The sequence below is a fragment of the Aequorivita sp. 609 genome (assembly GCF_014212065.1).
Taxonomy (GTDB): Bacteria; Bacteroidota; Bacteroidia; order Flavobacteriales; family Flavobacteriaceae; genus Aequorivita; species Aequorivita sinensis.
Genome location: NZ_JACJVM010000005.1, coordinates 115,344 through 173,014, shown reverse-complemented (window position 1 = coordinate 173,014; position 57,671 = coordinate 115,344). Strand labels below are relative to the sequence as shown.

Below are 57,671 nucleotides of genomic sequence, written 5' to 3'. Positions count from 1 at the left end.
TTAAACTTCCTTTCGCAATACTATGTAATAACAGGTTCACACTCTTTTCCGGTAATTCAGAAATTATTTGATTTCTTACCTCTTTATTTAAAGCATCTTTATTAAAAGTTTTTATATCTACTCCAAACGCTTTTAATTTAGAAACTTCAGTTTCAAATTCAGGTATGTTACTTTTTCTATCTCTATGAACAATACAAATATTCATACCTTCAGAAGCGAGTTTTATAGCACTTGCAAGACCTAAACCACTACTTCCACCTAAAATCACTGCCCATTGATTTTTTAAACTCATAGTCCCTTACCTTAAAACTTTAACAATATGCGCTGAGCAGAAAATCCTGGGCCAAAGCTTAACATAAGTCCATAGGATCCAGCTTCAGGATTTCGTGTCATAAATCTTTCTAGTACAAAAAGGACGGTGGCACTACTCATGTTTCCATAGAGCCTTAATACTTCCTTGGTATCGGTAATGTTTTTCCCCAATTTACCAAAAAGTTCTTCCACAGTTTCTACAATTTTTCTACCTCCAGGGTGGAAAATAAGGTGGTCTATATTTTCAATTGCTAAACCACTCTTTCTTAAAAATGGGTGAATAATTTTAGGGAAGTGCTCTGCTATTTTTTCAGGTACTTCTTTATCTAGTATCATTTGTAATCCAGTATCTACAAGCTTAAATCCCATCATATCAGTTGCGTCATAGAAATGATACATTTCATCAGCAATTATCTCAGGCCCAGCATCCTCTTCACAAGAAGATAATAGAACACAAGCAGCACCATCTCCAAATATTGCGGTACTTACAATATTTGCCATTGAATAATCATTAATTTGAAAGGTGGCAGTTGGAGCTTCTATTGAAACTAAAGCTGCTCTTTTTCCCGGATTCGCTTTTAAAAAATTTCGAGCATAGATTATTCCAGAAACACCAGCAGCGCATCCCATTTCAGTTACAGGTAAGCGCACAACATCACCCCTCATTTTAAGATCATTAATTAGATAAGCATCGACCGATGGAATCATAATTCCTGTACAACTTACGGTAATAATAAAATCAATATCAGTAGGCTTCCAATTTGCTTTATTTAGTGCTTTTTGTAGGCATTCTTTGCCCATCTTTTTTATTTCCCTAATGTAAATGTCATTACGAGATTCAAAACTGGGATTTTCAAATACTTCTACAGGATTCATAATAGAATAGCGTTTGTCCACCCCTGCTCCTTCCATTATTTTCACTACTTTACGTTTGTATCGGTTATCTTGATCCCTCATCCAATTTTTAACTAGCTCAATAATCTCAGGTGTTTCTCTACCATGTTGAGCTACTTGAGTCGAAACTGTTTTGATTTTTACCATTATTTATTTTTATTTATAATCCATTGAAATCTGTAAGCCCAACACCAACGGATAGTACTTTTTTGATTTGGAATATGCCCTGAAAACCTAACTAGTTCATTTTTTTTAAAACCTTTTGAGATGGATATTAAACCGTCGTGTCTAGCCGTTTTTGTTTTCAGAAATAATTTATGTACCAATTTAAACAAATTAAATGCTAGTTTACTTCTTTCTAAATCATTTATAACTATCCCTAATCGTGACTTGACCAAAAACTTTTTTATTAACTTTTCTATTTCTTCATTTTTGAAGTGATGAAGAAATAATGTACATAAAACAATATCGCTTTCAGGTATTGCTTCTGTATTGTTTACGACATCCATATTAAGAAATGAAATATTTGAATAACCAACGCTTTTGGATTTGGCTATTTCTAATATGTTTTCATTGAAATCTATACCAATAAGCTTAAATCTTAAATTTTGCTTTACAGAATAATCAGCACATTTTCTTAGCATTTCTCCGTCGCCACACCCTATATCAATTATTGTAACGGCATTGTCTCTAGAGTGATTTTTTATTAACTTTTTAACCCCATCAATGGTAATGTGATTGCCCCCCAACCACTTGTTTATAGCTTTTAAGTCAAGCAGTAGATTATTCAATTCATCTCCTTGAAAATCCAAACTGTCCATCACTTCTTTTTGAGAAGATCTATTTTTATGGCTGAAACTAATCATTTAGTAGGATTACCATGTGTTTTTTTAATTAGTATAGGAATTATTGATGGAAATGTTTTGGCTACGGAAAATCCAATTTTTGAACTAAAATGGTTCATCAACAAAGTTTGAATGGCTCTTCCTGTTTTTAGTCTTTTTCCAAATTCATTATTCCATAATCGAGTGTAATTCACTTCTAAAATACCTCTGTTAAAACTATCTTTCTGCATTACTTCTAAAAATAAATTTGAAAATATTTGAGCACTTCTAATTGCCATTGCCATTCCGTTTCCACATAATGGATGAATTAATCCAGCACTGTCACCAATCATAAAGATATGATTTTCTACGGGTTTCTTTTTTTGAAAAGAAACTTGACTAATAGTTAATGATTTCTCGAAAATGGGTTTTGCAGTTTTGTAAAATTCTTTTAGAAATGGGTTCTTACTCATTTCGTTACTCTGAAAAGAATCAATATCACCATATTTTTTGAATGCTTTAAAAGTGGTTAAATAACAAGCATTAACAGCATTAGTTTCGATTTTACTAAGGCCGCAATATCCGCCATTAAAATTGTGTAAAGCCACAGTGTTCTCGGGAAAATCAAACTCATAATGACCCTTAACAGCAAGCCAAGGGGATTTTTGTAATATAAAATCTCTTTTTAAAAAAGAATCAATATTCGATCTTTTTCCAAATGCTCCCACAACAAATTCCGCTGTAAAGATTTCTTTATTCTGAGTAGAAACTTTAAAATTCCCATCTTGAAAAAGTATTTTCTCAACAGTATCAAATTTTATTTCTATTTCATTCTTTAAAGATTCAAAAATTAAATTATCAAAAGCGTAACGACTAATTCCGAAGCCACCTAATGGAAGATCAGTGTTAAGAGTTGTACCTTCTAAATTCGTGAGATTGAATCTTGTGATTTTTTTCGCTCCAATAGAAAAAGGATCAATGTTTAAGGAAGTTAGATATGGTAGAATTTCATTACTTACATATTCACCACACACTTTATGGTTTGGATATGTATTCTTTTCAATTAAACATATCTTTAAGTTATGATTAGATAAAGATAAAGCAGTGGTAAGGCCTGCAAGACCTCCACCAATTATAATTAAATCCCATTTATTCTTTCTAACCATAATATATCTAATAAAAATAAAAAATCCCGCTCCAATTATGGGCGGGATTTAAAATACTTTCAAATATTAATTATTCTCCAGCTTCGTTCTTTGCATCATTCTTCATTTTTTCATTTGGAACGATAGCAATGTTTACACGTCTGTTTTTAGCTCTTCCTTCTACAGTACTATTGTCTGCAATAGGAGTATCAGGTCCGAACCACTTAGTTGTAATTCTTCCAGAACCAAGTCCTTTTTGAGATACGAAATAATTGGTTACCGAATTAGCTCGATCTCTAGAAAGTGTCATATTAAAATCTCTTGGACCTGTACTATCAGTATGTCCTACTACCAAAATATTAGTATCAGGGTATTCCTTTAATACATTTGCCAATCTATCAAGAGTTTCTTGAGATTGAGTGTTTAAGTTATATTTGTTAGTAGCAAAATAAACACCACTGTTTTCATCAAAAGTAACTACAATTCCATCATCAACTCTTTCTACTTGAGCTCCAGGAATTTCCTCTTCAATTTTTTGTGCTTGTTTATCCATTTTGTTACCGATAATTACACCAGCACTACCACCAACTACACCACCAATTACTGCTCCTAGTTCGCTGTTTCCTCCTTTTCCAATATTATTTCCTAATATGGCACCGAGTACAGCTCCACCAGTAGCACCAATTACAGCGCCCTTTTGTTTATTATTTGCGTTTCTAGTTGCTTCACAGCTTCCTAAGCTTATTACTAGTGTAAATGCTAAAGCAACTAATGCGGTTTGTTTAAAAAAAGTTTTCATAAGTTTTTATTCGTTTATTTTAGAAAAGTTCATATTAATTTTAAATGGTTTACCATCAAGATTTACAGTTTGCTCCCAACGCATTGAATTTTCGTTAAGTTGAGTTAAGCGCAATCTATAACCAGCATTTGTATCTGATTTACCTTTGGCATTTGTAGGTTTAAGTAAGAAATCATACAACCCACTTGTTGGATCTATTTCTTGAATTGTAAAAATAAAGTTACGTTCACCAGTAGGACAATTAGAATTTTCGATATTGTATCTACCAGTATTATTGTTAGGGATAAAACGCCACATACTGCCTTCAAAACATTCTGCAGATGTGTCATTAAACATTGTAACGTTAAATGTACCAGACGAATCGTATGAAACTTCATCTAAATTCCAGTAACCTTTAATTACTTTACGAGATTCTTGTACTGTTTTTGGGGTACCGCAAGCAAAAGCGGTTGCAGCAACTAGTGCTAACATAATTAGTTTTTTCATAATTTTAAAATGTGATTTGTTTGTAAATAAATTGGTTAGAATAACACTATTTTCTAAATAGTCTAGAAAGTAGGGATAGCACTAGTAATACAATAAAAATCCAAAAAATAATCATTGCGATGTCAGTTGCACCATCTGCGATGCCCCCGAATCCAAAGATTCCAGCAATTATTGCTATTACCAAGAAAATAATAATCCAGCGTACCATATTGTTTAGTTTTAATGATTAGTATTTCACTAAAGTAAACAACAATTTTAACGTTTGTATTTCCTTTATCTAAAGTTTAACAGAGAGTGTTAAATGATTAATAAGATAATAAGTTAAATAGTTCTTTTTTAAATTTTCCTTTAGAAAGGTAACCTTTTTCAAGATTTGCGGCAAAAGGGATTGGTGTTTCTAAACTAGCCACACGTTTTACAGGTGCATCCAATTGTTCGAAACAATTCTCTGTAATTAAAGCTGAAATATCAGATGCTATTCCTCCAAACATGGAGTCTTCTTGAAGAATTATAGCCTTCCCTGTTTTCTTTACAGATTTATATATAGTTTCTGTATCTAAAGGCATAAGTGTTCGCAAATCTATTAGGTCTGCCTTAACTTCAGGGTTTTGCTCAAGAGTTTCAAGCGCCCAATGCACTCCTGCTCCATAGGTTATGATAGTAATATCTTCTCCTTCTTTTAGCAAGGCTGCTTTGCCTAATGGTAATGTAAAATAATCAGTAGGAACATCTTGTCGGATACTTCTATACAGTGCTTTATGTTCAAAGAAAAGGACTGGGTTTGGATCTTCAATGCTTGTTGCTAATAATCCCTTTGCATCATAAGGAAAAGCAGGGTATACAACTTTTAACCCTGGTGTATGTGTAAACCAAGCTTCATTTGTTTGACTGTGGAATGGTCCCGCACCTACTCCTGCTCCACAAGGCATTCTAATTACTACATCAGCTTTTTCGTTCCATCGGTAATGACTTTTTGCTAAATAATTAACTATCGGGTTAAATCCAGAACTAACAAAATCTGCAAACTGCATTTCTACAACTGCTTTAAAACCGTTTATTGAAAGCCCCATTCCCGTAGATACAATAGCTGATTCACATATAGGAGTGTTTCTAACTCTGTCTTTCCCAAATTGCTCTACAAAGCCTTCTGTGATTTTAAAAACACCACCGTATTCCGCTACGTCTTGTCCCATTATCACAAGGTTGTCGTGGCGTTCCATAGATTGTTTTAAGCCCTGAGAAATAGCGTCAATCAATCTAATATTTTCTTTTTCTGAATTTTCTTTAACCTCCTGATAATTAAATTCTTTATAAACATCATTTAACTCATTAGTTTCAGAAAATTCGATTACAGGTTCTGCAAAAGCTATCTCTAAATTTTCATCAATTTCCTGTTTAAATTCATCTTTAAACTCTTTAATTTTTTCTTCAGTAAGGATACCTTCAGCTAATAAATAGTTTTCAAAATTCACTAGTGGATCGCGTTCTTCCCACATTTCAATTAATTCTGAAGGAACGTATTTTGTACCACTAGCTTCTTCGTGACCACGCATTCTAAAAGTTTTAAATTCTAAAAGAACTGGACGAGGATTTATGCGCATGTCTTCAACTATACTTTTTAGCTTAGTATAAACTTCAAGAACATTATTACCTTCAATGATATGCGATTCCATTCCGTAGCCCACACCACGGTCTGCTATGTTTTCGCAATTGTACTGTTCATTTGTAGGGGTCGAAAGTCCGTAACCATTGTTCTCAACACAAAACAATACCGGAAGTTGCCATACAGACGCTACGTTTAATGCTTCATGTATATCACCTTCGCTCATTCCTCCTTCTCCTGAAAATACAGCGCAAACTTTCTTGTTGTTTTTTAATTTATTGGCTAATCCTATTCCATCAGCAACACCAAATTGAGGACCTAGGTGTGAAATCATACCAATAATGTGGAATTCTTGTGTTCCAAAGTGGAAACTTCTATCTCTACCTTTGGTAAAACCATTGGCTTTTCCCTGCCACTGTGAGAATAATCTATGTAAAGGAATCTCACGAGAGGTAAAAACCCCTAGGTTTCGGTGCATAGGTAAGATGTATTCATCTTTTTCTAATACAGAGGTTACTCCAATAGAAATTGCTTCCTGCCCTATTCCACTAAACCATTTTGAAATCTTTCCTTGACGAAGAAGAATTAGCATTTTTTCTTCAATTGTTCGCGGCTTTAACATAGCGCGATACAATTTTAATAATGTAGAGTCATCAAGACCTTTTCGGTCGTAATTATAGAATATTTGTGGAGTTGTTTCAGTTTTCATCTTAAAAAGTTATAACTATCAAAATTAGGAAAAAACCTGCATCTAAAAGGATTATTATAGCAAATTTTAACTTCGTATAAACTTTAACAATTTGGTATATTTGTAAATCTAAAATTCATTGAGAATTGTAAGAATTTTAAAGTAGCTTATAATAGTTATACAAAAATGTAGTTGATTATAAATTACAGACTTAGGCTTATTTCCTAAATCTTTAATTTCTAAACAATTAATAAATTCATTAAAAAATTGAAACTATGAATAATATACCAAGTGTTGATTTAGCTGATTTTCTTTCTGAAGATCCTAAAAGAAAACAAAAGTTTGTAGACGAAATTGGTTCGGCTTATGAAGATATAGGATTTGTTTCACTTAAAAATCACTTTCTTAGTGATAATTTAGTTGATGAACTTTATAAAGAAGTGAAAAGCTTTTTTGCACTTCCTGAAGAAACAAAAAAGAAATACGAAATTGAAGGTCTTGGTGGCCAACGCGGATATATTTCTTTTGGAAAAGAACATGCTAAGGGTAAAAAAGAAGGAGATTTAAAAGAGTTTTGGCATTTTGGTCAAGAACCATCTGTAGACGCCAATTTAGATGAAGATTACCCTGAAAACGTGCAAGTAAGTGAACTTCCAGACTTTAATCATACAGGAATGGAAGCCTACAGAATGCTTGAAAAAACTGGAATTTACGTACTAAGAGCTTTGGCATTATATATTGGAGTAGATGAGTTTTACTTCGATCATTGGGCTAATAACGGAAACAGTATTTTAAGGCCAATCCACTACCCTCCTATTACTGAAGAGCCAAAAGGAGCTGTTCGTGCAGGTGCTCATGGCGATATAAATTTAATCACACTTTTAATGGGAGCTTCTGCAGGAGGCTTACAAGTATTGAGAAAAGATGGAGAATGGATTGATGCAATCCCAAATGAAGATGAACTAGTAATAAACGTAGGTGATATGTTAGAGCGTCATACTAATAACAAACTTCGTTCAACTATACATCGCGTAGTAAATCCACCTCGTGAAGAATGGGATACACCTCGTTATTCTATTCCTTTTTTTATGCACCCTCGTAGTGATATGAAATTAAACTGTATGCCAGAGTGTATCGATGAAGATCATCCTAAAGCATATGAGGATATTACTGCAGGAGAGTTTCTTCACCAACGTTTGGTAGAAATCGGACTGATAAAAAAGTAGCCTTTTCGACTTCACTCAACACCCAATTTTTGATATTGAGAATAGCGAAATATAAATCTTAAACTTTACAATTTGAATTCTTTAGAAGACCAATTAAAAAACCTATTTCCAGATCACGAACCAGAAGACGTTCCTGAAACAGAGGAAGAATCAACAATTTGGTTACAAGACGAGCCTCTTATTTGTAAATACGAAAAACGAAAAGGCAAACCTATTACTATAATTGAAGGGTATAATGGTGCAGATTCGGATTTTAAAATACTTTCGAAAGAAATAAAGAAGCTTTTAAGTGTTGGTGGAAGTTTTAAAAATGAACAAATTATAATTCAAGGTGATTATCGCGATAAGATAATGAAGTTTTTGAAGGATAAGGGATTTAAAGTAAAACGTGTAGGAGGGTAACTGAAGTTTAAAGAAATCGACTTGAAGCACCTATTTTATACATAGTTAATCACAAAGAATTAATATGCAATCAGAATCTATAAAATCTAGTGAATTAATATTAACACCTGAGGGTAAAATTTATCATTTAAATCTTGCTCCTTCCGAGTTAGCTCCAACAGTAATTACCGTTGGCGACCCAGGTCGAGTTGAAATGGTTTCAAAATACTTCGATTCTATTGAAGTAAAAGCTGAACATCGTGAATTTAAAACACATACAGGTAATTTCAAAGGAAAACGTATCAGTGTTATTTCAACTGGAATTGGTCCAGATAATATTGATATCGTTTTTAACGAACTCGATGCTTTAGTAAACATTGACTTTGAAAATAGAACAATTAAAAAGAAACTTACTTCTCTCGATATTATTAGAATTGGAACATCTGGTAGCTTAACTGATGAAATTGAAGTAGATAGTTTCTTAATAAGTGCTATAGGTATTGGCTTAGATAATGTTATGCATTATTACAATGATATTGACACTATTTTTGAACGGGATTTTGCCCAAAAATTTATTGATCATACACAATGGAATCCAGATAATTCGGTTCCTTATGCTGTTAAGGCTGATAAAAGTTTATTAGAAAAATTATCTTCAGATAAAACTTTTAAAGGAATTACTATAACTAATGTAGGTTTTTATGGTCCACAAGGGCGTGTGCTTCGCGCTAGATTAAGAGATGAAAATCTTAACGAAAAACTTACTTCATTCCGTATAAATAAAAAGAAAATTACGAATATGGAAATGGAAACGGCAACGATGTATGGTATGTCTAAATTACTAGGTCATAGTGCTATTTCAATGAATGCAATTATCGCTAATCGCGCCACAGGTAGTTTTAGTAAAAACTCGTATAAAACTATCGATGAGCTTATTCAATATACTTTAGAAAAAATTGTACAATGAAAAATTTTTTAATCGGCGGTGTGCCGGAACACTTTAATTTACCTTGGTATATTGCATTGCGCGATAAGGAATTTCACAGGAAAGATATCAATTTGCGTTGGAAAGATTTTCCTGAAGGAACAGGCCATATGGTTCAAGCTTTACGTGATAAAGAAATTGATATGGCAGTAATTCTTACTGAAGGAATTGTTCGCGATATTATTAATGGAAATGACTGTAAGATTGTGCAGGTTTTTGTGAAATCGCCTTTACTTTGGGGGATTCACGTAGCCGCCAACTCAGAATATAACGCAGTGGAAGACTTAAAAGGTACCGAAGCAGCAATTAGTCGATACGGATCTGGATCGCATTTAATGGCTTATGTAAATGCCGAAAATCTAGAGTGGGATTTACAATCCGATTTAAAATTTAAAGTAATCCAAGATTTAAATGGTGCAATAGAAGGGTTGCCTAAAGGTAATGGTGATTATTTTATGTGGGAAAAGTTTATGACAAAACCGCACGTAGATAATGGCACCTTCCGATTAGTAGGCTTATCTCCTACTCCATGGCCAAGTTTTGTGATTGCTGTTAGAAATGATGTTTTAGAAAATGAAGCAGATTGTATTCAGGCTATATTGGATGTAATTAACAAGACTACAGCCAACTTTAAAGATTTACCAGAAATAGACGAAATAATTGCAAAACGCTATGGTCAGAAAATAGAAGATGTTCGTGAATGGTTATCATTAACAGAATGGTCTGATGTGCAATTAACATCGAAAGAACTTCAAAATATACAGCAAAAACTTTTAGAACTTCAGTTAATCGATTCTAAGGTTCAAGAAGACAGCGTGTTACATGAATTCTAAAAAAAATCTTAATATTTACGCAACCCAAAAGTATTACTTGCATCTTATTTATATAAAATCAAGTATTATGACAACTTTTTTAATCATTTTGGGAGCGTTGTTAGTTACAAACTTCTTGTTGCTACAGTTTAGTTGTAATGACGCAAATGCCGATACTGAAGTACCTGAGGAAGAATAGTAAGCTTCGATTCTTCTTTTAAGTTAACAGTGTTTTCTGGCTATTTCGCTTAGTAAACTTTGTAATAATTTATAGGGCTTAATAAATTTTAGTCTACCACTCAATTGGACTTTTTCCAATTTCAATCAAATAATCATTTGCTTTACTAAAGTGTTTGTTTCCAAACCAGTAACCCCTGTTTGCTGCTAATGGAGATGGATGTCCGCTATTTAATACCAAATGCTTAGCACTATCGACTTTAGAACCTTTCTTTTTAGCAGGTCCACCCCAAAGTAAAAAAACAATGCCTTCTTTTTCTTCAGAAAGTTTTTGAATTATAGCATCAGTGAATTTTTCCCAACCTCTTTTTTGATGACTACCCGCTTGATGTGCTCTAACAGTTAAAGTAGCATTCAACATTAAAACTCCCTGCTCTGCCCATCGAAGTAAATAGCCATTATTTGGAATCTCTTTACCAACATCTGTTCTAATTTCTTCAAAAATATTCTTTAAGGATGGCGGAATAGCCACTTTCTCCCCTACTGAAAAACACAATCCGTGTGCTTGACCATCTCCGTGATAAGGATCTTGACCTATAATCACCACTTTAACTTCGTTAAATGGTGTATGATTTAAGGCCGAGAATATTTGATTTTCAGGTGGAAAGCATTTCGATGTTTTATATTCATATTTCACAAATTCCATTAAATCTTTGAAATATGGTTTTTCGAATTCATCTTTTAAAATCGCCCTCCATCCAAGCTCTATTGTTATCTGCATTATACTTACTTTTGTGAACACAAAAATAAGATAACATATTCACGAATAGGTGGGGGTTTGAATTTTTTAATTATTTAAAAAATAAAAGAAAAAGCCTCATTTATCAATCTAAAACTTACTAATAGGTTTCATTCAATCGTTAGCGTTTTAGTTGTTTTGATGTATTAGAATTAAGAAAATCCCAAGAGTAATCTGTATGATTAAAATTGATAAAAAAACTTTAGAGGATCTTGAGTTTCCAACCGTCCTGAATCAGATTTCAGAATTATGTGTTACTGAACCTGGTCGGGAACAGGTTCTTTCAATAAGACCGTTTCAGGAATTTTCTGAAATTGAACCTGAATTATTGCGCTTAAAAGAATTCACGGTATCTTTTGAAGGCGATAATAAGATACCCAATCACGGTTTCGATCCTATTTTTAGAGAGCTTAAACTATTCAGTATAGAAAATAGTACTTTGGAGATTTCAGGCTTCAGAAAAATTCTTTCTATATCAGAAACTACTCGAATTTTATTAAAATTCTTCAAGAAATATGAAGAGTTTTACGTACAGCTTAATGCTTTTTCTGAAGAAGTAAATTACACTTCAATTATTTCAGAAGAAATTAATAAGAAAGTTAATAAATACGGCGAGATTAAAGATGAGGCTTCTATCGAATTAGGGACAATTCGCAGGAGGTTAAATGTTGTAAAAGGAAAGATTAATTCTTCTTTTACTAAAGCACTTTCGCAATACTCACAAAACGATTATTTAGACGACATTCGTGAATCGGTTGTTGAAAATCGTAGAGTACTTGCAGTAAAAGCAATGCACCGTAAAAAAGTAAGAGGTGCAGTTTTGGGTAGTTCAAAAACTGGGAGTATAGTTTATATAGAGCCCCAAGAAACTCTGGAGTTTGCAAATGAGTTAAGCAATCTACTGTATGAAGAAGGAGAAGAAATTAAACGAATTTTAAAAGCATTAACTGAATTTGTTCGTCCGTATGCCGAGCTTCTAGCTAGTTATCAAGAATATTTAACTACTATGGATGTGCTTTATGCGAAGGCTAAGTACGCACTTAAAATAAATGGAGTCCTTCCTATTCTTACCTATAAGACTGAAGGAAATAATTCGGAGAAAAAGATTTCTTTACTGGAAGCGTATCATCCTCTATTGTTGATTTCAAATAATAAGAGGAAACAAAAAACTTACCCTCAAAGCATTGAATTAATTCCAGAAAAGCGGATTATCGTTATTTCCGGACCTAATGCAGGTGGGAAAAGTATTACGCTTAAAACAGTTGGTCTGTTGCAAGTAATGCTACAAAGTGGTATGTTGATTCCAGTAGAGCCACAAAGTGAAGTAAGCTATTTCAAACGTATTTTAACCGATATTGGAGATAATCAATCTATTGAAAATCACTTAAGCACTTATAGTTATCGTTTAAAAAAGATGAATTATTTTCTTAAAAAGTGTAATAAGAATACTCTTTTTTTAATTGATGAATTTGGTACTGGTAGTGATCCAGAATTAGGAGGTGCATTAGCAGAAACTTTTTTAGAAGTCTTTTACGAACGCAATGCATTTGGAATTATAACTACTCATTATACCAATTTAAAACTATTGGCAAATGAACTTCCTCATGCTATTAATGCAAATATGCAATTTGATAGTAGGTCTTTAGAACCTTTATATAAGTTACATTTAGGTGAAGCTGGAAGTAGTTATACTTTTGAAGTAGCTCAAAAAAATGGGATTCCGTATAGTTTAATAAATAAAGCTAAAAAGAAAATTGAGCGTGGAAAAGTAAGATTTGATAAAACGATTGCTAATCTTCAAAAAGAACGCTCAAACCTTAGAAAAACCTCTGAATCCCTAAAATCTGAGGAACAAAAAGCACGTATTGAAAGCAAACAGCTTGAAGAAATAAACGCTCGAGTACAAGAAAAATTAGAAAGCTATCAAGAATTATTCGACTCTAACCAAAAGCTTATAAGTCTTGGTAGAAAGGTTGATTCTCTTGCAGATAAATACTTCAATAATAAGAAGAAAAAACAGCTTATTGACGAGTTTATGAAGCTTGTTATGATTGAAAATAGCAAACGAAAAAAGCTTGCGCCTAAGGTGAAAAAAGCTGTAAAAGCGAAAAAACAAAAGGTAATTCAAGAAGTGGAGAAAAAGGTTGAAGTAATTCGAGAAAGAAAGAAAATCGAAAAAGAAGAAGCTAAAAAACTCCCGCCACCAAAACCAAAAGTTACTTTAAAAATTGGGGATAGAGTGAGAATGATAGAGGGAAGAGCAATAGGAACAATAGATACCATAGAAAAAAATAAAGCTTTTGTAAATTATGGGACTTTTACTACTAATGTAAGTTTAACTGAATTGGAGAAAGTATAATTATAAAAATTCCAAAACGTAAGCATCAAACTTCAAAAACGAACCTCTTAAAAATTAGGATTAGTTTTGAATTTGATTTAAGAGCTTATTAATAACGATTATGATTGAATCTCATAAAATAATTTTATTCGACGGTGTTTGCAATCTTTGCAACGGCGCGATTAATTATGTTATTAAACGAGATCAGAAAAACGTTTTCAAATTTGCTGCTCTTCAGAGTGAAATAGGACAAGAACTTACTGCAAAATTCAAAATTGATGGCTCAAAGGTAGATTCTATTATTCTCATTGATGGCGATAAACATCATGAAAAATCTACGGCAGCACTATATATAGCAAAACATCTTTCGGGTGCATATCCCCTACTTTTTGGGTTTATAATAGTTCCAAAATTTATCAGAAATGCCGTATACGATTATGTAGCTAGAAATAGGTATAAGTGGTTTGGGAAAAAGGATAAATGTATGATTCCTACAGCAGAGTTGAAAAATAAGTTTTTATAGGTTTCAAAGGATTAACTGTTAGTTTGCAACAATTGCGAAGTTATCAAAACCTGCAAAGTCTTCTTGACCATTTTGTTTAATCCTTATTTTTAAAGAAACTGAATTTGTGCCAGGTGGGAGTATTTCTTCTATTACTCCACTATCTGACACTCCTCCAACGCCATTTTGTCCCTCAATTAGGGTTACTTCAGGTTGTGTGATACCATCAATAATTAAAGTGTAATAAGCGTTATCACCACCGTCATATTCAAAAAACTCATAATAAAAACTCATTGTCGCACCGTTAGAAGCATTTGAAATATCTATAGTCTCAAAAGTTAATGTAGCATAATCTGCAGTGCCATTTCCGTTTTCTGTATCGTTTAAATCCATTATGCCCAAGAAATTATTGGTTAATGTTGTAATTACATTAAAACCTCCATTAGTAGCATCAGTCACTCCAAAAAAACCTTTGCTACCATTATCAAAAAACGGAACATTTGATGTAAACCCCCAACTTGTATGGAGATCAAAGTTATGGTATAAGTTAACAAAAGCTAATGTGTAATTACAATGTACATCTTCCCAACCAGAGCCATTCCACATTTGCAAGCAATTTAAATCTTCAGTAAACACAAGTAAACCAACATCAGAAGTACTAGGATTAATATTATCTCTTGCTCCCACATCAGGTACACGAGGAGGCATAAATCCGCCAAAGGATACACCGTCCGAAGTACTACTTACTTCCAACATAGAGGCAGCTGAAGGGGTAGTTGTGCCAATACCAACTTGGGAATAAGATATCCCGGAAATTAATAAAATACTAAGTAAAAAAAGCAACCTCTCCATAACCAACAGATTTACAACATTAACAATGCAGTATTTCTAAATTATAGACTTAGAAAAATTTATGAGGAGTATGCTAATATAGAAATAAAATATACAACTTCAAAATGTAAAACACTAATAATCAGGATGTTTATGAATCGTAGTCAAATGTTTCAGAAGGGTTTTTTCTAGCTTTATAGTTTAACATGCCTTCTCCCTTTGCAATTATACTACATACGGTTGCATCACCCGTAACATTTACGATTGTTCTAAACATATCTAGGATTCGATCGACAGGGAAAATTATAGCAATCCAAGCTGGATTTAAGCCAACCGATTCTAAAACAATTATAAGCATTACCAAGCCAGCACTTGGTACAGCGGCAGAGCCAATTGAGGCCAATGTAGCAGTAATTACAATAGTTAGTTGTTGCCCTATGGTAAGATCGATCATGTGTAATTGTGCAAGAAAGACTACTGCAACAGCTTGGTAGAGACAAGTTCCATCCATGTTTACAGTTGCTCCAATTGGTAAAACAAAACTGGTGATTTTTTTATCTACGCCTAAATTTTCTTCAACACATTCCATTGTTACGGGTAGTGTAGCAGCACTACTGGATGTTGAAAAAGCCAATGTTTGTGCTGGCGCCATCGCTTTAAAGAACCCTCTATATGGAATGCTTCGTACGAAAAGCTTCATAAAAAGAGGATAAATAATAAATATCATTAACATTAATCCTAAGAAAACAGTTAATGAATACCAACTAAGACCTTTAAATATTTCGTAAACTTTACCTATATCATCCCCCGCCATTTGGCTCACAACTCCTGCTAATAACGCAAATACGAAAAATGGAGCTGCTTGCATAACCAGGTCTACCATTTTTAGGAAAACCTCCATAGTCCCATCCATAAAGTCGGTTACAGGTTTTGATTTTTCGTTGGGAATTAACAGCAAACAAACTCCGAAAAATATTCCGAAGAATATTATTTGAAGCATTAAACCATTATTAGTAAGTGAGAAAAAGAAGTTTTCTGGCACTATATCTATTAGGGGTTGTAAAGGAGTACTTTCTTTGGTTTTTTTAGCTGTCTCTAATTTATCTGAAACTGATGCATCTTTTAATTCTCCTTTAGATAAGGTTGTTATTTCTTGTGCTCTTTCAAAAAAGGCTGGGTCTTGTAAGTAATTTATTCCATCCTTTATTTGATGCCCCTTAGAATCCGCCCAAAGCTCATAGCTTATACGGTTATCTATTCTACTTTGTTCATCTATCAATTTACCAGGCTTAATAGTATTTACAAGAATTAGCCCTAAACTCACAGCAAACAATGTTGTAAATAAATAAGCTAAAAGTGTCTTACCTCCCATTCTACCTAAGCTAGAAGGATCGCCAATATTTGCAACTCCAGTGATAATAGAAACTAATACTAATGGAACTGCAATTAACTTTAACAGGTTTATAAATATTTTACCAAATGGAGCAATCCAATCTAAAGTAAATTCACTCCATCCTAATTTACTGGAAAGTAATGCCCAAATTATACCTAATACAAGTCCGATTATAATTTTCCAGTGAAGTGCGATTTTTTTCATATTGAAGTTTTGATACTAGATTATTAACTGTGGTAAATTATTTAAAATAGACGGTTTACAAAATTCTAATTTATTTTTGAAATTTTATTCAACAACCAAAAATCAGCAATAACTAAAGCTGCCATTGCCTCTACTATAGGAACAGCACGAGGTACCACACAAGGATCGTGTCGACCTTTTCCCTCAGCAATTACCTTGTTCCCTTTGCTATCTATAGTTTCTTGTTTTTGCATAATAGTAGCAACTGGTTTAAATGCTACTCTAAAATAGATATCCATACCATTGCTTATTCCTCCTTGAATTCCGCCGCTTAAATTGGATTTTGTAGAACCATCGGAATTGAAAAGGTCGTTATGTTCACTTCCTTTCATCTTTGCACCGCAAAACCCACTGCCATATTCAAATCCCTTTACAGCGTTAATTGAAAGCATTGCTTTTCCCAACTCTGCGTGAAGTTTATCGAATACAGGTTCTCCTAATCCTGCTGGTACGTTTTCTATTACACAAGTAATTGTTCCGCCCACAGTATCACCATTTTTTCTGGTTTCTCTGATAAGCTCTTCCATTTTTTGAGCGCTTTTCGCATCAGGACATCGAACTAGGTTACTTTCGATCTTTTTAAAATCGAGCGCTTGATAAGGTTTATCTATAAAAATATCTCCAACTGAAGATACAAAAGCGTTAATTTTAATTTCCTTAATTAGTTGTTTCGCAATTGCTCCGGCTACAACTCTACATGCAGTTTCTCGTGCAGACGACCGTCCACCACCACGATAGTCGCGATTTCCGTATTTTTTATCATAAGTATAATCGGCGTGAGAAGGTCTATATACGTCTTTTATATGGCTGTAATCCTTACTCTTTTGATTGGTGTTTTCAATTATGAACCCAATGGGAGTTCCTGTAGTTTTTCCTTCAAAAATTCCCGAAAGAAATTTTACTTCATCTTCTTCTTTTCGTTGAGTGACAATGGCAGATTGCCCAGGTTTACGCCGCTGCATTTCAGAATTAATTGCCTCGAAGTCTATTGAAATCCCTGCAGGACAACCATCTATCACCCCACCAATAGCCTCTCCATGAGATTCGCCAAAAGTGGTGATTTTAAAGATTTTTCCAAAAGAATTGCCCGCCATAGATTGGTTTTGAACAAATGTAAACTTTCGAATTTAATAATTCAAGGATTCAAAATTCAAAATTCAAGATTTATCATTTAAAAACTTGAATTACAGGTATATTTAAAATCTATTTGGTGTGAATTTACTTTAAAGCATTTTTAAGAATTGTAACTGGATGCAAAGCCTTACGACCTGTGCCATCAAAAATCTGATGCCTACAACTCGTCCCATTAGCCGAAATAATAGTTTCTTCGGTAGTTTTTCTAACAGCTGGAAAAAGTTTTAGCTCTCCTATTTGCATACTCATATCGTAATGTTCCTTTTCATAACCAAAACTCCCAGCCATCCCACAACAACCTGAAGTAATTATAGTTGGTTTGAAGTTTTCCGGGATGTTTAGTATATCAAAAGTTACTTTTTGGTTACTAAGGGATTTTTGATGACAATGTGAGTGAATTTTAATGTGTTTTTCTTCAGAAGTAAACATACTAGAAGAAATATTACCTCTTTCAAACTCACTAGCTAAGAATTCTTCTATTAAATAACTGTGTTTTGAAATATTTGTAGCTGAAGTTTTATCAGTTGCTAATCGGAGGTACTCATCGCGAAAAGAAAGAATTGCAGAGGGCTCAATCCCTATTAAAGGAGTAGTTGCAGATATCTTTTCTTTTAGCTTATTTATATTCTTGTCAACCTCTTTTTTTGCTTCCTCTAAAAAGCCTTTTGAAAGTAAGGCTCTGCCGCTATCCAAGGTATCAATAATGTTAACTTTATAACCTAAACGCGATAGAAGTACAAACGAATCAACAGCGATGTCTGTATCCAAATAATTGCTAAACTCATCAACAAATAAAAATACCTCCTTCTGAATTAAAATTTTTTTATTTCTTTCTTTTAAAGATAGTTCAACTGTTTTACTTAAACCTTTGGTTGAAATTAAGGGTAGGCTTCTATTAGGATGAACTCCCCCAATATTTTTGATGAAACTGGAGGTCAAATTGTTTGAAAAAATCCAATTTGAAATTTTAGGAAACTTGGAGGCTAATCTGTTTAACTGAGTGCTTTTTCCAAAGAGTTTGTTAGAAAATGAAACTCCATTTTCTTTGTTATATTGATATAAAAATTCTGCTTTTGCAGTACTTATATCTACATTACTAGGACATTCACTTGCACAAGCTTTACAGCTTAAACATAAATCAAATACCTTTTTTAAGTCTTCAGAATTGAATTTATTTACGGCCTTATTGTTAGTTAACACTTCTCTTAAAGCATTTGCTCTAGCCCGAGTGGTATCTTTTTCATTTTTTGTAGCATGATAACTTGGACACATAGCTCCGGCAGCTTCAGCGCTTTTTCTACAATCCCCACTGCCATTGCATTTTTCAGATAATCGAAGAATTCCCTCAGAATCACTAAAATCCATCAAGGTTTCGATTTTGGGTTCTACTCTATTCACTTCATAACGAAGCGATTCATCCATTTTAAGGGCATCTACAATTTTACCAGGATTAAAGGTGTTTTGTGGGTCAAATGCTTTTTTTACTTTTTTTAATAGGTCGTAATTCTTCTCTCCAATCATTAAAGGAATAAACTCTGCACGTACTATTCCATCGCCGTGTTCTCCCGAAAACGATCCATTGTATTTCTTACAAAGTAATGCAACATCAGTGGTGATTTTTCTGAAATACTGAACACCTTCATCTTTCTTTAAATTTAATATAGGACGTAAATGCAATTCTCCTGCTCCTGCGTGAGCATAATAAACAGCTTGTTGATTATATTTTTTCATTAAAGCTGAAAACTCTTTTATGTATGCAGGTAAATCTTCCAAAGCCACTGCAGTATCCTCAATACATGCAACTGCTTTTCTATCACCGACCATATTCCCTAAAAGCCCTAGCCCGGCTTTACGAAGTTCCAAAGCCATAGTTATTTCATCACCTCTTAAAACTGGATTATGATAACTATAATTTGAATTTTTTAAGGAAGTCAACAAAGAGTTTACTTGGTTTTGAAGATCTTCCTCTGAATTACTCTTTAATTCTAATAATAAAATAGCCTTGGGATTATCTTTTACGAAGAAGCGATAAGGCTCATAAGTTTTATTGTTATTAGTGCAACTCAAAATAACATCGTCCATCATTTCGCAGGTGTGCAGATTGTGCTGCATTGCTACCACAACGTCGTTTAAACACGAATCGAGGGATTGATAGTGAGTAGCTATCATTGCTGTATGTATGGGCGGCAATGGTTCTAATTGAAGTGTAATTTCAGTAGTAAAGGCTAATGTTCCCTCGCTGCCACAAAGTAAATTACAGATGTTTATTTTATCTTCAAAGTCACCAAAAACAGATGTATTTATTAAACTATCTACTGCGTAGCCTGTATTTCTACGATGTATTTCAGGTTTTGGAAACTCTTTTCTTATTTCTTTTTGAACTTCTTTAGGAGATAATGCTTTATAAAGCTTTTTATAAATTTCACCTTCTAAGGAATTCAAATTTGTTTTAGCCTGAAACTCTTCTTTTGTTAGTGGTTCAAATATGACTTCGCTACCATCCGAAAGGATAGTTTTCAATTTTAAAACCTTATCACGAGTTGTACCGTATTGAATAGATGTTGTACCGCTACTATTGTTCCCAACCATTCCTCCTATCATACATCGATTGCTAGTTGAAGTGTTTGGTCCGAAGAAAAGGCCGTATGATTTTAAATATTGGTTCAACTCGTCTCTAATAACCCCTGGTTGAAGGGTAACTGTTTTCATTTCAGTATTTACTGAAATTATATTTGTAAAATGTTTTGAAACATCTACAATTATACCCTCCCCTACACATTGTCCCGCAAGAGAAGTTCCGGCTGTTCGAGGGATTAGTGAGATATTATTATTACTAGCGAAATTTACTAATTGCTTAATTCCACGTTCACTAGTAGGATATGCTACTGCAAGCGGGATTTTTCTATAAACAGAGGCATCCGTTGCATATAGCATAGTATGTAGTGAATCAATGTTAAATTCACCATTAAATATCTTTTTAAAATCTTGGAGTTGCTTCTTCATATATTAATGTAAATGTAGAAAATTCCTTAACAAAAGTTTGTAAAATTTGAGATGTAGATTGGCACACTGTTAACTAAAAATAACTTGAAATACGTCTATTTTTGTAATGTTTATAACTAAAAAGCAAATTATGAAAAAAACAATTTTATTAGTATTCACAGTGTTTGCATTAGGTTTGCAAGCCAATGCCCAAGAAATAGCAAAAAACGCTATTGGTATTCGTTTAAGTGAAAGTGACGGTTTTGGTCCTGAAGTAAACTACCAAAGAGCTCTTGGCGAAAACAACAGATTAGAGTTAGGTTTGGCAGTTCACAGTAAGAAGTATTGGGACGCTGTAAAACTTACAGGAATTTATCAGTGGGTTTGGAATATTGATGGAGGTTTTAATTGGTATGCCGGACCAGGTTTAGGTGCTGGTGTAGTTAATTACGATAAAAAACATTGGGACTACGATAATAGATACGATGATTCTGAAGCTTTTGCATTTTTAACAGGAGATGTTGGTATAGAATATAGCTTTGATTTTCCATTGCTAGTTTCTTTCGATTTCCGCCCTCAAATTAACTTGGGATATAGAGATGACGTAAGCTTCGACGTAGGTATTAGTGCTCGTTATCAATTCTAAGAATTGTAAAATATTAATATAAGATGCCCCATTTATTGGGGCATTTTTATTTTCATGTAATAAGTAAATTATTATTCAATAGTTTCATAGGTCTTTACATTTTTATAACTTGTACAAAATGAGCATTATGGATACAAGTTATATAGATTTACATTGTCATCCTTCGCTAAAGCCTTATAGTAAAAGTTTTAAATATAAGCCCACAAAGCAAAATGCGCTTGATCCAAATCGCAAAAACTCTATATGGCACTATAGTCCTCCTAATTTCTTAGAGAAATTTGTCAATCGTTTGTTTACGTTAACCAAATTCACTCAAACCGACCTTACTACCCTTGCCAAAACTAAAACGAAAATTGTAATAATTGCGCTCTACCCTTTTGAGAAACATTTTTTTGGAAAGGAAGTTATAGGGATTAAAGGGGTAACCGATGTTCTAGTAAACCTTGCAGCAAGTATTAGTCAGTCGCGGATGGATAATATTCGAAGTAATGAAAACTATTTTGAAGACCTAGTTGATGAGTATAATTACTATTTACAACTTCATAATCAGGTTCAAAAAATAGAGGGAAAAATATATACTTATCGCATTGTTACAAGTTTCCAAGACATAGAAGCCAATTTAACGCAGGAAACTGAGTCTAAGAAAATTATTAATATCATACTTTCTATTGAAGGAGGACATAGCTTCAACACAGGGCTAGTTATGAGTAAAAATACGGCCAACAAAAATGAAGTTCTAAGAAATGTTTTGGCTGTAAAAAACTGGAAACACCAACCATTGTTTCTAACGCTTGCCCATCATTTTTATAACGAACTATGCGGTCACGCCCGCAGTATTTCTATTTCTTTATTAAAGAAAAACCAAAATAGAGGATTAAACTCTGGAATAACAGAATTAGGTTATGAAGTAATTGAACTATTACTCGATAATATGGAAGGAAAGAGAATACTTATAGATATAAAACACATGAGTACAGCTTCTAGAAAGGCTTATTACAAATTTTTAGACGCAAAATACGCTGCTGAGAACATACCTATAATTGCAAGTCACGCCGCTTGTAATGGGAAGCATTCAATTGTACAATGGGATAAAGTAGGTATAATTAACCATCGAGAATGGTTTGCAGATATTGATATTAATTTTTACGACAGTGAATTAATACGCATTGCCAAAAGCAACGGAATATTTGGAATTCAATTAGACGAACGTCGAATAGGAAGTAAAAAGGAAATAAACAATAGTAAAATCTATATTCCCAATAAGAGAAAACAACTCAAGAAAAAATCGCTATTAGTATGGAGACAAGTTGTGCATATAGCAGAAGTACTTGATGAGCAAAATCTATTTTGCTGGGGAATACAAAGTATCGGTAGCGATTTTGATGGAATTGTAAATCCAATAAATGGTCTTTGGACTGCAGAAAATATGAAAGATTTAGCTGAAGAAATGCTTAATCACGCTAAAGACTATCTTTCAAATAATTTAAACAACTTGAATGAGTTTAACAGAATTTCCGCAGAATCTATTGTTGCACGCGTGATGAACGAAAATGCAATGCTTTTTATAAAAAGGAACTACTAAAACTTATTTGTTTTGTTTCTGAAGAATAGCTTCTTTATATAGATTTTCGTACAAGGGAACAATTTTTTCTGTATCGAACACCATTGCTGCTTCAACAGCCTGTTTTTTGAATTTATTTAAAGTTTCATCCGATGACAAAATCTTTAAAGCATTTTCAGCCATTTCAGCAACATTACCAACATCACTTAAAAATCCGCTTACCCCATCAATATTAACTTCTGGTAACCCTCCAGTATTACTAGATACAACAGGAACTCCACAAGCCATAGCTTCTAAAGCAGCAAGTCCAAAGCTTTCTTTTTCTGATGGAAGTAGAAATAAATCTGTAAAACACAATATTTTATCCACTTCATTACTATTACCTACAAATAGAACTTTTTCTTCTATGCCTTTGTTCACACATAATTGTTCGCAGGCTTCACGTTCCGGACCTTCACCAACCATTATTAATTTTGAAGGAATTTTTTTCTGAATTCTATCAAATATTTCAATTACGTCGGTTACGCGTTTTACTTTGCGAAGATTACTAATATGCGATATAATACGTTCTTCTGGAAGTGCCATTAGCTCGCGCTGACAATCGGTATAAGTATTAATTTTTTTAGGAATTTCTATAAAATTAGGAACAACGTGAATCTCCTTTCTAATATCAAAAAGATGAAGTGTATCTTCCTTTAAACTTTGAGAAACCGAAGTAACAACATCACTATTATTAATGCTAAAAGTAACAGCTGGTTTATAAAAGGGATGGCTCCCCACCAAAGTAATATCGGTGCCGTGTAGCGTTGTTACCATCGGAATATGAATATTCTCCTCTGCTAACATTTTCTTGGCCATATACCCCGCGTAAGCATGTGGAATGGCATAATGCACGTGCAAAACTTCAATTTTATGAAGTTTTACCATATCTACTAATTTGCTCGATAGTGCAAGTTCATACGGTTGAAAATGAAATAAAGGATATTCTGGTACAGAAACTTCGTGAAAATGTATGTTTTTTGATAGCAACTCTAATCTAACAGGTTGTTTGTAAGTTATAAAATGTATTTCGTGGCCGTGTTCTGCAAGAGCTAAACCTAATTCTGTAGCTACAACACCACTTCCTCCGAAAGTAGGATAACATACTATTGCTATTTTCATAATTTTCTATTTTGAAACTAAATTAGACATAATAGAATTATTAAAGTTTATTTTTAATAATCAATAGCGTCGTAAATTGCTTCTTGAATTAAACTTCTTAAGTCACTTCTAATTAGTTTTCTGTTTTCTGAATCTGGAAAGGTTCTGTTTGATAAGAACACATATACTATTTCTTGTTCTGGATCTGCCCATGCGAAAGTTCCAGTAAATCCGCTGTGGCCAAAACTCGTCATGGAAACACAGCCACACGTTGGACCAACAGTTCCTAATTGAGGTTTGTCAAATCCAACCCCTCTTCTTACATTATCTTCACAATAATAACAGGTGTTGAATTTATCTAAAACATCCGGATTGAAGAATCTAGTTCCGCCATAAAATCCTTTCCATAAAAACATTTGCATGATTTTAGCAACATCATTACTATTTGAAAATAATCCCGCGTGACCTCCTACTCCGCCAAGCATCGCTGCTCCTTGATCGTGTACATAGCCTTGAACTTTTTGTTTTCTAAAAATGTTGTCTTGCTCTGTTGGAGGAATCTCATTCTTAGAAAACTTTTTCAGCGGCTGGAATAAGGTATAATTAGCGCCTAACGACTCGTAAAGGTTTTCCTGCACAATGTTTTCAAGTGGTTTGTTATATTTTCTCTCTAAATATTCCTTTAGTATATAATATGGTAAATCACTGTATTTATATGATTTACTCGAGTTTAAATCACTTTCACGAATAGTTTTGTAAATCGTATCAATGTAATCACGTCTTAAGTATAGATTTTCTGCAACTTCAACATTGTAGTCTTTATCCGGGCTACTAGCGTAATATTTTGATGATACTCCTGTTTTTTCATCATTTAGCGTGTTTCTATAAAATGGAATCCAAGGTTTCAAACGAGCGTAATGTGAAAGCATTTGCTTTAAACTAACATTAGATTTATTAGTTTGTTTGTACTCTGGAAGCATTTCTGAAAGCTTGGTGTTTAACGTTAGTTCTTTACTGTCAACTAACTCCATCACTATCGGAAGCGTAGCTAAAATTTTGGTAAGAGATGCAAGGTCGTAGATATCAGTATTTTTTACTTCATTTTTTTTGTCGTAATCGTGATAACCAAAGCTTTTTTGATAAATTACTTTTCCCTTGCGAGCTACCAATATTTGAGCTCCAGGATACATACCTTGTTCAAGTCCAACATTGGCAAGCGAATCAATTTTTTTAAGTTTATAGCTATTTACCCCAACACTTTCAGGCGTTCCGTATTGTAATCTTCGCAATGATTTAGTTTGCATAAAGGTATTTAATGGAAAATCTTCTCCTAATGATACTGGAAGTTTACCTTTCCCATCTATAGCCCCAAAAATTAATTGAGCAGACAATTGCTGAGATATCTTACTATTTTGATAAGACATAATGACTCCTTCAAAATTAGCTGTGGTTTTAACATCTAGCATAGCGTAAGGTCGAGCAAATACGTCAAGAATTACAGTGTTTGTACGAGCAATTTCATACATCCAAACTAATTCCTTTTGGGTAAACTTATAGCTTTTCCAAGGGTTTTCATTGCTCTTGTGGAACCCGATTATAACATAATTATACTCTTTTAACTTCTGAATATAATCATCTAAACTATTAGCCTTTACCCAATGTACATTTCCATATTTCTTAAGTTCATTCAAGAAATCTTCACCTGAATCATCACCAAAATTTACATAAGCTATTTTTTTCTTCTGTAAATCTTTAATAGGAAGAATTGCGCGGTCATTTTTAATAACCGTAAGCGCATTACTCATTGCTTCTTCGTAAAGAACATCATCGTTTATAGAATTCAAATCTTCTAATAAATATGCTGTTTTAACAGGTTTATAGTTATTTAGCCCAACTTTATATTTGGCATAAAGAATTTTCTTAACTGAATAAGCCAAACGCTTTTCGGTTATGGTTTCATCATTATAAGAATTTATTAGAAAACTTACTGCCTTTGGAATATCTTCGGAAATAAGAAGAATATCATTTCCAGCTAAGAATGCTGCTAATTCAATTTCACCAGGCTTCTTAAAGTTTGAAGCACCTTTCATATTAAGTGCATCTGTAAAAATAAGGCCGTTGAAGCCCATTTCGTGTTTTAGAAGATCTGTTACCACCTTCGTAGAAAGTGATGATGGATAATTCATTTGTGGCTCTAATGAAGGTACATTTAAGTGTGCAATCATTACACTGTTTAGGCCTTCATTAATTAATTTTCTATATGGGTATAACTCTAAAGTGTCTAATCTTTCTCTTGAAAAGTCAATAGTAGGCAGGGTTTTATGGCTATCCATATCGGTATCGCCGTGACCTGGAAAATGCTTTGCACTTCCCATAACGCCTGCACTCTGCATTCCTTTCATAAAAGCAAGAGCTTTTTCGGTAACATTGTCGCGGTCTTCACCAAATGAACGATTGCCAATTATAGGATTTTCAGGGTTTGTATTAATATCAACTACGGGAGCAAAGTTTATATGTACTCCAAGTCGTTTAGAATGTTCACCGATTCGTTTCCCTACTTTTTCAACAATTTTATTGTTCGTAATCGCTCCTAATGTCATATTCCAAGGAAAAGCATAGGTAGAATCTAAACGCATTGATAACCCCCACTCTGCATCCATACCAATCATAAGTGGTACTTGGGCAAGTGCTTGAAATTCATTATTCAACTTTGCTTGACGCATTGGTCCTCCTTTAGAGAAAATTACGCCACCTAGATGATACTCAGTTATGAGGTTTTTTATTTTATCTGTTTTTGATTTAGGATCGCTAGAAAATATATCAGCCATAAAAAGCTGACCAATTTTTTCTTCTAAAGACATATTATCATAGATGCTATCAACCCATTTTTTTTGATTTTGAAAATCTTTTTTAACAATTAACGGATTGATTTCTTGTGCTATTGTCGGGAAACAAAAGCATAAAAAAATGCAGGCAAGAAAAAACTTATTCATAGCTACAAAAAAGGTTTAAGATAAAAATCGTGCATGCCAACTTTCAGATGCGGGGACTTCCCAATTCTCAAGGTATTCTGCTTTAGTATTTACAAGATTATTGAAAACTACAGTGTTTTTTGAAACAGATTTATCTTTAGCCATCTTTCTAAAATCTGTAAGCGGTTTATGAGCAATATACTCGCCAGTATAGAAAGTAACGTTCATTTTATCAAGAAGATCTACATCAAACTTTTCCTCTAAGGATTGTATAAAATGAACAGAAGCATCAATACTACAACCAGATGCTGAAGCATTTGCTTGGTTAAGCCCTAACACAATAAATCGGTTGTATTTAATTTGAAGTCCTGCTTCAAGTTCGGCACCGTGAGCAGTCCATTTTGTAAGGAAATCGTTTGTAAGCTCTGTTATTTTGGCAACTTCGTCGTCGCTCAATTTTCTATTCGCCTGATAAATCCAAACTCTGGAATCATCTGGCAGATTTGTAAAATCTGTTAACATTATTGGAAAATTAAAGTGATTAATTAGAATTACAAACAAATCATTCACCAAGTATTCATGGAGAAGATAGTGTTGGAATTCAACTATTAATAATGGTGATTGTTTATTCGGAAAACTTATAGGTCTTCCGCACTTGCAATCATTTCTGCAACGTCCATTACTTGTACGCTGTCTTCAGCATTCTTGGCTTTTACACCATCGGTCATCATTACCATACAGAACGGACATCCAGTAGCAATTATTTCAGAAGAAGTTTCTAAAGCCTGTTCTGTTCGCAAAACGTTTACATCTTTGTCGCCAGCTTCAGGTTCTTTAAACATTTGAGCTCCACCAGCACCACAACACATGCCTCGTTTTTTATTTCGTTTCATTTCCACCAATTCCATCTCCAATTTTTCGAGAAGTTCTCTAGGCGCTTCGTACTCATTATTAGCACGTCCTAAATAACAAGGATCATGGAAAGTGATTTTTTTACCTTTAAACTTCCCGCCTTCTACTTTTAATCTTCCTTCTTTTAGTAATGATTTTAAGAATTGAGTATGGTGCATTACTTCGTAACTACCACCTAATTCTGGATATTCATTTTTTAAAGTATTAAAACAATGCGGACAAGTAGTAACGATTTTCTTTACACCATAACCATTTAAAACTTCAATATTGGTCATAGCCTGCATTTGGAACAAAAATTCGTTTCCTGCTCTTTTTGCAGGGTCGCCATTACAGCCTTCTTCAGTTCCTAAAACAGCAAAATCTATATTAGCTTTGTTAAGAAGTTTTACAAAGGCTTTAGTAATTTTCTTTGCACGGTCATCAAAGCTTCCAGCACAACCTACAAAAAAAAGAACTTCTGGTTGTTTCCCTTGAGCCGCATATTCCGCCATTGTAGGCACTTTTATTTGTTCACTCATTATATTGGTCTTATCTGTTAATTATTAAATGACAATTGGCGTTTACAACTGCATTTAATTATTTCTCTAACTATTTTTTAGTCTTCAAAAACTTCAATCGTTACTTCTTTTTCAACTAAGTCGGTAAATTTTCCTTTGTAACGGGTGGCTTTAACTAGATGGTTATCCACCCAATGGTAATTGCCACCACGTGGTTTCCCCATTAACATACTGTGATATTTAAAACCGTGTTTTTTTAGCCAGGTTTCAGTAATTTCACGATGTGCTTCTGTACGGGATGTGAAAAAGCAAATAATATGACCTTCATCATACCATTTGTTTAAGGTTTTTAAAGCGTCGGGAAAAGGTTTACAGGTGGCCATTCGTTCAGGTTCCTCGTTTGGGATATCGTCTGTAATGGTTCCATCAATGTCAATTAGGTAGTTTTTTACACCTTCTGGAAGAATTGGGCTCACGTGTTCACCTTTTTCAATCTTCTCACTCAACATTTTATCTACTTCTCCTTTCTTCATCCTAACTTTTATTTACTTCTCATTTTTCCAATTAAGTCTGTCCATTTGGTTGTAAGGCCAAGGCGCTCCATTGTTTTCGATGTTTGTCATTGCCACATTCAATTCAGCAGGTGCAGCCGACTGCTCCATTACTAGGTATTGACGCATTTCCATTATAATACTTAATGGGTCGATACTTACTGGGCAAGCTTCAACACAAGCGTTACAAGTTGTACAAGCCCATAATTCTTCACGAGTTATATAATCGTCTAATAATTGTTTACCGTCGTCTTTAAACTCACCATTCTTATCTATATTTTTACCTACTTCCTCCAATCGGTCACGGGTATCCATCATAATTTTACGAGGTGATAATTTTTTACCGGTATTATTTGCTGGACATTCATCTGTACATCTACCGCATTCGGTACACGTATATGCGTTAAGGAGTTGAATTCTACTTAAATCCATTACATCACTAGCTCCAAATTTTGAAGGTGCTTCTGTAGCGCCTTCAGCTGGTGCTGCAAATGGATCGATATTAGGATCCATCATCATTTTCACTTCATTGGTAACAGATTCAAGGTTTTTAAATTTACCTTTAGGGACTACTTTTCCGAAATAAACATTAGGAAAAGCAAGTATAATATGAAGGTGCTTAGAAAAGTATAAGTAATTTAAGAAAGCTAAAATTCCTAAAATGTGTAACCACCAAGCGGCGCGCTCTATAATATGAAGCGTTCCTTCTGGAGTGTCACTAAACATAGAAGCTACGTATTTAGAAACCACATTTCCGTTATTCATTTCTTGAAACGGAACATCTGTTGCATTCATTACAAGAAATAAAATCATCAATACCATTTCAAAGTAAAGAATAATATTTCCATCACTCTTAGGCCATCCTTTCATTTCAGATTTCCAAAATCTGCGGATTTTAATAATGTTTCTTCGTATCCAGAATACTATAACAGAAACTAAAACTAAAAGCGCTAATATTTCAAAAGAGCCGATTAAAAATCCGTAAAAACTACCTAAAGAAGAGAAAATTCGATGTGTACCAAAAATTCCATCGATAATTATTTCTAGAACTTCAATATTGATAATTATGAATCCAACATAAACAATAATATGAAGGAAACCAGAAATTGGTCTAACTGTCATTTTAGACTGTCCAAGTGCAATGCGAAATACATTTGCCCATCTTTCACTTGTATGATCAGAAGCGTCTACTTTCTGACCTAACTTAATATTGCGAATTACTTTTCGAATGTTAAGGGTAAAATAACCTATACCCGCCACTAAGGCAATGATAAAGAGAATGTTTGGAATGTATTGCATGATTATTTGTCTGGGTTGTCTGGTTGCTCGTATTCTTTATTTTTTCTTCCGAAAACAGAAATGTGAACGTATCGTTTAGGATTTAATTTTACATCTTGAAGAAGTTGCTCAAGCTGTCTTGAAGCACCTTCTAAATTCTCGTATAACTTATCGTCATTTAATAATTTTCCTACAGATCCTTCTCCATTGTCAATTCCAGCAACAATTTTATCCATTCTATCAACCATATCTTGCAAATCTCTCACTAACTTACCTGTTTCTAATTGAGATAGTGAGTCCGTTAGTTGCGAAAGGTTGTTTGCAGTTCTATCAAGATTGGTGAAAGTATTATCTAATTTCCCTGTATTGTTTCCAAGGACTCTATTTAATTTTTCTGAAACACCTGCAAAAGAGTTTAGGGTTGTATTAAGATTTACAATTGCTTCTTGTAGATTATTACGTGTGTTCTCATCAACAATTGCATTTACATTTAACAGTAGTGTATCTACAGTGGCTAGTGTATTGTTAACTTTTCTTTCTAAAGGGCCTAAGGCTTTGGTAACAGCGGTAAGCATTCCATCTTCCACGTCACCTTTTAATGTGTCACCACTTTTTGCTACATACTCATCATACTTTGGAAAAATACCTAGGTTTTTACCTCCTATTAATCCAGAGCTGTAAATTCTAACAATACTATTTTTTGAAAAGTCGAAGTCTTTTTCAACTGTAAATTTCACTACTAAGCCACCTTTGGAGTTAGCGAAAGTAATATTTTGAACTTTACCTACTGTAAGACCATTAATGGTGACAGGAGCGGATTGTGCAAGACCTTCAACATTGTCGTATTTCACATAGAATTCACGATGTTTTTCAAGTAAGTTGGTGCCTTTTAAAAAGCTATATCCAAATATCAATAGCAATATGGCGCCTATGGCAAGAATTCCGGTTTTTACTTCTTTGGATAGTTTCAAGTGTGATGTTTTTTGTTAGCAACAAATTTAAGCGATAAATATAAAGAAAGCACACTAATTTGCTTTGGATTTTAACACTTCTGAAACATTAAGCTTTTTGCCCTTTTTAAAAGCTACGATATATGCAGAGGGAAATCCTTTTTGTTGAGCAAAGGTTTTCATTACTTGAATCTTGTTGTAGTCTGAAGTATTTCCGTAATAAAATTTAAATAATCCACCTTCTTTATCGCGTTCAACATCTTTTAAACCTTTGAAATTATTAGGTCTTGGATCTAATTTTTTGCTAGTAGCCGCCAATTGTACTTTAAAGGTTATTCCTTCAAAAATGTCTTCTTTAGTAGTTTCTATGGCTTTTTCTACTTCTAACTCCTTTACCTCGGGATGTTTTATTTTATCATCGGAAATCGAAAGACTGTTGATATAACTTTTAATGGCATTACCAATTTCTCTAGCCATTTCAGTTTGACCCTTAGCTGAATTTAAATATGCTCCTTCAACCTTATTAGTTAAAAATCCAGTTTCAATAAGCACACTAGGCATATAAGTATTGTGTAGCACCCAGAACCCAGCCTGCTTTACACTTCTATCTTTGCGCTTTAGATTGTTAATGATATTATTTTGCACCAAACTGGCTAATAGAATACTTTGATCAAGATACTCCTCTTGCATTAAAACCATTCCTATAAGTGATTCAGGTGCATTAGGGTCGAACCCACCATACTTCTCTTCATAGTTTTCCTCAAGATAAATTACTTCGTTTTCTTTTTTAGCAACCTCAAAGTTTGCTTGACTCTTATGTAAGCCTAAAACGAAAGTTTCTGCTCCGTATGCATCAGAATGGTGTGCATTACAATGTACCGAAACAAAAAGATCGGCATCCGCTCGATTAGCAATTGCAGCACGTTCACGTAATTCAACAAAAACATCTGTTTTACGAGTGTAAATTACTCGTACATTAGGGAGTTTTTCCAATTCAGAACCTACCTTTAAAACTATATTCAGGGAAATATCAGATTCTTTATACCCACTACCCGGTTTTCCTTTGTTACCGTGGTCGTGACCTCCGTGACCAGCATCCAATACTACTACAAAAGGTTTGATAGGGTTTTCTGCAGCAGAAGCTGTAAAATTGAAAACTGAAAAGCTTATTATTAATACGAAAGAAGAAATTAGTTTCGTTATCATATTTTTATAAAGATTGATATTGTTAATTACGTCTAAAACGGTTTGTTTTACGATAGATTTTCAAATTTTTCACATTTAAATTTATCGTTTACATTATAACGATAATATTATGAATCATTATATTAAACCCTATTAATTTTTGGTTGTAAGTTCTTTTTCCTAAAATTTTCATTTAAAAAAACCTACCCCAAAAAATATGTTTATTTTTGACCGTTTCAAATACTGAGCCAAAATTACAAAATAATAGCATCAGCGCATTGCAGACCAATAGTCAATACTTAACAATTTTCTTAACATTTCTGCTTTTTAGCAGTTCTATTTTGCATGCACAAGACATACCGTCTAATAAAAGTGCTAAACTTCCTAATTCTAATATTCAAGATACGCTCTCAGTAAACTTAAAACCTATAGTTGAAGAGATAAATGAACAAGCTCAGGATACCGTAAAAACTGATACTATAAAACCGCCCAAAGAGACCTTGACAGATATAGTTGATTATTTCGGGGAAGATTATGTATTTCTAAATAGAAAAGAGAATAAAATCTATATGTATAACAACGCTTATATCAAATATGAAGATATGCGTATAGATGCTGGTTTAATTATCCTAGATTACAATAAAAATGAAGTTTATGCTAAAGGAATTGATAGCGCTGGCGTTTACAGTCAACGACCTGTATTTGTTCAAGGCGCGAATAAAGTAGAACCGGATAGCATTAGATATAATTTTAATTCTGAAAAAGCTCTAGTTTATAATAGCCGCACAGAACAAAGTGGATTTAGAGTAATCGCAGAAGTGACTAAGAAAGTAAACGATTCAGTAGTTTATCTTCGAAATGTAAAGTTTACTACATCAAAAAACATTGAAGATCCCGAATACTACTTTTATACTCGAAAGGCTAAGTTTGTGCCTAAGAAAAAAATCGTAACAGGATTAACCAATATGTACATTGCCGATGTACCTACTCCTGTTGGTCTTCCATTTGCCTATTTTCCGTTATCTGAAGATCGTACTTCAGGATTTATACTTCCTTCTTTTGGAGAAAACAACAGTCGTGGATTCTTCTTACAAAATGGAGGGTATTATTTTGCAATCAACGATTATTTAGATTTCACAATTACTGGTGATTATTATACTAACGGAAGTTATGCCTTGCGTGGAGAGTCTTCGTATGTTGTTAAATATAAGTACCGAGGTAATTTAAGTGCGCGTTACGAAAATCTGGTTCAAGAAGAACGCGGCTTTCCAAATTTTCAACAAAGCAGTATATACAACATTCGATGGACACATACTCAGGATCCTAAAAGCAATCCTAGTTCGAGATTTTCAGCTTCCGTAAACTTAGGAAGTAGTAAATATTTTACTCAGTCTATCAACCAGACTAACAATGCGAGTGCGTTAGTAAACACATTAAGCTCTTCTATTTCGTATGCAAAAACATTTGAGGGAGATCCACAAGTAAACGTGACATTAGCAGCTACACACTCTCAAAACACCAATACCAATCAGATTTCAATGTCGTTGCCTAATTTGAACGCAAGTGTTTCTAGAATTTATCCTTTTGCTCCTAAAAATGGAACTAAAAAAGGAATTATTCAGAATATAAATTTTCAATACGACCTGACTGCCGAAAATAGAATTCAAACCGTAGATTCACTTTTCTTTAAACCTGAAATGTTTAATAGTGCACAGATTGGAGCGCAACACAGCATCCCTATCACTACTAACTTTAAAATTTTTAAATATTTAAGTGCATCTGCTGGTACAAATTTCCGTGAAACTTGGGTTATGAAGAGTACTCGACAACGCTATGATCAAAATGCGTTTGATGGTCGTGGAGGAATTGTAAAAGACACTGTTTCTGGCTTTGAAAGCTATAGAACTTACAACTTCTCGACAAGTTTAGGTACTACCTTATACGGACTTTTCAATTTTGGAAACAACAAGAAAATTCAAGCTGTTCGACACGTTGTTCGTCCATCTTTAAGTTACAATATAAATCCTGCTTTCGACAGGTATTACGATGAGTTTATTATACCTGAAACAGCAGAAGAAGCTGCAGGACAAATTCATCAGTATTCACGATTTGAAAACACGTTATACGGTCCTCCTAGCAAAGTGTATTCTAGCAGTATAGGAATGTCTTTAAGCAATACTTTTGAAGCTAAAGTACGTAACCGCGACACTACTTCTATTGAGCCTAAAAAAGTGATATTACTAAATAACCTGAATTTTTCAACAGCTTACAACTTAGCAGGAGATTCACTTCAATGGAGTCCGGTGCAGTTTTCCGGAAACATTCCAATTATTCCAAAGTTAGATTTAAACTTCAGCGGAACCTTAGATCCATATGCTTTAGACAATAATAACAATAAAATAGATGTCTTTAATATTGACAATGGCGGAAGCTTATTTAGGCTTACCAATGCTAATATCAGTATTAATTATTCGTTTTCTAGTAGAGATTTTCAGTCGAAAACTAGAGATACAGACAAAATCGAAAATGAAACCTTTAGGAATGGTGGGCGTCCTGATGATCTTTTTGGGGATGCGGCAAATATCTATGATGGAAGAATATACGACAATGATGATGATGACACCGATAAAACAAATGTAGATTGGTATAACTATAAGATACCTTGGGATATGCGTTTTGCTTATACAATTACTTACGGAAATGCACGTAGACAAAATGAAATTTCGAGCCAGTCGTTTATGATGAGTACCAATTTAGAACTCGCCCCGCGTTGGACAGTTGGAGTCTCTTCTGGTTACGATTTTAAAAATAAAGGTGTAACCTTAACCCAGTTCCGATTCCAACGTGATTTGGAAAGTTGGCAAATGAGTTTTAATTGGACACCAATTGGAAGTATCAACACTGCTTGGTATTTCTTTATAGGAATTAAATCGTCAATGCTTAGCGATATTAAATACGACAAGCGTAGAGAAAGCGATAAGCGATTATAGCCTCATATTTGGGTTTTAAAGCTGATACAATTATAAATTAATTATATACCAGCGGCTTTTTGTGATATAAAGCTTAAGTCGCCTTAAATTTTAGTTATGAAAAAAATAATAAACACTTCAAATGCACCTGCCCCTATCGGCCCATATAATCAAGCCGTTCTTAGTGGAAGTATGCTTTATACTTCGGGACAGATAGCAATTAACCCTAAAACAGGAGAGTTAGAGACAGATGATATAAAGTCTGAAACTAAACTAGTAATGCAAAATTTGAAAGCTATTCTAACTGAAGCAGGAATGACTTTTGAAAATGTTATTAAGTCTTCAATTTTTATAAGTGATATGCACAACTTTGCAGCTATAAACGAGGTTTATGGCACTTATTTCAATGAGGAAACAGCACCAGCTCGCGAAACAGTAGAGGTAGCGAACTTACCTAAATTCGTAAATGTTGAGATTTCTGTGATTGCTTGCAAATAAGCAGTGATAGAAGTTAAATCAATTTAATAATATTAGAGTAGCTAATTTTAATAATTGGTTACTCTAATCTTCCTGCTCAACCTTTGTAGCTTGAGGTTTTATAGTTTCAGAGTTATTATTTTCCTCTTCGTCATCTTCTTTTTTAACCTCAGACTCTAATTGCATTTTCTTATTGAATAGCTTCTGATAAAGTTCTCTAAAGGTATTGAAATCTACTGAATAAGAGATACCTGTACCCTGCTCGAATATTTGATCTTCACCAATAAATTGAAGATCTGCTTGACGGTTAAAGAATTTCATTCTCAAACTTCCATCTTCATTTATCAACCATTGAACTTCAATATCTCCTGCCACAGCACTTTCATTAGCTCCCCCTACTGGTACTCCTACTTTTCCGTTAATTAAAACGCGTTCGCTAATTTCTGTAGAAAGTGTAAGGCCAATACGGTCGGCTGTTTCTTGATCTGGAGTTCTTGTTCCCACAGAATAATCTAAACCTACACGAAATTTGCCGTCCTCATCTGCAAATAGGTCATTTACTAATCCAGAAACTCTATCTGCAACTGTCCCGGCAAAAGCATTAGTGCCTGCATAATTATCACTTACAAATGATCCCGAAGCGAGTAAAAATAATGCCTGTTGTTGTTTCTGCTCCTCATTTTGAAGTTTGTATTGCAACTCACTTTTAAGCGTAGAACTTACTCTTGGGAAATCGATGTTAAACTTAAGTTCAGGATGTGCTAGTTGACCTAATAAATCAACATAAACTTCTACAGGAATTTTAGTGTTTATAGCTGGGTTATCAAGCAATACAGATGGATTTGCTTCTGTTTTATATACAGCGCTCAAATTCAAGTTTGCTTTTTCGGGAGCTCCATTCCAAGTAATATTACCACCGGGAACAACACTAATGTTTCTTTGTATAATTCCACCGTACCTAAAATCATATTCTCCTTTATATACTTGGAAATCTCCATACATCTGGAATTTCCCATTTGTATTTATTTCAATAAGTAGAATTCCTGCACCTCGACCTTTTAAAGTAGAATTGTTCACTTTATCAACAACAACTTCAACTTCTGCATTGTTGTTAATATCGAGATCGAAATTTAAAGAAAGCCCTTTAATAGATTCGGTAACGACGGTTTCACCTTCAATTCTGGCTTGTTTTTCTTTAGGTGAAAGGAAATACACAAAGGAGTCGTCACTTATAGATTCTGTTTCACTAATAGGTATTTTAAAAGTGGTTCCTTTTTCAGTAGTAGCTGCAACATCAATAACCAATTCGTCTATAGGTCCTGTAATATCTGCTCTACCTCGTATAAATGCAGTACCATAGTAAAGAGCGTCTTCATCTGGTGGTGTATCTAATACTAACAACCTATCTGGTGCTTCAAAATGTAAATCTAATTCCCAATCTCCAAAATTATTGTGTTTTGCATTACCATACATTATACCTTCTGTTCCATATTTTGTGTCTTTAAATTTAGAACGGGACATTTCTAATTTTCCTTTTGTGACTAATATTTCAGCATCGTCTTCTATGTTGAAATCAGTATTTAGTTCAGGAACTTTTAAGCCACTTTTTTCTAAAATAAAGCGACCATTAATATCTGGAGATTTGTAGTTTCCTGAAACTTTTGCACTACCTGTAATAAAACCTCTAATATCGGTTAGTACATCCCCTCCAAATGGGCTAAACGCCTGCATATTAAACTGATTTAAATCCACATCCATTCGAATTTGTGGATATTTAGTTGTAACGTCAATTTCACCTATAGCGCTAATAGATTTTATGTTATCATTTGTTAGCGAAGTGTTTATGTTGTATTTGGTTAAATCTTTATTTCCGTCAATATTCAGATTTAAATCTCCAAAAGGAATTTCATTTACGATTACATTATCTATAGTTACTGAACTATTAGGGTAATAAGCACCATCTTTTTGAAGGAAATCAAAACGTCCATTCATATTTCCTTGAAGTCGTAAACTGTCAATTTCTGGTGTGATATTACCTATATTTACATCATTGAAACGAACTTTAATGTCTTTATAGGTCGAATCTCGTAGTACTCCCGCTAATTGGATCACCTCATTATTATGGTTTAATACTAAGGAGTCAATTCGCATTTCATTAAAGTTATCATCAAATACAACTTTGTTTAATCTATTGTTGTTTTCGTTGATATACCAAACGTTGTTTTTATAGGTAATGTCAGATTTTTTAACTCCTATAACCGATTTTCCTGCAGGATTAATTGTGTGATATAATGACAGGTTAAAATGGTCTTCTTTCTTTGGTCCTCCTTTAAATTCTGAACGAACATACATAGTGTCGTTCATTGTTTTATTAATTACATTGAATGGCTTAATATTATAAAAACCTGTATAAATAGAATCAGCCTCTATATACGTGTTGTATAGAGGGTTATCGTTATCTATTTGAATGTTTAGTTTACTTATGTAATTATTGAATAATATAAGTTCGGGGGAACGAAAATCGAGTTTAAATTTTGATTCGTCTGAGTAAACTGAACCTTTCATGCGGGTATTATCACCCAATTTTAACTGAGGAACAAAAATATCTACAATCTTATTGTGGACTACAAATTCATAGTCAATGTACTGATTGGTAGTAACCTCTTGCGGTATGTAATTAGCGTATATACTGGCGATACCATTTTGAAAAAGATTAGGAATATCTGCTATTAAAAATTCCCCTGATATTTCTCCGTTTAATATATCTGGTGAATTAATTTCAATAGTTCTCACAGGACCATCAAAGGTTGATGCAATAGTAAAATCATCAAAATAAAAATAGTCACGTTCATTTTGGTAAAATGTTTGACTAAAATTGATAGTACCCACAACATCATCTATCGTTCTACCATCCATATCTACAACTACATTACCAGTAAATACAGAAATACTATCTCGCTTAATTAAGTTAAGTTTATTTAATTCTGCATATTCTATATTAGCCTCAAAGTCAAGATGGTTTGTTTCTTTTGATGCGTCTATCAATCCTTTAAAGTCTAATTTAAGGTTTGGGTCGTCTATGGTTAATTCGCCATTAAATAGTGGATTTTTAAAATTTCCAGAAACATCAATATTCTGATAGTTATAATTTTCAAAAGAAAATGATGATATTTTACCTGATATCTCGGTGTTTACAGTTTTTTCATTAAACCCTCGCCCATCAAAATTTAGGTTTCCTGTCATTTTTCCTAAGGAAGTAGTTTTTGCAATCTTACCTAGGTTAAACCCTTTAAAAACAACATTTCCTTTGTAATAAGCATTTTCTATATAAGTGATATTTCCAATTTTTAAATTAAGCTTAGCACTACCAATAGCACTTTGTAGATTACTAATAGTATTGAGTTCATCCCTAACTATTGAAGTATTTCCAACTAAAATAAAATTACCTGCAGGCTTTAACTCAACAGGAATTACATTTCCTAATACATTTGGCATAAACCGTCTTAAATCATAATAGTTTGTTGAAATATTATGATTATCAGCTATTATCACGTAATTCCCTTCTGGATCTAAAATATTTTTAAACTTATAATCTCCGCGTATATCAGTGTCGCTTGTTTGAAATTTAAGGTTATCCGCACTGAAATCGTTTAAGGTTCCGGTTAAATTCACGTCAAGCAGAATCAACTGATCAGGGCCAAATTCATTATAGAAACCATTTAGGTCATTGGTAGATAATTTTGAATCTTTAAGATTGGCAGTAATTACAACATCATTTACAAAGTCTGCCATTCCGTTTTTAGAGTAATCCAAATCGACATCACCAATTAAAAGTGATTCTGAAGTTTCTAACGTGAAGTTTTTTAAGGTGATATTAGTTTCAGTATATGAAAAATCTGCTTGCATATCCAAAATTGTAATCCCCCTTTCAGCAACTAGTGAAAGCTCTTTGATGTTTGCTGTAACATCAACATCGTGGATATTAAAATTATTAGCGAGAAGATTTACGCCATTAAGAACAAATACTTCAGGGTTTTCGAGGTTTTCGTCGGTGATTTTTATTCTACTGTTTTTCAACCTTACATCATTACTAAATAGCTCAAAAGGTGATTTCGGTTCTTTTCCTGTATTAAATTTTTTTGAAAAAATAGATAGGTTATCATTATCCTCTCCTTTGTATGTTTTAACATATAGCTTTGCACGGTCTAATACAATATCACCAAAACCAAGTCTTCCCTTAATTAAGTTACTGAAACTAATAACATTGGTTTGAAGCTCCTTGCTGTAAATTAATGTATCTTTATGATGATCAGCTATATATACATCTCTAATATCAACTTCTCCTTTCCAGTTAAGTCCGAGTCGATTAATAGTAATATCTGTACCGTAAGTTTCGTTTAGTGAAGTAGTAACTTTTTTAGCAGCATAAGTTTGAACCGAAGGAATTGAAAAAATAATAATAACAAGCACAATTAGTAATGCAATGATTACAAAGGCACGAACTATTATTTTCCTAAGTTTTTTGATACGCTTTTAAAGTTTTAATTTTACAACCAATAAATATACCCTTTTGCTTTGACAGAAAAAGAATGTTACATCTTAGGAATCGAATCCTCTTGTGATGATACTGCTGCTGCGGTAATCAACAACGGAAAAATACTCAGTAATGTTGTTGCTACACAAGCTATTCACGAACAATACGGTGGTGTTGTTCCTGAACTTGCTTCGCGTGCACATCAGCAAAATATTGTTCCCGTAGTTCACGAAGCTTTACGCAAAGCAAATATCGACAAAAATCAGTTATCTGCCATTGCTTTTACACGTGGACCAGGACTTATGGGGTCATTACTTGTAGGTACCTCATTTTCAAAATCTTTGGCATTAGGATTAGGTGTTCCTTTGATAGATGTCAACCATATGCAAGCACATATATTAGCTCATTTTATTAAAGCTGAAGGACAATCAGCACCAAATTTTCCTTTTTTGGCAATGACTATTAGTGGTGGGCATACCCAAATAGTAAAAGTTACCAATTATTTTGAAATGGAAGTTATTGGCCAAACTATAGATGACGCTGTTGGTGAAGCTTTCGATAAAAGTGCTAAAATACTTGGACTACCCTATCCTGGTGGTCCTTTGGTAGACAAGTATGCACAGGCTGGAAACCCTAAAGCCTTTAAGTTTCCAAAGCCAAAAGTTGGTTTAATGGACTTTAGCTTTAGTGGATTAAAAACATCGGTACTTTATTTTGTAGAAAAGGAAGTTGCTAAAAACCCTGATTTTATTTCTGAAAACATAGAAGATATCTGTGCTAGTTTACAATTTACTATAGTTGATTATTTAATGGATAAACTTAAGAACGCCGTTAAGAAGACGGGGATTAAGGAAATTGCAATTGGTGGGGGTGTTTCTGCAAATAGCGGGATTAGAAATGCTTTAAAAGAAGCCGAATCTAAATACGGTTGGAAAACGCACATTCCAAAATTTGAATTCTGTACTGATAATGCTGCTATGATTGCTATAGTTGGAGAATTAAAATACAAAAATCAAAATTTTGCTGAAAACAATGTGATAGCTTCAGCACGAATGAAATTTTAAAATTATCTCCAAAACGATATTGTTTTAAGTTTTCAGTAAAAAGTATAAGCAGAATTAAATACCTTTTAAATGCAATTATTCTACAATCCAACCATCTCTAGTTCTGATAAAGAAATATCTTTCGATAAAGAGGAAAGTCGTCATATAGTAAAGGTTTTACGCATGAAAGAAGGTGATATTTTTAAAATAACCAATGGAAAAGGTGTTTTCTTTGATGCTGAAATTATTAACGCAAATCCCAAAGGTTGTACAGTTAACATACTTTTTGAAGAAAAGCAACCACAACTCCCGTACCAACTTCATTTAATTGTAGCACCTACCAAGCTTAACGACCGTTACGAATGGTTTTTAGAAAAGGCTACAGAAATTGGAGTAACTGAAATTACACCAGTTATTTGTCATCACAGTGAACGTAAGGTTATTAAACCAGAACGCTATGAGAAAATATTACAAAGTGCAATGAAGCAATCTTTAAAAGCATATTTACCTGTTTTAAATGAAGCTATTTCATTTAAGGATTTTATAGATTCACAAACCACTTCAGATGAATTAAAGTGTATAGCACATTGTGAAGATGATCCCACAAATAAGAAATCATTAAAATCTGTATTAATACCCAATAAAAATACTTCTATATTAATTGGTCCCGAAGGTGATTTTTCTCCTGAGGAAATAGAAATGGCCAAAAATGCAGGATATATTCCCGTTGCATTAGGCGAAAGCAGACTACGAACAGAAACTGCGGCTATAGTAGCTTGTCATAGTGTAGCGTTTATAAATGAATAAAAAAACCTAACAGATTTACAGTCTAATAAATTCTTATTTTTTACTTTAATAAATAGTCGCAGAACCGCCTATTATAAAGTAAAAAGCGCTTTATAAAACTGAGGGAGTAAACCTGTTAGGTAAAAGTTAGACTTGTTTTAAAATACTGGTAATTAGAATATTAAATATAATTACACATAAAGTACTTTCTTTTTATTTTTATTGTTTTGTCAATTTTTGTAACTATAACTTACATTATAATGCAACATAATTTAATTGCGTGATGGTATTGTTTACTTATTTGTATTTTTGACGGCTATGCGACTAATAGTTTTATCATTTTTACTCTTCATTTGCACAACGACTATTCAAGCTCAAGAAATTGCAGTCTTGCAATATGGAGGTGGTGGCGATTGGTATGCAAATCCTACATCATTACCTAATTTGATTAAGTTTTGCAATGAAAATATCAATACAACCATTAACGAAAAACCTAAAACCGTAACTCCAGCTAGTATTGATATTTTTGATTATGCTTTCGTGCATATTACAGGCCATGGTAATATCTTTTTCTCTGCAGAGGAAGCTGAGAATTTAAGAAATTACTTGTTAAGTGGCGGATTCTTACACATAGACGATAATTATGGAATGGATACTTATTTGCGAAAAGAGATTGTTAAGTTATTTCCTAACAAAGAATTAAAAGAGTTACCTGCTAATCATCCTCTATTTAATTACCATTTTAAATTCCCAAATGGAATGCCTAAAATTCACGAACACGATGGTTTAAGACCTCAAGCATTCGGAATATTTGAAGGAGACAGACTATTACTACTCTACACTTATGAAACAGATTTAGGGAATGGTTGGGAAAATCCTGAAGTGCATAATGATCCTCAAGAAATAAGGTTGAAAGCACTGCAAATGGGTGCAAACATTATTAAATACGTTTTTGAAAATTAATATATTGTATTTAATAATAGACCTCTACTTATTAATTAATCCTACAATCAATCTAACAATTTTCATCTTAAATACTTAACAAAACATTTAATTTTTCACAATTTGTTTTATAGTATATTTACCGTGTGAAAGTCACCGCAAGAGCAATAACACTAGGTATTTTAAGAGCACTAGCCGTATTGGTTGGTATCTGTATTTTGTTTTGGATTATAAACAAAATACAGGCCCTTATACTATATATCGGGTTAGCAATTGTGCTTTCATTAATTGGCCGACCCGTTGTAATTTTCTTAAAAGACAAACTAAAATTCACCAATACATTAGCTTCAATAACTACTTTATTACTGATTATTGGAGCATTCAGCCTTGTACTAAGTATTTTTATCCCTATTATAATTGAGCAAGGAAAGCATATTTCACAAATAAATTTTGATGAAGTTAAACGCGATTTAAACGAACTTAATATTCAAGCAAGTGATTATTTAGGTGTAGATCACTTTCAATTAGTTGAAGCTGTTAAAAGGACATCGTATGCAAAAAATATGGATGTAGAAATTATACCAAGCTTCGTAGATATACTCTTTGGAAATATTGGTTCCACTGTAATAGGATTATTTTCAGTATTATTTATTCTATTTTTTCTACTTAAGGACGAGGGATTGATTGCACGATCTGTATTGTCTTTCGCAAAAAATAAGAATGAAGCAAGATTTAAGAGGATATTGATTAAAATTAAAGAGTTATTATCAAGGTATTTTATTGGAATTGTATTTCAAATTTTAATCCTCGCATTATTCTACTCTGTACTTTTATTATACATAGATATAAACGACGCTATTGCTGTTGCTCTAATTTGTGCTTTTTTAAACATTATTCCGTATTTAGGTCCATTAATTGGTTGGGGGTTGATGTTACTTGTGGTAGTTTCCAATAATTTAGCAGCAGATTTTTCGTCAGAATTATTACCACTATTAATCATTATTACGGTTGGATATTCCATTGCGCAAATATTTGACAATTTTATATCACAACCTGTAATTTTCGGTCATAGCGTACGATCGCATCCTTTAGAAATTTTTATTTCTATAATTATGGCTGGGTTTATTTTTGGTATACCGGGAATGATACTTGCAGTACCTACTTACACTGCAATAAAAGTTATAGCGAAAGAATTTCTTTCTGAGTATAAAGTTGTAAAACGCCTAACAAGAAATCTATACTAATTGTTTAATAAGTCAATTCTAAATACCGAAGTTCAAGATTTCATAAGAAATTTTGAAGGGGAGATTTCTAAACTTGCTTTCAGCGGAAGTCCATTTGAAACTGTTAGTATTCAAGAGTTGCTTCAGCAAATTGAAAGTCGAAGTAGAATAGAAAAGAAATTACCTACTTGGTTTTCTACCCGAGATATATTATACCCTCCAAAATTGAATTTGGAGCAAACGTCATCTGAAATTACTTCAGAATATAAAGCTTCTTTAGTGAAAGGAGAATTAATCGCGGACATTACGGGAGGGTTTGGTGTGGATAGTTATTATTTTTCTGAAAAGTTTCCTGAGGTTCATCACTTTGAGTTAAATGAATCTCTTTCAGAAATAGTGCGTCATAATTTTCAAGTTTTAGGTAGAAATATAAAGTGCTTCAACGAAGATGGATTAAAAACAGTATTAAATAAGAAGTACCCGGTAATTTATGCCGATCCTTCACGTCGTCACGATAGTAAAGGAAAAGTTTTCTTTTTAAAAGATTGCCAGCCTAACATTCCAAACAATATTGATGAAATTTTAAGCAACTGTGAAGTGTTTCTTCTAAAGACCTCCCCGATGCTTGATATTACAGTTGGATTAAACGAATTAAAAGACGTTTCAGAAATACATATAGTTGCAGTTGAAAATGAAGTAAAAGAGCTTTTATGGCTTCTAAAAGAAGGAAAAGATTCTGTGTTAAAAATTAAAACTATAAATTTCACAAAAACCGAGCTTGAAGAATTTAGTTTTAATTGGAATGAAACTGCCAAAGCAGATTACAGTTTGCCACAGGAATATTTATATGAACCTAATACAGCAATTTTAAAAAGTGGTGCATTTGATTTGATTTCAGAAAAGCTCAATTTAAATAAAATTGAAGTCAACACCCATTTATATACCAATGATCATTTAATTGATTTTCCTGGAAGAAGGTTTAAAATTGAAAAGGTAGTTCCTTATAATAAAAAGAAAATTAAATCGGCTTTAGCGTTCAAGAAAGCAAATATCACCACAAGAAACTTCCCGGAATCAGTTGCAACACTTCGTAAGAAATGGAAACTCTCTGATGGAGGTAATATTTACCTATTTTTCACAACCAATTTGGAAGGTAAAAGAGTAATGATTGTATGCTCTAAGGTGTAGGACAAGATTTTTTAATTTTTTTTCATTGGCATCTGCTTGATTTCAAATCAATTAAAAATTATCTAAAAAAAAAGCTCATTTTTGTTTGTGGGAATTAATAAGAAGGCATATATTTGCACTCGCATTTCAGGATGCAAGTTCATAAAAAAATTGGAGAGGTGCCGGAGTGGTAACGGAGCAGATTGCTAATCTGTCGACGGGTAACCGTCGCCAGGGTTCGAGTCCCTGTCTCTCCGCATTGACTCGAAAAACTAAAGTTCTTTATTTATACTGATATTAGTTTTTAAAGTTAGAAATGTTAAAGTTCGCGAGAACTTTTTCGGGGTGTAGCGTAGCCCGGTTATCGCGCCTGCTTTGGGAGCAGGAGGTCGCAGGTTCGAATCCTGCCACCCCGACAAAAAGCCGGACAAGTAATATTGTTCGGCTTTTTTATTTTTTATTGGTCGCGTAGCTCAGCTGGATAGAGCATCTGCCTTCTAAGCAGACGGTCCCAGGTTCGAATCCTGGCGCGATCACACTCAATCCCCTATTAAGGGGATTTTTTGTTTCCAATAATTTCTATTAAATTTTATTCAGGATACTCAACACGCAAATGATAAATATTGTTGAGTTTTTTCTTTAAAACCTTTTTGATTGTTTCAATTTCCTTAAAAGTAATATCGGCATTTAGAAACTGTCCTTGCGCCATTTGATTATTAATAATCTTTTCTACAAACTCATCAATTATGGTTGAAGAAGGCTCTTTTAAACTCTTACTAGCAGCTTCTACACTATCTGCCATCATTAAAATTGCAGTTTCTTTTGAAAAAGGAATAGGACCTGGATAGGTAAAGTCTTCTATATTGGCTTCTCCCTGTAACTCTTTTTCCTTTTTATAGAAATAATAGACCAAACTAGTACCGTGATGGGTTCTAATAAAATCAATTACTCTGTCTGGTAAATTATTTTTTCGTGCTATTTCAATACCCTTAATTACATGGTCAATAATTATTTTGGCACTCTCTTGAGGGTCTAACTCGTTATGAGAGTTTATTGAATTGGCCTGATTTTCAGTAAACATTGTAGGATTTAACATTTTACCTATATCGTGGTATAACGCCCCTACCCTTACCAACATGCTATTAGCTCCAATTTCGTTTGCAGACGCTTCGGCAAGATTTGCGACATTCAATGAATGGTGAAATGTTCCTGGTGCCTTATTCGACAGCTCTTTTAAAAGTTTTGAATTTGTATCACTGAGTTCTAAAAGTGATACATCTGAAACTAGTCCAAATATTTTCTCGTAAAAGTATATTAATGGATGGGCAAATAGTGTTGCTAAGCCACATAGTATAAAATACTGAAAACTTTGCCACTCCAGAGCTTGGACATTTCCTTCTTGAATTACAAAAAAGGCAAAATAACCAATTATGTAAATCAAGGTTATTTGACCTACTGAAATAAATAAATTAACTCGCTTGTAAAGTTCAGAAACAGTAAGAATTGTCACAATCCCCGCAATGAATTGTAAAAACATATACTCAAAACTATTAGGAACAATAAAGCCTAATAATAATATGGTTAAAACATGTACAAACAATCCAACACGTGGATCGAAAAAAGCTTTCAGAATTAATGGTAAAATACAGATTGGTACTATGTAAACATAGTCCGAATGCACTTTCAATACTAAAGTGGTTAAGAAAACCATTAAAAAGATATTGAAAAATATAAATGTAACTTTGGTGTTGTTGTTATATATATAAGGTCTATATTTTTTCAGGAATAGGAATAGCATTAAAAATACTAATGACACCAATATGGTATATCCCACCAAAAGCCAGAGGTAGTTATTCTTACTCCAAATCTGACTTTCAAATTCAGCTTTTAGAGAATTCAAAATTTGAAATTTTTCTCCTTCAACAACCTCTCCTTTAGCAATCACTCTTCCTCCCTTTTCAATAATTCCTCTATTAGGGTTCAGGGCTTTTATTTCAGATTCAATTGCAGCTTCGGTTAATTTGGAATTCAATTTTACATTAGACTCTAATACATCGTTTAATATATTATAAAGTAAAGCTTGAGAGTCTTCAGTGTTATTCTTTTCAACTAATTGTCTTACGCTATTGTTTAATTTTTCTTTCTTAAATAGTTGAGAATAGTTGTGTTCTTCAATTTCATTTCCATTTTTCAAATAAATAAGACGATTATCTTCGTAATTAAATATTTCATCGGTAACACCATTCTTATATATTTGAGAAATAAACCTTTCCCCTATTTGTTCAATTTTATTTTTTGGGGTTTTATGCAGACTATCTACATATCTTAACGCGAGTTCTTTTTTAAAGTCTTCAATTACATTTGGTTCTATCCTGCTATTGTATTCAAAATACGGAATAGCATTAGCTCTAATTTCTTCTTTTTCTTTTTTTAGACTATCCTCAGCTTTTTTAATTGTAAAACTAAATGGAGCATATAAGTTCTCATATTGCCATGGCTTTCCTTTTTGGAAATTGTATTTAAACTGTCCACCTTTAGGAAGAAAGTAAATTACTAAGAGTGTGGCAAAAAGGAATAGAAAAACCTTATAAATAAGAGATTGGTTTTTCGCGAACAAAGAAAAATAGTTCTTCATATATTGATTACTTATAGTAAAGGTATAAATAAGGAATGAGTTATCCCAAAACCTATACCTGCAAAGATTGATTTTTAAGATTGAAATCCGTAATTTCGCAGTCCTTATTTTTAATATTAAAAACAGTAATATGAGCAATAAAGTAGTAATAGTATCGGCAGCAAGAACCCCAATTGGAAGTTTTATGGGTAGCCTTTCATCTCTAACTGCAACTCAATTGGGATCTGCAGCAATAAAAGGAGCCTTAGATAAAATTAACCTTGATCCTTCTTTAGTACAAGAAGTATATATGGGTAACGTGGTACAAGCTGGTGTTGGCCAAGCTCCTGCTAGACAAGCTGCTTTAGGTGCAGGTCTTCCTGATAGCGTACCAAGTACTACAGTAAACAAAGTATGTGCTTCAGGTATGAAAGCTGTGATGCAAGCTGCCCAAGCAATCGCTTTAGGTGATGCAGAAATAGTTGTAGCAGGTGGAATGGAAAGTATGAGTAATATTCCTCATTATGTGCATATGCGTAACGCTACAAAATTTGGACCAGCTACTTTAACAGATGGTATGCAAAAAGATGGTCTTGTAGATGCTTACGATCACAACGCAATGGGAACTTGCGCAGATTTATGTGCTACAGAATATAATTTTTCGCGTGAAGATCAAGATGCATTTGCTGTACAATCGTACGAGCGTTCTGCAAAAGCTTGGTCTGAAGGTAAATTTAAAGAAGAGGTTGTTCCAGTTGAAGTTCCACAACGTCGTGGCGAACCAGTTGTAGTTTCGGAAGATGAGGAGTATAAGAACGTAAAGATGGATAGAATTGCAACGTTACGCCCTGCATTTACTAAAGATGGAACTGTTACTGCAGCCAATGCTTCTACAATAAATGATGGTGCTGGAGCAATGATTTTAATGAGTGAAGCTAAAGCAAAAGAATTAGGTCTTACTCCTTTAGCTTACATTAAAGGTTATGCAGATGCTGCTCACGAACCAAAATGGTTTACAACCGCTCCTGCAAAAGCGCTTCCAAAAGCAATTGCAAAAGCAGGGATAGATATTAAAGATGTAGATTTCTTCGAATTTAATGAAGCATTCGCAGTTGTTGGACTTGCAAATATGAAAATATTAGGTCTTAACGATAGTAATGTAAACGTTAATGGAGGTGCTGTTTCTTTAGGTCACCCTCTTGGATGTAGCGGTGTAAGAATTTTAATTACGCTTCTTAATGTTTTAAAACAAAATGATGCAAAAATTGGTGCTGCAGCTATCTGTAATGGTGGTGGTGGTGCTTCTGCAATGGTAATTGAAAGAATCTAAACCGTATACTTCAATATATTCTGAATGGATTACGGGATCTGTAATTTAAGCATAGTTCCTCTTCGGGCCGAAGCTAGTGATGCTAGTGAAATGGTTACGCAGGTGCTCTATGGCGAACATTTTAAAGTTTTAGAATCTCGCAAGAAATGGAGCCGAATCCGTTTAGCTTTTGATAAATATGAAGGTTGGATAGACAATAAGCAGTTTGTAAATATTTCAGAAGAAGATTATTTAAATTTTGATAAAACCAACTTGAAGCTTTCTTCAGATTTAGTTGATTTTGTGACTACTTCTGAAAATCAATTATTTTCAATTTGCTTAGGAAGCAATGTTTCTGCAGCTGAATATTTAAATCATCATTTTGAAGGAAAAGCAATTACAAAATCTCTTCCAAAAGAACATTTAGTTGAAACCGCCCTACTCTATTTAAATAGTCCGTATTTATGGGGAGGTAAAACACCTTTTGGAATTGATTGTAGTGGTTTTACTCAAATGGTTTACAAACTAAACGGTCAAAAATTATTAAGAGATGCTAGTCAACAAGCCACGCAAGGTGAAGCTTTAAGCTTTATAGAGGAAAGTGAACCAGGAGACTTAGCTTTTTTTGATAATGACGAAGGAAAAATTACTCACGTGGGGATTATTATGAAAGACAATTATATTATTCACGCTCACGGAAAAGTGCGCATTGATAGAATTGATCATAGCGGAATATTTAATTACGACGTTCGTAATCATACTCACAAACTAAGAGTTATAAAACGTATAATATAAATTATATTTTATAGAGGGTAGTGAAATTCAATTAGTATAGCCCTTCTTTTACAATTGATATGATAATTAAAAACCCTCTGAAATTTCAGAGGGTTTTGCTTTAATATATGGAACTAACTTATCTTACTTTTCTAAAGTAGCAAGTTTAGCTTTCATTTTTTGATAATTTGCATCATCCGCCAATTGTCCGTAAATGTTCATCAATGTTCTAACAACATCTGGATTATTAGGGTTTAACTCCATTGCTTTAGTAAGGTATGGAACAGTTGCTCTATAAATATCAGCACGTTGTTCTTTAAGCTCATCATAACGAATGTTATCAGCTCTTGAATTTCCTAAACTATTCATTTCTTCAACTAAAGCATCTTCAGTAGATAATTTCAATACAGCAATATTAATTAGAGCAGCCTCGTAATCAGGTTTCAACTCTAAAGCTCTGTTGTAATGCTCTAACGCTTTATCAGTATCTCCTAATTCTGCACTAGCCACACCCATATTGAAGTAAATCTCTGGATTGTCTGGATCAGTTGCAGCAATTTGGTTCATGATTTGGTTATATCGAGTAATATCACCCATTTTATAACTCATATCAGCTTCGGCTCTCATAAGATAGATATCATCTGGGTTTTCTTCTCTAGCAGCTTTCATTACTGAAGTAGCTTTGTCATTATCTCCTTGTTCTAAGTAGATAAGTGTCATATTACGAAGAATTTCACCTTTTCGAGATGCAGTAACTCTAATTTCAGGCTTGATATATTGACCACTTTTAAGCGCTAGGCTTCTTGATTGCTCAGTTTCGAAAGGAATTACTTCACCAGTTTCTTTATCAGTAGCAACAAATTCCTTGGTTTCACCAGTATAACCAGCATCCAATAGCATTTGATAGTACTTTAAACTTGAATCATAATCTTTTGCATTTACCGCATTACCAGCAGCAAAATAAAGATCATCCATATCCTTACTTACTGTATAACTTGTATACAGTTTCTCTGTCGCCAACTCGAAATTACCAGCATTTTGGTCTTTAATTGCGCCATTAATTAATCCAGCTCGAAGATTCTGAAGTGAAGCTGCTAATTGTGATTCTAACTTAGGATCTAACTCCAATGCTTTAGCAAATGCATCTGCAGCACCTTTTAAATTAGAATAATCGGTAGCTACACCATTACCTAATAAGGCATTACCACGTGTAGCATAGAACTGAGCTTTCATATCATTATCTACAGTTCCTAAAAGAGGTTCAGCTTCGTTTAAATAAGCTAAAGCTTCTTTAAAATCATTAGACTTTAATGCCTTTTCAGCCTTTTTTATTTCTTTTTTTTGTCCAAATGAAATAGCAGATACAAAAGCAAGCCCTGTTATTAAAATTCGTTTTTTCATGTGTTAATTTTTATTCGTTATTTTCGGTTTGTGTGTCGTTATTATCAAGAGTAGTGCCATCATTGTTATCATCATTATCAAGAGTAGTGCCATCATTGTTATCATCAACAATTTCTAACTCATCCTCGTCTTCATCTTTCATTGCTTTTGCAACTGCAGCAATGGCGTCATCTTCTCTAACTTTTATTAAACGAACACCTTGCGTAGCACGTCCCATAACTCTTAGGTCGGAAACTGCCATACGAATTGCGATACCAGATTTATTGATAATCATTAAATCATCCTCATCTGTCACATTCTTAATTGCTACTAATTTACCGGTTTTTTCGGTAATATTAATAGTTTTTACACCTTTTCCGCCACGGTTAGTAACTCTATAATCGTCTATTAATGACCTTTTACCGTAACCGTTTTCAGAAACTACTAATATATCGGAGTCACCATGGTTAACAGCAATCATTCCAACCACTTCATCATTTTCATCTCCTAGAGTAATTCCGCGAACACCAGATGCATTTCGTCCCATAGGACGGGTTTTCTCTTCTTCAAAACGAATTGCTTTTCCTGAACGAACTGCTAACATTACTTGGCTATCACCAGTTGTAAGTTTTGCTTCTAAAAGCTCATCGTCTTCACGAATGGTAATGGCGTTAATACCATTTGCTCTAGGTCTTGAATATTGCTCTAAAGGAGTTTTCTTAACTTGTCCTTTTTTAGTAGCCATAATTACATAATGGCTATTGATGTATTCTTCATCTTTTAAATCTTGAGTACAGATAAAAGCTTTTACTTTATCATCTGGACCAATATTTATTAGATTCTGAATAGCTCTACCCTTAGATGTTCTCGTCCCCTCAGGGATTTCAAATACACGCATCCAGAAACATTTTCCAGTTTGTGTAAAGAACAACATATATTGGTGATTTGTACCAACAAATAAATATTCTAAGAAATCTTCATTTCGAGTAGATGAAGCTTTTTGGCCTACCCCTCCTCTATTTTGAGTTTTGTATTCTGAAAGTGAAGTTCGCTTAATATAGCCGGCATGAGAAATTGTAATTACCACCTGCTCGTCTGCGATTAGATCTGTAATACTTACATCTCCACCTGCATATTCAATTACTGAACGACGTTCATCGCCATATTTAGCTTTAATTTCCTCAAGCTCTTCTTTTATAATTTCCATTCTACGTTCTTTACGAGCAAGAATGTCTTTGTAATCTTCAATTGTTTTCATTAACTCTTCGTACTCACTGCGCAATTTGTCCTGCTCCAGTCCAGTTAATTGACGAAGACGCATTTCAACAATAGCCTTAGCTTGAATTTCAGAAAGCTTGAATGCTTCAATAAGCTTTTCTCTTGCTTCATCAGCATTAGAAGACGCTCGGATTAGTCTAATTACTTCATCGATATTATCTGATGCAATAATTAAACCTTCCAAAATATGTGCGCGCTCCTCAGCTTTGCGAAGTAAGTATTCTGTACGTCGTACCACCACCTCGTGACGGTGTTCAACAAAATAATGTATTAATTCTTTTAAATTTAATAATTGTGGTCTTCCTTTTACTAGTGCAATATTGTTTACACTAAAGCTAGACTGCAATGCTGTATACTTATATAATGTATTAAGAACGATGTTTGGGATAGCATCACGCTTCAATATATAAACAATGCGCATTCCTTTTCTGTCACTCTCATCACGGATATTGGCTATACCCTCAATTTTCTTTTCGTTTACCATATCAGCGGTTTTCTTAATCATTTCCGCTTTGTTTACTTGGTAAGGAATTTCAGTGACAATTATACACTCTCTACCATTAACTTCCTCAAAAGTTGCTTTTGCACGCATAACTACACGTCCGCGACCTGTATGGAAAGCTTCACGAACCCCTTCGTATCCGTAAATTATTCCTCCTGTAGGAAAGTCTGGCGCTTTAATATACTGCATTAACCCATCGATGTCTATATCGTTATCTTTTATATAGGCAATGGTTCCATCTACAACTTCAGTTAAGTTATGTGGAGGCATATTTGTTGCCATACCTACGGCAATTCCAGAGGCACCATTAATCAATAGTCCAGGAACTCGTGTAGGTAAAACAGTAGGTTCTTTTAATGTATCGTCAAAGTTTAATTGATGATCTACAGTTTCTTTATCGATATCAGCAAGCATATCTTCAGAAATCTTCTGCATTCTTGCTTCTGTATAACGCATTGCAGCTGGACTATCACCATCTACAGATCCGAAGTTACCTTGACCGTCTACCAATAAATAGCGCAAACTCCATTCTTGAGCCATACGTACCATTGCATCATATACAGAGGTATCACCGTGTGGGTGATATTTACCTAGTACCTCTCCTACAATTCTCGCAGATTTTTTGTGAGCCCCTGTTGCTCTAATACCTAATTCGTGCATTCCAAACAAAACCCTTCTGTGTACAGGCTTCATTCCATCACGAACATCTGGCAGTGCACGTGACACTATGACCGACATCGAATAATCGATGTAGGCAGATTTCATTTCATCTTCAATGTTTATAGGGATCACTTTCTCACCTTCCGTCATAAAAAATAGAATTAATTATCGTTATTAAACTAATGGAGCAAGATACGCATTTTCGCAGGTTTAACAGGGGTTATTGGTATGGTTTATTCACGAATTTATTAACAAATTTAGGCCTGTTAATCGTTAATAAGTATCGTGAATTATCTTTTGAAATTCCCTTTATATTTTGTCCTTTTACTAAAACGATATTAAAGAGGAACAGTATTTGCCTTAATTTGGTTAATTTAGTACCTAAAAGAAGAGAGGATTTAAAATATGGATGATAATTTTTCACCTAGAGTTAAAGATGTAATTGCATACAGCAAGGAAGAAGCCTTACGTTTAGGCCACGATTTTATAGGCACAGAGCATTTAATGCTTGGCCTTTTAAGAGATGGTAACGGTAAGGCGGTAACTATACTTAATGCACTTACCGTAGATCTTAACCACTTAAGAAGAAAAGTAGAGATATTAAGCCCAGCAAACCCGGGCGTGATTACAAATACTAACGACAAAAAGAACCTTCATCTCACCCGCCAAGCGGAAAGAGCATTGAAGACAACGTTTTTAGAAGCTAAGCTTTTTCAAAGCAATTCTATTAATACTGCACATTTGTTACTTTGTATTCTTAGGAATGAGAACGACCCTACAACCAAATTATTAAACAAGATGAAAGTTGATTATGACGGGGTAAAAAATCAATTTAAACTTATGATTACAAATGATGACGAATATATAGACACACCAAGTGCTGATGCTTTTCCAAATGATGATAATGATTCACCACAGGATGGTGGCAAGGAGAATTTATTTACAGGTTCTTCAGCTAAATCGAATAAAAAATCGAAAACTCCAGTATTAGACAATTTTGGTAGAGACCTAACCGCAATGGCGGAAGAAGGAAAACTCGACCCTGTTGTAGGCCGTGAAGATGAAATTCAACGCGTTTCCCAAATATTGAGTAGAAGGAAGAAAAACAACCCTTTACTTATTGGTGAACCAGGTGTTGGTAAATCTGCTATTGCTGAAGGTTTAGCACTTAGAATAATACAAAGAAAAGTTTCAAGAATTCTTTACGATAAAAGAGTTGTTACTTTAGATTTGGCTAGTCTTGTTGCTGGAACCAAATACCGCGGTCAGTTTGAAGAGCGAATGAAAGCTGTAATGAACGAACTTGAAAAGAATGACGACATTATTCTATTCATCGATGAGATTCACACAATTGTGGGTGCAGGTGGAGCTACAGGTTCGTTAGACGCTTCAAATATGTTTAAACCAGCATTAGCTCGTGGAGAAATACAATGCATTGGAGCAACTACTTTAGATGAATACAGACAGTATATCGAGAAAGACGGGGCTTTAGAAAGACGTTTTCAAAAAGTATTGGTTGAACCAACTACTGTTGAAGAAACAATCGAAATTCTCGAAAATATTAAAGATAAATACGAGTCGCATCACAATGTAACCTATACTCAAGATGCAATTGAAGCGTGTGTAAAACTTACTAATAGGTATATGACGGAGCGTTTCCTTCCAGACAAAGCAATTGATGCTTTAGATGAGGCTGGGTCACGTGTTCATATTACCAATATTCATGTTCCAGATAGAATTTTAGAACTTGAAAAACAACTAGAAGAAGTTCGCGAACTTAAAAACACTGTAGTTAAAAAACAGAAATACGAAGAAGCGGCAAAACTTCGAGATGACGAGAAAAATCTTGAAAAAGAACTCGCTACGGAACAAGAAAAGTGGGAAGAAGATTCAAAACTTCACAGAGAAACTGTTTCTGAAGACAATGTTGCAGAAGTAGTTTCTATGATGACTGGTGTACCAGTAAATAGAATTGCACAAACCGAAACAACCAAATTAGCCGCCCTACCTGATAGAATTAAAGGTAAAGTTATTGGTCAAGACGAAGCTGTTTCTAAAGTTGTGAAAGCAATTCAAAGAAACCGAGCAGGATTAAAAGATCCAAACAAACCTATTGGGTCATTTATTTTCTTAGGTCAAACAGGAGTCGGTAAAACCCAACTTGCAAAAGTATTAGCACGAGAGTTATTCGATTCTGATAATGCTTTGATTCGTATTGACATGAGCGAGTATATGGAGAAGTTCGCTGTTTCTCGTTTAGTTGGAGCACCTCCAGGGTACGTTGGTTACGAAGAAGGTGGTCAGCTTACCGAGAAGATTAGAAGAAAACCCTATGCTGTTGTGCTTTTAGATGAAATTGAAAAAGCCCATCCAGATGTATTCAATATGCTTCTACAAGTTTTAGATGATGGATATTTGACAGACAGCCTTGGTAGAAAAATTGATTTTAGAAACACTATTATCATTATGACTTCTAATGTTGGTGCCCGTCAGATTAAAGATTTTGGTCAAGGTGTTGGTTTTGGTACTTCTGCAAAGAAGAGTCAAGAAGAAGCACATACTAAGAGTGTTATTGAAAACGCTTTAAAGAAAACTTTTGCGCCAGAATTCTTAAACCGTATTGATGATGTTATGGTGTTTAACGCTCTTGAAAGAGAGGATATTCATAAAATTATTGATATTGAATTGAACAAATTATTCTTACGTATTTCAGATTTAGGTTACGACCTGAAGTTAACTGAAAAAGCCAAGGATTATATTGCTGACAAAGGTTTTGACAAACAATATGGAGCGCGTCCTTTAAACAGAGCGATTCAAAAGTATATAGAAGATGCCCTTGCTGAAGAAATCATCAACAGCAATTTAGATGAAGGCGATTCTATAATTATGGATCTTGATGAAAGTAAAGATGAGCTTACTATAAAAATTAATAAGCAAAAGAAGACCACCGAGTCGTAAAATAAGGTGGCTTTAAATAATAAACTCTTCGCTGATAAATCAACGAAGAGTTTTTTTATGTAATAAATTCAAATTTTTACTACTTACTTTAAAACTTTAAAAGACTTCTTGGTGTCTCCAAATCCATTTGCTAAAAGTACATATAAACCGTTTTGGTAGGCTGATAGATCTACAGTAATTGAGCCATTTCCGTTATTATTTATATTACTCAACAGTTTGCCGGACAAATCAAAAACCTTTACACTTTTCACATTCTGTGTGTTACTTAAGATGCAAGTATTACTGTTCAATTGTTTTGTAACAACTACTTCTTCCAAATAGTTTTTTGTCACACCAAGATGAATTGGAATACAATCTTGAATAGAGTCTAAATTAGCATAAAAAACTTCTGTATCTTTAAAAAAACAGCTAAGCTCTCCTACTTCATTAATATTTGGTTTCCCTCCGGGAGCATTTATTAACGATAAAGACCCTACACCTTCAACCCAAATAGCATTATTGTTACTAGTAGTATTCCCCGGCGCAGGTGAAAAATAATAATGCTTATAATTGTTTCCATCTTGTAAAGGTCTTGCTATAATAGAATCCACTACAAAAAGCCCTCCATCACGTGGAAAAGGAGTGACAGGGTTTTTCATATCAAAAACATCTCCTTCACTCAATGAAAAATCATATAACAGATACTCATCACTAGGTTCAGAAGTGGCAAACTTTATGTATACTTTTTGGGTTGCTATATCTTCACGAAGTAAAAATGTGCGGGATATATAATGGTATCCATCCAAAATCTTATAATTCTTACCATTCAC

The 57,671-nt window shown here is 33.7% G+C and carries 44 protein-coding genes and 3 tRNA genes (2 of these 47 cut by a window edge); 21 read left to right on the top strand and 26 right to left on the bottom strand.

Features of this window, described 5'->3' with window-relative positions:
• From H4O20_RS03235 to H4O20_RS03200, 8 genes are all read right to left on the bottom strand, one after another.
• Positions 1–292, bottom strand: partial view of an SDR family oxidoreductase gene (locus H4O20_RS03235; protein WP_185098264.1) — the 5' end (the start) only. It extends 476 nt beyond the left edge of the window; the window shows 292 of its 768 coding nt (coding positions 1–292); the start codon lies at positions 290–292; its stop codon lies beyond the left edge, outside the window.
• Between the two features lie 11 nt (positions 293–303).
• Positions 304–1,356, bottom strand: a complete 1,053-nt coding sequence (locus H4O20_RS03230) for a type III polyketide synthase (RefSeq protein WP_282032805.1) — start codon at positions 1,354–1,356, stop codon at positions 304–306.
• Entirely contained in the window at positions 1,353–2,072 is a 720-nt protein-coding gene (locus H4O20_RS03225) for a methyltransferase domain-containing protein (RefSeq protein WP_185098262.1), read from the bottom strand. Before H4O20_RS03225 ends, H4O20_RS03230 begins: the two co-directional genes overlap by 4 nt.
• Positions 2,069–3,196, bottom strand: coding sequence for an NAD(P)/FAD-dependent oxidoreductase (locus H4O20_RS03220; protein WP_185098261.1), 1,128 nt, complete (start codon positions 3,194–3,196; stop codon positions 2,069–2,071). The genes H4O20_RS03225 and H4O20_RS03220 overlap by 4 nt, the downstream gene beginning before the upstream one ends.
• 70 nt (positions 3,197–3,266) lie before the next feature.
• Positions 3,267–3,974 carry an OmpA family protein gene (locus tag H4O20_RS03215; RefSeq protein WP_139854660.1) on the bottom strand — a complete coding sequence of 236 codons (708 nt, stop codon included), beginning with the start codon at positions 3,972–3,974 and terminating at the stop codon, positions 3,267–3,269.
• 6 nt (positions 3,975–3,980) lie between these two features.
• Entirely contained in the window at positions 3,981–4,460 is a 480-nt protein-coding gene (locus H4O20_RS03210; protein ID WP_139854661.1) for a lipocalin family protein, read from the bottom strand.
• A gap of 46 nt (positions 4,461–4,506) precedes the next feature.
• Positions 4,507–4,668: a DUF1328 family protein gene (locus tag H4O20_RS03205; RefSeq protein ID WP_139854662.1), complete on the bottom strand. Its 162-nt coding sequence runs from the start codon at positions 4,666–4,668 to the stop codon at positions 4,507–4,509.
• Between the two features lie 97 nt (positions 4,669–4,765).
• A complete protein-coding gene (locus tag H4O20_RS03200; protein ID WP_139854663.1) occupies positions 4,766–6,772 on the bottom strand; it encodes a thiamine pyrophosphate-dependent enzyme in 2,007 nt (668 codons plus the stop codon).
• 254 nt (positions 6,773–7,026) lie between these two features.
• Here H4O20_RS03200 and H4O20_RS03195 point away from each other — a divergent pair, with 254 nt between their 5' ends.
• From H4O20_RS03195 to H4O20_RS03180, 4 genes are all read left to right on the top strand, one after another.
• Entirely contained in the window at positions 7,027–7,977 is a 951-nt protein-coding gene (locus H4O20_RS03195; protein WP_139854664.1) for an isopenicillin N synthase family oxygenase, read from the top strand.
• Between the two features lie 72 nt (positions 7,978–8,049).
• A complete protein-coding gene (locus H4O20_RS03190; RefSeq protein ID WP_139854665.1) occupies positions 8,050–8,379 on the top strand; it encodes a translation initiation factor in 330 nt (109 codons plus the stop codon).
• A gap of 64 nt (positions 8,380–8,443) precedes the next feature.
• Positions 8,444–9,325 (top strand): nucleoside phosphorylase, encoded by an 882-nt coding sequence (locus H4O20_RS03185; RefSeq protein WP_185098260.1) that lies wholly within the window; start codon positions 8,444–8,446, stop codon positions 9,323–9,325.
• Positions 9,322–10,176 (top strand): substrate-binding domain-containing protein, encoded by an 855-nt coding sequence (locus H4O20_RS03180; RefSeq protein WP_185098259.1) that lies wholly within the window; start codon positions 9,322–9,324, stop codon positions 10,174–10,176. Before H4O20_RS03185 ends, H4O20_RS03180 begins: the two co-directional genes overlap by 4 nt.
• Before the next feature lie 271 nt (positions 10,177–10,447).
• On the opposite strand, the gene ung is transcribed toward H4O20_RS03180, so the two are convergent.
• Complete coding sequence (gene ung, locus H4O20_RS03175; RefSeq protein WP_139854668.1) at positions 10,448–11,113, bottom strand: uracil-DNA glycosylase; 666 nt, start codon at positions 11,111–11,113, stop codon at positions 10,448–10,450.
• Between the two features lie 196 nt (positions 11,114–11,309).
• Here ung and H4O20_RS03170 point away from each other — a divergent pair, with 196 nt between their 5' ends.
• Positions 11,310–13,490, top strand: coding sequence for a DNA mismatch repair protein MutS (locus H4O20_RS03170; protein WP_185098258.1), 2,181 nt, complete (start codon positions 11,310–11,312; stop codon positions 13,488–13,490).
• Between the two features lie 100 nt (positions 13,491–13,590).
• Positions 13,591–13,992, top strand: coding sequence for a thiol-disulfide oxidoreductase DCC family protein (locus H4O20_RS03165; protein WP_185098257.1), 402 nt, complete (start codon positions 13,591–13,593; stop codon positions 13,990–13,992).
• Positions 13,993–14,010: 18 nt separating this feature from the next.
• Here the strand turns inward: H4O20_RS03165 and H4O20_RS03160 are convergent, their stop codons facing one another.
• The 4 genes from H4O20_RS03160 to H4O20_RS03145 all read right to left on the bottom strand — a co-directional run bounded on the left by H4O20_RS03160 (position 14,011) and on the right by H4O20_RS03145 (position 20,575).
• Positions 14,011–14,823 carry a hypothetical protein gene (locus H4O20_RS03160; protein WP_185098256.1) on the bottom strand — a complete coding sequence of 271 codons (813 nt, stop codon included), beginning with the start codon at positions 14,821–14,823 and terminating at the stop codon, positions 14,011–14,013.
• Positions 14,824–14,953: 130 nt separating this feature from the next.
• Positions 14,954–16,399, bottom strand: coding sequence for a dicarboxylate/amino acid:cation symporter (locus H4O20_RS03155; RefSeq protein WP_139854672.1), 1,446 nt, complete (start codon positions 16,397–16,399; stop codon positions 14,954–14,956).
• 65 nt (positions 16,400–16,464) lie between these two features.
• Positions 16,465–17,532 carry a chorismate synthase gene (aroC, locus tag H4O20_RS03150; protein WP_139854673.1) on the bottom strand — a complete coding sequence of 356 codons (1,068 nt, stop codon included), beginning with the start codon at positions 17,530–17,532 and terminating at the stop codon, positions 16,465–16,467.
• 124 nt (positions 17,533–17,656) lie between these two features.
• Positions 17,657–20,575 carry an FAD-binding and (Fe-S)-binding domain-containing protein gene (locus H4O20_RS03145; protein ID WP_185098255.1) on the bottom strand — a complete coding sequence of 973 codons (2,919 nt, stop codon included), beginning with the start codon at positions 20,573–20,575 and terminating at the stop codon, positions 17,657–17,659.
• Between the two features lie 130 nt (positions 20,576–20,705).
• On the opposite strand from H4O20_RS03145, the gene H4O20_RS03140 reads away from it, so the two are divergent.
• Together H4O20_RS03140 and H4O20_RS03135 are read left to right on the top strand one after the other, a co-directional pair.
• Positions 20,706–21,200 carry a hypothetical protein gene (locus tag H4O20_RS03140; protein WP_139854675.1) on the top strand — a complete coding sequence of 165 codons (495 nt, stop codon included), beginning with the start codon at positions 20,706–20,708 and terminating at the stop codon, positions 21,198–21,200.
• A 127-nt stretch (positions 21,201–21,327) separates the two neighbouring features.
• Positions 21,328–22,782: a membrane dipeptidase gene (locus H4O20_RS03135; RefSeq protein WP_185098254.1), complete on the top strand. Its 1,455-nt coding sequence runs from the start codon at positions 21,328–21,330 to the stop codon at positions 22,780–22,782.
• 3 nt (positions 22,783–22,785) lie between these two features.
• Here the strand turns inward: H4O20_RS03135 and bshA are convergent, their stop codons facing one another.
• The 8 genes from bshA to H4O20_RS03095 all read right to left on the bottom strand — a co-directional run bounded on the left by bshA (position 22,786) and on the right by H4O20_RS03095 (position 32,267).
• Positions 22,786–23,922, bottom strand: coding sequence for an N-acetyl-alpha-D-glucosaminyl L-malate synthase BshA (bshA, locus tag H4O20_RS03130; protein WP_139854677.1), 1,137 nt, complete (start codon positions 23,920–23,922; stop codon positions 22,786–22,788).
• Between the two features lie 53 nt (positions 23,923–23,975).
• A complete protein-coding gene (locus H4O20_RS03125) occupies positions 23,976–26,894 on the bottom strand; it encodes a glycoside hydrolase family 3 N-terminal domain-containing protein (protein ID WP_139854678.1) in 2,919 nt (972 codons plus the stop codon).
• A gap of 15 nt (positions 26,895–26,909) precedes the next feature.
• Positions 26,910–27,395: an ABC transporter ATPase gene (locus H4O20_RS03120; protein WP_139854679.1), complete on the bottom strand. Its 486-nt coding sequence runs from the start codon at positions 27,393–27,395 to the stop codon at positions 26,910–26,912.
• A 116-nt stretch (positions 27,396–27,511) separates the two neighbouring features.
• Entirely contained in the window at positions 27,512–28,303 is a 792-nt protein-coding gene (locus tag H4O20_RS03115) for a (Fe-S)-binding protein (RefSeq protein WP_185098253.1), read from the bottom strand.
• Between the two features lie 77 nt (positions 28,304–28,380).
• Entirely contained in the window at positions 28,381–28,815 is a 435-nt protein-coding gene (locus H4O20_RS03110; RefSeq protein ID WP_139854681.1) for a phosphoheptose isomerase, read from the bottom strand.
• Positions 28,816–28,827: 12 nt separating this feature from the next.
• Positions 28,828–30,132: a (Fe-S)-binding protein gene (locus H4O20_RS03105; RefSeq protein ID WP_185098252.1), complete on the bottom strand. Its 1,305-nt coding sequence runs from the start codon at positions 30,130–30,132 to the stop codon at positions 28,828–28,830.
• Between the two features lie 2 nt (positions 30,133–30,134).
• The gene (locus tag H4O20_RS03100; RefSeq protein ID WP_165147799.1) at positions 30,135–31,082 is read right to left on the bottom strand and encodes an MlaD family protein; all 948 of its coding nucleotides are present in this window, start codon (positions 31,080–31,082) and stop codon (positions 30,135–30,137) included.
• Between the two features lie 54 nt (positions 31,083–31,136).
• Complete coding sequence (locus H4O20_RS03095) at positions 31,137–32,267, bottom strand: N-acetylmuramoyl-L-alanine amidase (protein WP_185098251.1); 1,131 nt, start codon at positions 32,265–32,267, stop codon at positions 31,137–31,139.
• A gap of 206 nt (positions 32,268–32,473) precedes the next feature.
• Between H4O20_RS03095 and H4O20_RS03090 the strand changes: the two genes are divergently transcribed.
• A complete protein-coding gene (locus tag H4O20_RS03090; RefSeq protein ID WP_185098250.1) occupies positions 32,474–35,236 on the top strand; it encodes a putative LPS assembly protein LptD in 2,763 nt (920 codons plus the stop codon).
• A 96-nt stretch (positions 35,237–35,332) separates the two neighbouring features.
• Positions 35,333–35,713, top strand: a complete 381-nt coding sequence (locus H4O20_RS03085) for a RidA family protein (RefSeq protein WP_185098249.1) — start codon at positions 35,333–35,335, stop codon at positions 35,711–35,713.
• Positions 35,714–35,776: 63 nt separating this feature from the next.
• On the opposite strand, the gene H4O20_RS15300 is transcribed toward H4O20_RS03085, so the two are convergent.
• On the bottom strand, positions 35,777–40,162 hold the full coding sequence (locus H4O20_RS15300) for a translocation/assembly module TamB (RefSeq protein WP_282032766.1): 4,386 nt from the start codon (positions 40,160–40,162) through the stop codon (positions 35,777–35,779).
• Positions 40,163–40,267: 105 nt separating this feature from the next.
• Here H4O20_RS15300 and tsaD point away from each other — a divergent pair, with 105 nt between their 5' ends.
• The 8 genes from tsaD to H4O20_RS03040 all read left to right on the top strand — a co-directional run bounded on the left by tsaD (position 40,268) and on the right by H4O20_RS03040 (position 45,923).
• Complete coding sequence (gene tsaD / locus H4O20_RS03075; RefSeq protein WP_185098248.1) at positions 40,268–41,290, top strand: tRNA (adenosine(37)-N6)-threonylcarbamoyltransferase complex transferase subunit TsaD; 1,023 nt, start codon at positions 40,268–40,270, stop codon at positions 41,288–41,290.
• 69 nt (positions 41,291–41,359) lie between these two features.
• On the top strand, positions 41,360–42,076 hold the full coding sequence (locus H4O20_RS03070) for a 16S rRNA (uracil(1498)-N(3))-methyltransferase (protein WP_185098247.1): 717 nt from the start codon (positions 41,360–41,362) through the stop codon (positions 42,074–42,076).
• 297 nt (positions 42,077–42,373) lie between these two features.
• Complete coding sequence (locus tag H4O20_RS03065; protein WP_185098246.1) at positions 42,374–43,018, top strand: DUF4159 domain-containing protein; 645 nt, start codon at positions 42,374–42,376, stop codon at positions 43,016–43,018.
• Between the two features lie 125 nt (positions 43,019–43,143).
• The gene (locus tag H4O20_RS03060) at positions 43,144–44,241 is read left to right on the top strand and encodes an AI-2E family transporter (RefSeq protein ID WP_282032768.1); all 1,098 of its coding nucleotides are present in this window, start codon (positions 43,144–43,146) and stop codon (positions 44,239–44,241) included.
• Positions 44,242–45,408, top strand: a complete 1,167-nt coding sequence (locus tag H4O20_RS03055) for a class I SAM-dependent methyltransferase (RefSeq protein WP_139854691.1) — start codon at positions 44,242–44,244, stop codon at positions 45,406–45,408.
• Between the two features lie 152 nt (positions 45,409–45,560).
• Positions 45,561–45,644: transfer RNA gene (locus H4O20_RS03050), tRNA-Ser, on the top strand.
• A gap of 84 nt (positions 45,645–45,728) precedes the next feature.
• A tRNA-Pro gene (locus tag H4O20_RS03045) sits at positions 45,729–45,803 on the top strand.
• A 46-nt stretch (positions 45,804–45,849) separates the two neighbouring features.
• Positions 45,850–45,923 (top strand) — tRNA-Arg (locus H4O20_RS03040).
• Between the two features lie 53 nt (positions 45,924–45,976).
• Here H4O20_RS03040 and H4O20_RS03035 read toward each other — a convergent pair.
• Complete coding sequence (locus tag H4O20_RS03035) at positions 45,977–48,022, bottom strand: HD family phosphohydrolase (protein WP_185098245.1); 2,046 nt, start codon at positions 48,020–48,022, stop codon at positions 45,977–45,979.
• A gap of 130 nt (positions 48,023–48,152) precedes the next feature.
• On the opposite strand from H4O20_RS03035, the gene H4O20_RS03030 reads away from it, so the two are divergent.
• Both H4O20_RS03030 and H4O20_RS03025 read left to right on the top strand, forming a co-directional pair.
• The gene (locus H4O20_RS03030) at positions 48,153–49,331 is read left to right on the top strand and encodes an acetyl-CoA C-acyltransferase (RefSeq protein ID WP_185098244.1); all 1,179 of its coding nucleotides are present in this window, start codon (positions 48,153–48,155) and stop codon (positions 49,329–49,331) included.
• A 24-nt stretch (positions 49,332–49,355) separates the two neighbouring features.
• Entirely contained in the window at positions 49,356–50,105 is a 750-nt protein-coding gene (locus H4O20_RS03025; RefSeq protein WP_165147853.1) for a C40 family peptidase, read from the top strand.
• Positions 50,106–50,228: 123 nt separating this feature from the next.
• Here the strand turns inward: H4O20_RS03025 and H4O20_RS03020 are convergent, their stop codons facing one another.
• Together H4O20_RS03020 and gyrA are read right to left on the bottom strand one after the other, a co-directional pair.
• The gene (locus tag H4O20_RS03020; protein WP_139854695.1) at positions 50,229–51,485 is read right to left on the bottom strand and encodes a tetratricopeptide repeat protein; all 1,257 of its coding nucleotides are present in this window, start codon (positions 51,483–51,485) and stop codon (positions 50,229–50,231) included.
• A gap of 10 nt (positions 51,486–51,495) precedes the next feature.
• Positions 51,496–54,054 carry a DNA gyrase subunit A gene (gene gyrA / locus H4O20_RS03015; protein ID WP_185098243.1) on the bottom strand — a complete coding sequence of 853 codons (2,559 nt, stop codon included), beginning with the start codon at positions 54,052–54,054 and terminating at the stop codon, positions 51,496–51,498.
• A 255-nt stretch (positions 54,055–54,309) separates the two neighbouring features.
• On the opposite strand from gyrA, the gene H4O20_RS03010 reads away from it, so the two are divergent.
• The gene (locus tag H4O20_RS03010; protein ID WP_185098242.1) at positions 54,310–56,862 is read left to right on the top strand and encodes an ATP-dependent Clp protease ATP-binding subunit; all 2,553 of its coding nucleotides are present in this window, start codon (positions 54,310–54,312) and stop codon (positions 56,860–56,862) included.
• Between the two features lie 83 nt (positions 56,863–56,945).
• Here the strand turns inward: H4O20_RS03010 and H4O20_RS03005 are convergent, their stop codons facing one another.
• Positions 56,946–57,671, bottom strand: partial view of a T9SS type A sorting domain-containing protein gene (locus tag H4O20_RS03005; protein WP_139854698.1) — the 3' portion only. The gene runs 159 nt beyond the window's last position; the window shows 726 of its 885 coding nt (coding positions 160–885); the start codon falls outside the window, past its right edge — the gene reads right to left on this strand; the stop codon is at positions 56,946–56,948.

Coding starts and splice junctions, on each gene's coding strand:
- H4O20_RS03180 (WP_185098259.1), top strand. CDS start 9,322: ATGAAAAATTTTTTAATCGGCGGTGTGCCGGAACACTTTAATTTACCT.
- H4O20_RS03105 (WP_185098252.1), bottom strand. CDS start 30,132: ATGCAATACATTCCAAACATTCTCTTTATCATTGCCTTAGTGGCGGGT.
- H4O20_RS03115 (WP_185098253.1), bottom strand. CDS start 28,303: ATGAGTGAACAAATAAAAGTGCCTACAATGGCGGAATATGCGGCTCAA.
- H4O20_RS03135 (WP_185098254.1), top strand. CDS start 21,328: ATGGATACAAGTTATATAGATTTACATTGTCATCCTTCGCTAAAGCCT.
- H4O20_RS03215 (WP_139854660.1), bottom strand. CDS start 3,974: ATGAAAACTTTTTTTAAACAAACCGCATTAGTTGCTTTAGCATTTACA.
- H4O20_RS03020 (WP_139854695.1), bottom strand. CDS start 51,485: ATGAAAAAACGAATTTTAATAACAGGGCTTGCTTTTGTATCTGCTATT.
- H4O20_RS03155 (WP_139854672.1), bottom strand. CDS start 16,399: ATGAAAAAAATCGCACTTCACTGGAAAATTATAATCGGACTTGTATTA.
- H4O20_RS03070 (WP_185098247.1), top strand. CDS start 41,360: ATGCAATTATTCTACAATCCAACCATCTCTAGTTCTGATAAAGAAATA.
- aroC (WP_139854673.1), bottom strand. CDS start 17,532: ATGGCGGGCAATTCTTTTGGAAAAATCTTTAAAATCACCACTTTTGGC.
- H4O20_RS03210 (WP_139854661.1), bottom strand. CDS start 4,460: ATGAAAAAACTAATTATGTTAGCACTAGTTGCTGCAACCGCTTTTGCT.
- H4O20_RS03085 (WP_185098249.1), top strand. CDS start 35,333: ATGAAAAAAATAATAAACACTTCAAATGCACCTGCCCCTATCGGCCCA.
- H4O20_RS03010 (WP_185098242.1), top strand. CDS start 54,310: ATGGATGATAATTTTTCACCTAGAGTTAAAGATGTAATTGCATACAGC.
- H4O20_RS03200 (WP_139854663.1), bottom strand. CDS start 6,772: ATGAAAACTGAAACAACTCCACAAATATTCTATAATTACGACCGAAAA.
- H4O20_RS03220 (WP_185098261.1), bottom strand. CDS start 3,196: ATGGTTAGAAAGAATAAATGGGATTTAATTATAATTGGTGGAGGTCTT.
- ung (WP_139854668.1), bottom strand. CDS start 11,113: ATGCAGATAACAATAGAGCTTGGATGGAGGGCGATTTTAAAAGATGAA.
- bshA (WP_139854677.1), bottom strand. CDS start 23,922: ATGAAAATAGCAATAGTATGTTATCCTACTTTCGGAGGAAGTGGTGTT.
- H4O20_RS03195 (WP_139854664.1), top strand. CDS start 7,027: ATGAATAATATACCAAGTGTTGATTTAGCTGATTTTCTTTCTGAAGAT.
- H4O20_RS03025 (WP_165147853.1), top strand. CDS start 49,356: ATGGATTACGGGATCTGTAATTTAAGCATAGTTCCTCTTCGGGCCGAA.
- H4O20_RS03110 (WP_139854681.1), bottom strand. CDS start 28,815: ATGAAGAAAGGAGAAGTAGATAAAATGTTGAGTGAGAAGATTGAAAAA.
- H4O20_RS03035 (WP_185098245.1), bottom strand. CDS start 48,022: ATGAAGAACTATTTTTCTTTGTTCGCGAAAAACCAATCTCTTATTTAT.
- H4O20_RS03120 (WP_139854679.1), bottom strand. CDS start 27,395: ATGTTAACAGATTTTACAAATCTGCCAGATGATTCCAGAGTTTGGATT.
- H4O20_RS03145 (WP_185098255.1), bottom strand. CDS start 20,575: ATGAAGAAGCAACTCCAAGATTTTAAAAAGATATTTAATGGTGAATTT.
- H4O20_RS03140 (WP_139854675.1), top strand. CDS start 20,706: ATGAAAAAAACAATTTTATTAGTATTCACAGTGTTTGCATTAGGTTTG.
- H4O20_RS03225 (WP_185098262.1), bottom strand. CDS start 2,072: ATGATTAGTTTCAGCCATAAAAATAGATCTTCTCAAAAAGAAGTGATG.
- H4O20_RS03170 (WP_185098258.1), top strand. CDS start 11,310: ATGATTAAAATTGATAAAAAAACTTTAGAGGATCTTGAGTTTCCAACC.
- H4O20_RS03165 (WP_185098257.1), top strand. CDS start 13,591: ATGATTGAATCTCATAAAATAATTTTATTCGACGGTGTTTGCAATCTT.
- H4O20_RS03095 (WP_185098251.1), bottom strand. CDS start 32,267: ATGATAACGAAACTAATTTCTTCTTTCGTATTAATAATAAGCTTTTCA.
- H4O20_RS03125 (WP_139854678.1), bottom strand. CDS start 26,894: ATGAATAAGTTTTTTCTTGCCTGCATTTTTTTATGCTTTTGTTTCCCG.
- H4O20_RS03065 (WP_185098246.1), top strand. CDS start 42,374: ATGCGACTAATAGTTTTATCATTTTTACTCTTCATTTGCACAACGACT.
- gyrA (WP_185098243.1), bottom strand. CDS start 54,054: ATGACGGAAGGTGAGAAAGTGATCCCTATAAACATTGAAGATGAAATG.
- H4O20_RS03030 (WP_185098244.1), top strand. CDS start 48,153: ATGAGCAATAAAGTAGTAATAGTATCGGCAGCAAGAACCCCAATTGGA.
- H4O20_RS03160 (WP_185098256.1), bottom strand. CDS start 14,823: ATGGAGAGGTTGCTTTTTTTACTTAGTATTTTATTAATTTCCGGGATA.
- H4O20_RS03185 (WP_185098260.1), top strand. CDS start 8,444: ATGCAATCAGAATCTATAAAATCTAGTGAATTAATATTAACACCTGAG.
- H4O20_RS03205 (WP_139854662.1), bottom strand. CDS start 4,668: ATGGTACGCTGGATTATTATTTTCTTGGTAATAGCAATAATTGCTGGA.